Genomic DNA, 53,581 nt, shown 5'->3' with positions numbered 1-53,581 from the left:
ATCATGAGCCCCCGTTCGTCATCGCGTTCTGCTCACCGCGGGCAGCATCCGAAGGTTCTTCGGCGGGCGGCTCCGCTCTCCAGAACACGGCCTGCATGTGGCCTGGGCCGGAGCCCTCGTCCCGCCACTGCCACACGATCGGCCTGGTGTCTTCGCTCATGGGCGGGGTCCTTCCTTGTGGGTGCGGCAGGCGCGCGGGAACCAAGCGGTGACGTGGTCGAGGATCCGCAGCTTGCGCGGCCCCAAGTCGACGGCGGTCTGGGGGGTGAGGGTGATGCCGCACCACACGCAGTCCGTGCCCCGCTGCTGACGCTGCGACAGGCCACCGACTGGCGGTAACTCGATCTCAACTGTGCTCATCCGAACGCCTCCGCAGGTAGACGAGGCCCCGCCGTGGGGCCGAACGCGGCACCCATCGCCACGGGGTCAGTGAGACGGCCGCTCCCATCCGGCTTCTCCAGCCAGGCCCGTCCATCGAAGTACCGGTGCGCCGGCGGACATCGCAACGCCCACCCCGCGGGGCGCACGGTCAGGCGGGGCAGGTCGGCCAGCTCCTCGGCGGCGCCCGGCGGGACCAGCCACCATGCCAGGTCCGCCTCCGGGTAGACCATGACGGGCCCGAGACGGCCGGGGCCGATGCGCTGCATCGCAGCAACCGACGGCATCAGGTCCGCTTCGACGACCCGCCACCGGTCCCCGCCGGCCAATGGGGCGAGGTCTTCCCGCGCCCACGCCCGGTGTATCGATGTCGGGTCAGGGGCGCAGGACGCCAGCCAGTCCGTACCGGCGTGCCCTGTCCGCGGATTGCGTGTCCGTGTGGCCATGAACAGGACGTTAGGCGCCGGTGTTTCTCAGCAGCCGCTGTGTTTCTCGTTGTTTCTCATCCGGCCTCGGCCGTTTCCCGATGTTGCTCAGGCTGCCTCGAGGCCGACGCGGGCGCGGGCGATTATCCGGTGCGCAGCCCTGCCGTTCACGGCAGCCGCGGCGAGCGTGTCCCACACCTTGCGGTACAGGGTGACGTCCTCCGGGGAGTCGAGCCACATCTCTGTGTGCCAGGACTCGGCGATGACGAGCCGGTCGTCGTGGATCCAGAAGTCATCACCGGCCGCGATCTTCACCTCAGCGGTCAGGGGGATGATGCCGAGCTCGACCGTGGACAGGCCGTTCACGGACATCAGCCGGTCAAGCTGGTCAGCGAGGACCATGGGCGGGCAGATCCTCACATGCAGAGCCGATTCCCACAGCAGGACGTGGTACTGCTTCTCCCGGGAGTACAGGCCTTCCTGGCGCCGCATCCGGGAGGCCACCCCGCCCTCAATGTCCCGCACTACTCCGTGCAGGTCGGCGTACCGGGACAGCACGCTGCGCGCGTACTCCGGGGTCTGGAAGATTCCCGGGATGACGGATGCGGAGATGCCGCGGAGCACTGTGGTCCTCTCATGCTGGGCACCGATCGCATCCTGCACGGCGCGGTGCCCGCCGGCCAGCTGCCGACGCCACGAACGGTACGTGGATTCCAGACCGGCCAGACGGCCCTTCAGCTCGGCGGCCGTTTCAGGGCGGCTGATCCCCGCAGCCCATACGTCAAGGTCAGCGGGTGTAGCTGTCTGCCGCCCGTTCTCCAATTTGGAGACCTTCGACGGGGGCCACCCGCACTCGGCGGCCAGGGCGCGGACGGTGAGACCGGCCTCGGTGCGCAGCTCGCGTAGCCGCGCACCGAGGGCAGCCCGGGCCTGCTGGTAGTCGGTGCTCACATGGGGGAACGTACCCGCGTCTTGAACTCGGCGTAACGGATGGCGTGATGCCAGGCTGCGTCACGGGCTTGGCACGCGCTCACTACCTCCTCGAGGTCTGTCGTCAACTCCATGCGCCGCGAGGCATCGGACCAGTTGAAGCGGGCCAGGACGCGGGAGTCGAAGAGCCAGAAGTCGAAGTCGGGCAGCCCGAGCTCGGCAGCGGTCGCCCTCGTCATGAAGCGGATGTCCTCGCCTGCCGCCAGGTTGTCTGGCGTGGTGGCGAGGAGGTACCGCTGTCCGTCCGTGGCGGGCTCGTCGACCAGGCGCACCCGCTCGATCCGCTTGCCGCAGCCGGTCTGCTCGCGGGCGTTGACGAACCAGGGGCCGTCCTCGTCGCGCGGTGGTGCGACTCCTTGGAGGAACTGGCGATACTCCTCGGTGCCCTGGTCGGCGGCGTACTCCCGGCGTGTCTCGAGCCGCCATGCCGTGTGCTCGAATCCGTGCCGGAAGAAGTCGAGGATCTCCTGGGCGGGTACGGCGTCCTGCAACGTCACTCCTTCGGCGAGAAGTTGATCAGTAGTGCGCGGTCGACGACGACCATGGTTTCCCCGGACAGGGGGTTGACCATCTGGGCAATGTCCTCAGGGTCGGCGAGCTTGCCCTGTACGAGGACCTCGCCGGTGTCGAGGTCCTCGTACAGGGTCGGGCATTCACCGGTCTTGCTGTTGGTTCCGAGCATCCGCAGTCTGCGAGCCATGGGGGTTCCCCTCTCGGTGGGCCGGCCTGGCGACCGGGCGGGACCGACCGTAGCCGCGCGGGTGAGAAACACGCCAGAGGTCCTCAAACGCGAGAGGCGCCCCCTGCCCTCCCGAAGGAGAGCAGGGGGCGCGGTTGTTGTCAGGGCGGTTCCGGTGGGTCCGGTGGGGATCCGTTCAGCGCGACGTCGACTCGGTCGACGGCGTCCCGCAGGGACTGGCCGCTGTTGGGGTGGAGCTCGTGCTCAACGCTGCCCAGCCGCTCCTCGATTCCGGCGGCGCGGGCCTCGATCCCACCGAGGCGGGCCATCACACCAGGGCGGCCGGGGATGCCGGGCCGGGGCTGTACGCCTTGCCAGTCGTCCACGATGTCATCGACTCTGGCCATGATGCGGCGGAATCCTCGAGTCAGCCGCCACAGCACGCCGATCGCGGCGACGATAGCGGCGCAGGCCAGCGACCAGACCACGACGGTGTCCACTGCTGATATGCCGGTGCTGTCTTCCACTCACACCCCCTTGGCGAGGGACGCGCTGTTGGTCACCGACCGCCACCGGGCGAACAGCCCCTTGCCGAGGGCGAGGACAGCGCCGATCCCGCCCGCCCCGGCCGCGTACCACATGCTGCCGTTGAGCGGCTGGGTGACGACTACCCCGGCTATACCCGCCTGCAGGAACGTGCTGAGCACGCGCTCGAGGAGGTCACGGCCGTAGGTCTTCGCGGTCTTGATGACGGTCTGCGGGAGAGAAAGGCTCGGCTCGGCCATGAGGTGATCCGTTCTGTGAGGAGGGCCGTGTCCCGGAGTCGGGAAACGGCAGGTCAGCGGGGATTTTCGCGGCGCCGCGAACCCGTGTCAGGCTTCCTTGCTGTTGATGTCGACGGTGATCACGGCGTCCTTGATGGCCTTCTCCACAGCGGCGACCACGGCGTCCGTGTCGACGCCAGCGCCAACCATCCCGGCGAGTGCCTTGATGGCGGCGTTGGTCGCGGCGACGGTCTTCGCTACGGCCCGGATGCCTTCCGTCTGCGCCCGCATGTGGGTGCCGAGCGTCCAGTAGGCGTGACTGCTCTTCGGGTTCGGGTCGTAGTCGGATGCGTCCCGCGGTGCGGGAAAGCAGTCCGTGGTGGCGATCTTCTCTACGTCGGCGCTGCTCAGCGGCATGTCGTCGTCCTCCTGCTGGTCGGTGGTGGTGCCATCGCCGCCGGCCCACGCTCGGAGCGCGGCAGCGGTGGGGAAGTGCGCCGGGTTCAGGACGTTGCGGTCGACGCCGCCGGCCGAGCTGTACTGCTGGATCAGCCAGTCCGCCTGAATGCCGGGGTGGCCCGCGGCGTGGTTCGGGTCGGCGATCCACAGACCGTCACCCGCGTAGCTCGTGCTGTCGCGGGTCTTCCAGTACGAGGTGTTGCAGTACAGGACGACCTTGTGCGTGGGTCGCAGCCGCTTGACCTCGCGGATGAACTGGTCCTTCTGCGCGCAGCTGACGCCGCCGTCCTCCCAGTCCGCGGCGAGGATGTCCCCCTCGAGGGATGCAGCCCTGTTCACGAAGTACGCGGCTTGCGCCTTCATGTCCCCGGCCCGCAGGAAGTGGTAGAAACCGACGACGAGCCCGCCAGCCCTGGCATGCGCGGTCTGGCTGGCCATGCGGGGGCTGACGTAGTTCGTACCCTCGGTGGCCTTGATGAAGGTAAACGCCAGCCCGGCCGTGCTGGGTGTAGCGGACTGGTACGACGCCCAGTCCTGGCCCTGGATCATCTGTGCTCCTCGGGGCATGGAGAAAGCCCCGGCCGGTACGGCGCGGGGCGGGAAGCGGGAAGGTCAGCCGTTAGCTACCCATCCGACGGGGACGGCGGACCATGTGGCGGCCGCGGCGTCGGTTTGGGTGGTGTAGCCGAAAAGCTGGAATCCGGTCGCGGTGATGCCGATTGCGCGGGTGTCCCACCGGGATGTGGCACCGGCACCACTGTTGATGTTCGTCACGACTGTTGGGGCTGTTGCGTAGGCGACCGGGAAGGTCACGTCCTGGGTGAAGGACGTCGCCGAGGTGAACGACACGGACTCCGTGCCGGTTTGGATGCTGGTCGCGGCCAGCCGGTCAGCGGTGGTGCGCATCCCGGCCAGCCAGTTGGTGCGGGGGACTGTCGTCACAGGGGCCTCCTCAGAGCGCTGCGATCGTCGGGGTGGCCAGACGGACGTCTGTGCCCGCGGTTTGGGCTTTGGCAATGCCGTTGACGGAGCGGGCCACGGTGAACGCTTGCTCGCCGACCGCGTCGACACGGATATCCGTCGCGTACCAAACAGCGGTTGAGCCAGGCTTCGCCCGGTGGTTCGCGCGGGCCCGCACGAACACCGCCCCGGCAGGTGCCGTATACGTCGCGGTGAACTGCTTCCACACCCCGGCCGGGAGCACAACGCCGACCGCCACAGCCGACGAGGACAGGAAGGCTGACGCGGTGAACCAGTGGCAGGCGATCTGGATGTCGGCCATGCCGTTTGCGGCGTAGGCCCACATGCTCAGGTGGTACTCCTGGCCGGGGGTGACCTGCTCGGCGCCTGTCGTGTTGACGCCGCCGCCCACGGTGGTGACACCGTCCGGGGTGATCTTCAGTGAGGCCACCGCTCCCGGCGGTACCGGGGTGGTGACCCGTGCGACCGTCGCGCCCCCTTCGCCGCCCCACCCGGTGAGATCCGTTGCAAGCCGCGGGTTGGCGTTCATGGCGCGGGCGCCGATGCCCTGGACGGTCATCACTTCCCCGCCGACGGTGATGTCGAAGGGCAGATCATCCTGGTAGTCGTCGTCGACCAGGTCCGTGTTGGCGAGGCGCACATCGTCAGCGATCCAGTACTGGCCGACCGTCCACCCGGAGCGGCCCTCGACATTCAGGCGGGCGGACGCCGCACCGGCGGGCAGGACCGCGGACACGGTGAGGAGGTGCCATTCTCCGGGCTGGACGGTCACCGCAGTGCCGTACATGTACGTGTCCGTGCCCGCGCTGTCCTCCCACACGACCGCGACGCGCATAGCCTGCGGGCCCGCCGTATTCTGGCCGGCGTACACCCATGCCCGGCCCGCCCACGTCTGCCCGGCGGCGGCCACATAGGACCCGTCGCTGATGTTCATCGTCCCGGTGTCCGTGGGGTGCACGCGGGTGATACGCAGCGCCCCTGTGCCGGTGTGGACGATGTCTGTTTCGTGGGTGACTACAGCGTTGCCTGTCCCGCGGGTTCCTGCCCAGTCGCCGGTACCGTCCTCGAATCCGGGGTCGGGGATCATGTTCGGTGCGGCGGTGATCCACGCTGGGCCGTCCGTCGTGGCCACCGGCAGGACCGTGTCCGTTGACGACACCGCACCCGCCAGCTCGGACCCGGCGGTGTCCGCGCGCAGCGGTGCAGGCTCCGTCCCGTCTTCCGGCGCCACGATCCCCACCGTCCACGGTCTGGCGGGGGTGCAGTTGAAGGTGACGTCCCAGGTGTACGGGCCGATCTGCTCGGACACGCCCTGCACCATCAGATCGACCGGGCCCGGCGGCAGCCAGTCCGGCAGGTTGATGATGCGGATCGTGTCGCCGACCTCGAGGGCCAGGACGTCATCGATCAGGTGCGGGGCTGCGTGGAGCATGACCCGCACCGTCGGGTAGCGGGCCTCATCCCACGTGCCCATATGCACCGACCACGCGGCCTGCTGGATCGGCTGGTCGTCGTCGAACAAGTTCATCGTCGTCGACTCGTCATACGTGCCGACACCGTCCGGCGGTGCCTGCACAGACAGCGGGCCCTCGGTCTCCACATACCGGCCCGAGCTGCCGCCCTGGCGGGTCACCGTGACGTCGTTCCGCAGATGCTGGTCATCCTCAACCGGGGCCAGCGGCGGGCCGATCTCACCCGACGCCGTGTAGTCGAGGATGAGCCGCGGCGCCTGGTTGTACAAAGATGACCGGTCCCGGTAGCGGATTCCGAGCTGCTCGCGGTCCTCGAAGAGGATCCCCCGGTCGGCGTCCGCGCAGTCCTGCAGGATGTCCAGCAGCTTCGCCGGTTTCTGCGCCCCCATCTGGACCGAGGTGACCGTCAGGTCCCCATCCGTGGTCCGGTGCAGCAGGCTCTCTTCGGTGGTTACCCGCCTGATGCGGTCCAGGGCAGTCTCCCCGGCGAACCCGTCGTCGGCGCCCTCGAAGATGCTCGTCGTGGGCAGGTCGCCTGATACTCCGTCGCCCGCGGTGTCGAACACGGCGAGGTGCCCGATCGACATTCCCTCAGTGCCGGCACCCCACCGCCCCACCACCGAGGTGACGTGCCCCTGGGTTGTGATGGGGTTCGTACTGGCGTAGTACCTGGTGTCGGTTGCTACGTCGCGCCAGGTGGCCTGCAGCCTGGTACGCCCACCGCCGGCGTCGCCAGTGAAGATCGCGATCCGGTTCCATATGCCGACGAACGCGGCGAGAGCACCGGCGTCGGTGTACGTGAAGGACAAGATTTCCGCGCCGTCGACGTCAAGGGCTGCGATCTTGATACCCGCGGTGGACGCGTAGACGATCGCGGTGTGCATCGTCGCACCGCCCACGGCGACCCGGAGGATCTCCGTCTGTGTGGTCGGCATCGTGGGCAGCAGGTACACCATTTCGACCTGCCACCCGGCGGTGCTCGTCGAGGGGACCGGCGCGGACATCGTCGCCGGGTTCTTCAACGTGGGCAGCGGCGAGGACCCGCCCAACGCGTCGTTAGCTGCCCAGTCCACCCCGGTGAGCTTCAGTGGGGACACGCCGGGCACCGGGCTGAACGCCTGCTCGGATGCTTCCCGGTCTTCCTCCATCGGCCAGTACGCCAGCAGCCCAGTGGCCGACGGGATACGGCGACGCAGCGTGCTGTCGAGGGATTTCGCGCCCTGCCCGAGACGGCGCATCACACCGGCCCCGGTCACCGACGTCCACCGGTCCTCACCCGAGGTGTCCCAGGCCTGCGGCCACTGCGGGACCTCAGTCGTCAACCGGATCCACCGGTCGGAGATCGCCGCACCGGTCAGCGTCCACACGCGGCCCGCAGCATCGGTGAACGAGGTATCGCCCGCAGTCTGCTCGGTGAAGTCGGGGTTGGCGACCACAGTCCCGTCGCCCCCGTCGCGGATCTCCAGCGCATGGACCTTCCCGTCCAGGTCCAGGATCTCCCCTGACGCCTGCCCGATGGCCACTGGTGCTGTGCTCGCGAAGACGCTGGTGGCCCCGGTGAGACCTGAAGGTTCCTCGATCTGCGTCCAGGGCCCGGCGATCGACTCGGCCCAGAAGAACGTGATGTCCCAGCCGGCCCCGTTGTCGACGTCGAGCACAGCGCGCAGCGCTGCCCGCGCCGGCAGAGCAGGCAGATCTCGAGCTGTGAATGAGAGTCCGGCGAACGTGCCGTCGTCACTGAACTCGAAGTGAATGGTCCCGGCGTTGAGGCACAGCAGCCATGACCGCTGGTCCCCGTCGCCGAGGTACTTACTGACCAGCATCTGAGCGTTAGGGGCGTACCAGTCGGCGGTGGCCTCGATGCGGATGTCGAGGTCCCCGGTGATGTCCAGGGCGGATGTGTCCGGGGTGGACGCGCCGGTCGCGTCGGGGCTGGTGGCCAGGTACGACGGTCCGGGCACCGTGATCCGCAGCGGCGTGTTCCGGCCGATCTTCCCGAACAGCGGCGACATCGGGTTGCGGTTGGAGAACCGGCCGTCCCGGTTGTTCAGGGTGAGGGTGCAGGACGCCGGGGTGACAGCTGTCCCCTCGTCGGAGCGGCCGTAGGTGATGGCGATCGGGGTGCGGGTGTAGAGGTAGTCCTTTTCGTCCGTCCACACCCCGTCGATCTGCAGCTCGGCGCTAACGTCGATCTCCCCGCCGGTGAATGTCACGCCACTGCCCTCCCCTGTCCGAACGTCTTCTGTACCGAGCCCTGCCCGTCGACCCGCACCATGCTCTGAATGAACGTCTTGAACGGGCCCTCGGCGCCGGTCACGTCGATGACGACACGGACGGGCGCCTGCCCGCTGGTGGCGGTCGGCGGCGCTATGTTCGCCGGCGTTAGCCCGGCGACGGTCGGCTTGACGTCGTCGGTGACGCTCTTGGTGACGCCGGTCAGTTGGGCGTGCAGGGCGGGCAGCTGGCTGTCGATGCCCGTCATGAGGCCGCCCATGAGGGCCTGCCCGGACGGGGTGAGCAGCTTGAGGTCCAGCGTCATGGGCCCCTTCCAGTCGGGGATCATGTTCGTGATCGAGGAGAACCGTTGCTTCAGTGAGCCGATCATCCCGGTGACCCCGTTGATCAGGCCCTGGATGATCGAGCGGCCCACGCCCTTCAGGAGCCCGCCGAGGTTCCCGATAGCGCCCCGGACCTTCCCTCCGATGCCGCGAACGAAGGAGATCAGCGAGGACACCTTGCCGACGGCGGCGTCCTTCATGTGCTGGAAGTAGCCGCCGACCTGCCCGGCGATCGCGGACAGCTTCGAGATGGCCATCCTCACGGCGGTGACCTGGATCCCGATGAAACTCTTGATCCAGCTCCACACCTTGGAGACCACGGCCTTGATGCCGTTCATCACGGTGGTGATGACCGTCTTCACGGCGTTGATCTGCAGCATGACGACTGCCTTGATGGCGCCCCAGACGGCGGAAGCGGCCGTTTTGAGCGCGTTCCATGTGGCGGTCCAGGCCGCCTTGAGAGCCCCGGACACGGTGTTCCACAGCGTGAGGTAGAAGTTGATGTACGTCGTGAACGCGGTCTTCAGGAAGGCCCATACGGCGAGGGCGGCGGTCTTGATCGCGCCCCACACGATGGTCCAGAGCTGCTGGAACCATTGGGTCTTGGTCGCGATCAGCACGATCACCGCGATCAGGGCGATGATGCCGATGACAATCCACGTCATCGGGTTGGCCAGCAGCGCCGCGGTGGACGCCCAGATCTCGGCGTTCCAGATGGTCTGGGCGGCGGACGCGACGGCGGTGTAGGCGGCGTAGACCTTCTGTGCGGCGGACACGGCCAGGACGGCGACCGCGACGCCGGCGAGGATCCCCGCGAGCGGCTTGAAGATCGCCTGGTTCTTCATCGCGAAGTTGATGAACTTGCCTGCCGCCTGGGTGGTTGCCACCTCGGCGGACCGCTGGAAGGACTCCAGTGCTGCCTTCGGGTTGTCCCCGACGGTCTTGGCCATGCGGTCAGCGGCCCCGCTGACCTTGCCCAGTGACTGCACGGCGTGCGCCGGGTCCAGGGACATCAGCGCCTTCTGCATGTCCTCGGACTGGGTGCCGAAGAGCGCGGCGGCGATGCCTGCCTTCTTGGAGTTGTTGGGGTACTTACGCAGGGCGTCCAGGGTCTTCTGCAGTGCCGCGGTGGCTTTCGGGCCGCCGGCCGCTACGTCTGCGGCCATCTGCTTGGCGTTCAGGCCGATCGCCTTGAACCCGGCCGGGGCGGTGGAGTTGATGTCCCGTGCCCGGATGCCGAACTCTTTGAGGCTGTCGGCGACCAGGTCCGCGTTACTGGCGCCGCCCTTGAGGCCCTGGGACAGCAGCCCGGTGGCCTGCTGCCCGTTCAGCCCCAGAGAGTGGAACTGCACGCCGTATTCGTTCAGCGTGTCCAGGAAGTCGTCGGCCTTGTTGACGCCTTTCTGGAAGCCGGCGGTGACGATGTCCATGGCCTCGTCGGCGTTCTTGGCCAGGCCGGTCTTCATCATCTGGCCGACCGCCGCGGTCACCCCGCCCAGGTCCTGGTCGAAGGTGTCGCGCAGGGCGATCACCTTCTCCGTGACGCCCTGCAGGCCGCCCTGGGCCTTGGAGGTGTCACCGATGTTCTGGTACACGCCGCGGATCGCGTCGTTGACGTCTTCGGTCGACTCGCCCCAGGCGTCCTTGTAGACGTTGGCGGAGACCTTCGCCAGGTTCGCGGCCTCGGCTTGCCCAACGCCCAGCTGAGCGGCGAGCTTGTCGTTGGCGGCCTCCACGTCCATGGAGGACACGAACGAGGCGCCCAGGCCCACACCGAGGGCTGCGCCGATGGCAGTTCCGGCCGCGGAGAACTTCTCCTTCATCGAGCCGAGTTGTTCGCTGGCACGGTCGCGGGCCACCAGGTTGAAAACCAGAGAGGTGTCCGACGCCACGGGGAATCACCTCCCGGATGTTCAGTTGTCGAGTCGCGCTTGGGCTTCGTCGATCTGCCGGTTGTACTCGTCCAGCCAGCCGAGGAGCGCGTCGGCTTCTTCGACGGTGAGCCGCGCCCATTCCCAGGGGCGGACGTGGAGCAAGTGGGCGGCGTTGCCGAGCTGCCTCAGACGGCGATCGGCGGCAGGGCTTTTCCCTCGGTCGCCTCGTCGATCGCGGTGGCGATCTCCCGGTTGATCTGGTCGACCTGCTCGGGTGTCGCCTCACCGGACTCGATCAGGTTGGAGCGCATCAGCTCGTACTCCTGCTTGGAGTACTCCAGCTTCAGCTCATCCCACGCGAAGTCGACGTCCTCGTACTTCAGTGTGGGGTGCTCCCGCTTGAGGAGCACCCACAGCAGTGCGCGCCGGCACACGGCGTTGCCGTTGAGGACGCCCTTGGTGAAGTCCGCGAAGTCCATGTGCGAGCGCCGCTCGAGGGCTTCACGCTCGACACTCATCAGCTTCTGCGGCTTGTACGGGAACCGCTGCGGCTCGTCAGCCCCTTCGGGCTGGTAGACCAGAAACACGGCCGTCTCCTCCTTATCTGACCCGGCTGGCGATGCGCCGGGCCATGTCTTCCATGGCCGCGTGAACGGCCTGCTTGTAGATGTCCTGACGGCCCTGGAACGCCCGGTCGAACCACTCGATCTTTCCGCGTTGCTGCACCCAGTTCTCCCGGTTGCCCCACACCGGGTGGCGCCAGCCGCGTGAGCTGTTGGTGCGCTTGGGTGCGTTGGGGAAGCCGCGCACGTTCTTGGTCTTGAAGGCCTTCACCCGTGCGCCGGTCCAGCGTCCGCCGAGCTTCACCTCGGGCCGGATCTTCTTCGCGATCGCTGAGCGCAGCGCGGGCTGGGTGCTGCCGTGCAGGGAGACCATGCCCATGATGGAGCCCTTGGCCTGATCGGCCCCGGGCTTGAGGGCCGCACGCAGGTTCGCGGCCAGCTCCTTACGCAGCTGCTTGCCGTCCTCCTCGGCTTTGAGCGCCCGTGCGAGCTGGTCCAGGCCCTCGTGCGTGGCGCGCACCTCGAACGGCGGCCCGTCGGCCATCAGGCCGTCGCCCGGGCCACAGCCCCCGACGTGGGATAGCTGACGCCCGAGGTCGCCTCGTCGCCGACGGAGCCCTGGATCGGGTTCCACCCGTTGATCAGGACACTGCCGGTGTAGCTCGGGTTGGAGGCACTGACGGCGGCGTTGTCGGCGCGGACCTCGAAGGTGACCACGGTGCCGAGCAGCGGCCACATGATCGAGTCGAGGGCGGACGCGGCGACGTCCTGCAGGAAGTCGAGGCCGAGCTCGCCGGACTTCAGCCCGCCCAGGAGCTCCTTCCAGCCCTGCGACCCGTAGGTCGTGACGTCCTTCTCCTCGACCTTCGTGGTCAGCTCCCCCTTCTTGGTGTAGTCGGACAGGTCAGTGCCGTTCAGCGCGACGTACTCGGCGAGGAGAACCATCTTCGGCATGGGTGATCACCAGATCCCTAGGGTTGAAGCGAACAGGAAAGACGGGCTGGTGCCCGTGATGGTCCAGGCGACCCGCCACCAGGCATCCGTGATGGCGGTGGAGTCGGTGCGCAGGATCTCCCCGCCCCCGGCGCTCGCCGCGGTGAACGTGAGCCGGGTGGTCGGGCTGGCGAAGGTGTCGTCCGCACTGGACTCCACCCGGGCCGTGAGCGTGGGCGAGGCAGTGCCCGACACCGACACGACGTGCAGCGCCGCGTACAGCCGCTTGCCCGCGGCCACGGTCCCCACGTTCACCCCGGTGCCGGTGCCGTCCGCGGTGCGGGCGATGCCCGGCGGATGGGCGAACTGGCCCCGGACCAACGGCCAGGAGCTCTTGCCGCTGCTCGTCCACGGGGCGATCTCGCCGACCGCGTCACCGAGCTTGTAGTCGCACCGCAACGCCTTCGTGAAGTAGGCCAGATTGCCGACGGCGGCACCGTCCGGGCCGACGGACCAGGCACCCAGCCCGCCCAGTTGCGCCCACGAGGCGTCGTCGACGAGGCCGGGGTCGCCGGCCTCCCACTGGCCCTCACCTTGGATCTCGGCCGAGGCGAGACCGCCGAGCAGCTCCTTGTAGCCCTGCGAGCCGTAGTTGGTGGTCTCCTTCTCCTCCACCTTCGAGGTGAGCTCCACCTTGTTGGAGGCGCTGGTCAGGTCGGCGCCGCCGGTGAACAGCCGGACGTTCGTCAGCACGAAGCCGCCCATCAGGTGTCCTCCTTCCTGGCCTTGGAACGGCGCGGAGCCTGGACAGACTCGGCGATCCCGGAGGCCACCAGGTGCAGGGCCTCACCAGTCAGGACGTCTTCGGTTTTCCCTTTGGCCGGCCACGGCTGCCCGTTCCTGAGGGCGCCGGGCGGCATCTGCTCGAGCATGCGGATCCGCATCAGCTCTTCCCATCTCCGATGACCTTCACGATCAGTTCCGCGCCCACGTACTGGGCGCCCTCGTGCTCGTACCAGCGGTAGCCCTGCATACGCATCACGTGCAGGTCGTGCGCCAGGCCCCCGAGCGCGAACTCGCCGGGCGCTCCCCGCGCGGCCTCGATCGCCACCTTCAGCGACGCGCTGCCGGAGCCGGACAGCATGCCGTCCAGGACCCGCTGGGAAGCACGGTCATCGGCGCGAGAAACCAGGACGCGGCAGGTGAACTCCAGCTCGTCCAGGGCCCGCCGCATGGCCTTGTCGAAGTCCTGTGTGTACTCGGCGACGAAGAAGTGCGGGGCAACGACCGAGTCCGGAGTGAAACCGGAGCACGTCAGCTTCCCGATGCCAGCAGGCAGGACCACGGCGGTGGCCGCGTCAGCGATGGCGTCCCGCACCAGGGAAATCTGCATGACCGCCCCCTTTATCCGAAGCCGGGCAGGATGTACGGCTCGATCAGGTTCCACACGTCCGGGTCCCGGCGGGACAGATTGCGCACGCCCCACTCGGCCGAGCCGATGATGCCCTCGGGGGAGTTCTTGCGCTTGTACAGCCGCGTGGCCTGGATGAGGGCCGCTTCGGTGACGTCCTCCGGGACGGCCGGCCATCCGAACTTCGCGGTGACCCGGATGCGGGTGAAGGACGTGCCCCAGATGCTGTTCGGCCGCAGCAGGCCGGTGATGGGGTTCCCGTCGGCCAGGGCGTTGTCGGGGGTCGTCTCGTAGAAGCCGGAGATGGCCGTGTACGTACCGCCGCCCGTCGATGCGCTCTCCACTGTCATATCGGTGGAGTCGCCGATGTCGTCGACCAGGAGGACCTGGCCGTCGTCCTCGGACACGATTCGGGCGTGCAGCCGGTAGGTGCGCGCCGTTGCTGCGGCGTCCAACCAGAAGCGGCGCCCGGTCGTCCGGTCGATGGCCCGTGACGCAGCCGAGAGCGCTGATGTGAGCAGATCGTCGCGGGTGTCGTCGTCGGCCTCGATGCTCAGCTTCTTCTTGAGCGTGGCGAGGTCGCCGTATTCGTTGGCCACCTCACGCCTTCTCGGCAGTGGGCTGCTGGCGGCCCTTCGGCGGCTCGGACCGCTGCTCTGTCTCGGGCTGCTTCTGCGCCTCGGCCGGCTTCTGCTGGCGGCCACGCTGCGGCTTGTAGCCGCGTAGCTTGAGCTGCTCGTCGACCTGGGCGACGCGATCCTTGAGGCCGCGCTGGGCCAGGCCCACGCGCTCGCGCAGCAGCGCGGCGATCATCGTGTCTTCCGTCCGGGGTTCCTGCGGTTCGCTCACTGCTCGCTCCTGAGTGAAGGAATGGACTGCGGGGGTCGACCGGAGTCGTGGCCGACCCCCGCAGTGCGGATCAGGCGCCGGTGAAGGTCGGCGTCACCAGGCCGGTGCCGCTGATCTTGCGGGCCTGGGTGTAGCGGGCGTGGGTGTACGCGAAGTAGCCGTACACGACCATCAGGACGCCGAGGTTGGCCAGCTTGGGCTGCTCCGCCCGGATGTACATCGGGGCGTTGGGGTCTTCCCACAGGTGGCACTCGTTGCGGTCCGCGAGGTAGACCTCATCCTCGTCAGTGCCCGCACCGTAGGCCGTGCCGATGTTGTTGTCGACAATGACCGGAGTGCCGTTGGGCAGCGTGCCGCGCACACCGCTGCCATAGGTGGTGGCCATGTTGGTGCCGGCCATCTGCGCGGCGATGCCGGGCTGGCTGATGAGCGGCCACGTCGACGACAGCGCGTTCTGCATCCAGTACCAGCGGCGCGAGTGCATGACCGCGATGTTCTCGCCGGACGCCATGTCCAGCAGCGCGGCCTCGACCCCGGACAGGCCTTCCAGAACCTTCGGGTAGAACTCGACTGCGGTCGGCGTGGTGTCGGTGTAGGCGACGGCGGTGGCCACGTTGGTCAGGCCGTTGGTGGCCTGGTTGAGCAGCTTGGAGTCCAGCGACGTCGAGTAGCGGCGGAAAAGGTCGTCCAACACGACAGGCTCCACACCGCTGCCGCGCTCGGTGGCCTGCCGGGACAGCGTCTGCTGGCCCGCGTTGGTCTGCACATCGATCGTCATCAGCGTGTCGTCGATGTCCTGCTCGTCGACGGCGGCGTTCTCCGACGACTGCACGTCCACGGACGTCGACGTGGTGATACGGGACAGATTGACCGTCATGCCCTGCGCGGGCAGGTCATGCGGCCGGATGGCGTCCGCGAACGGGCGCCGTGCGGCCGCAGCCGGGGCGTACAGGTCGGTGAGGTACTGCGGCACCACCAGGCCCGAGAACGCGCCCGTACCGGCCGCACGCGCCTCGATCTGGTCGCCGCGCTCCACGCGCTCTTCCTGCATGTGCCGGGACAGCCGGCCCTGGGCCTCGTAATCGCCGAGGAACGCCGCAGCGACGTCCCGCTCGAAGGTGGAGCCGCGCCGGTCCTCGTCGGGCCGGTAGGTGCGCTCCTCGGTGCCGACGCGGGCAACCCGGTCATAGGCCGGGCCACGGGTGGCGGCCGGAGTCGTGCGCGCCTGCAGCGCGGCGACCTCGTCCTCTCGGACCTGCTCGGCCTCCAGGCCCTCAAGGGCCTCCTGGCGGCGAGTGACCTCGGCGTCCGCAGCGTCACGTCGCGCGACCTGCGCGGTGACAGCCTCCTCGGTCAGGTTCTCGTCGGAGCGGAGCGCCACGAGTGCGTCCTGCTCCTGCTGGCGGGTGGTGATCGCTGTTCCGAGCGCGGTGCGCGCCTGGGCGATCAGTTCGGCGAGCGTCATAGCTCTGCCTTCCTTGGTCGGTGGATTCCAGACGCCCCGTGTCCAGGTCAGACGGCCACCCGAGGCCTTGACGCCGGGTGGGCTCGTGCGCGTAGAGCGCAGGGCAGTAACTCCCGCCGAGCGGCGGGAAGATCAGGGAGTTAGCGGGCGAGAGCAATCTCAAGGAGCGCACGGGCCCGGCTATTCGCCGGCGCGGCCGCGGGCTGCCGCATGCTCGCCCCGGTGTACGGGTTGGCGCCGTACCCGACGATCGCGACGTCGCCGCGGTGGATGTCGTACCGGTTGATGCGGTACTCGGTGTAGTCCGGGGACCACTGGCCCGACTCGATACGGAACGCGAACGACATCTCGTCGATCAGCCCGGCCCGCAGCTTCGGCGCGATGTACGCCACGTCGTGATCAGACGGATCTAGAGCGGGCGCGCGTACGGACAGGCCGGTGTCGTCCTCAGCGAGCAGCAGCGTGCCGGTGGTGGTGCGGGCCATGCGGCGCAGTTGGTCGTGCCCCAGAACCAGCGGCACATCGAGGTCGGCGCGGGCCAGCGACTCGGTGCCCGACCCCTCCGTGACGATCTCCGTGTACGGGCCGAACATGTCCCACATCTCGTACGCCTGCTCGTACACCGAGGCGTGCCCCAGGAACTCGAGCGTTCCGCCGTCACCGGCCTCACGTACCTCGACACCGGACAGGGCGGCACGCACCGTGGCGCGGGATCCTGCCCGCTCATCGCAACGGCGCTGCGAGGGCCGGTCGGCGCGCTGCCGGACGTTGTGGGCTCGTTCAGCCGCGGCCGCGGCGAGCGTGATGGCAGTCATGACGATGCTCCCGGTACGGCGGTCGTGGGCTGGGCGGGGACGGACCGCGAGCCGAACAGCCGGTCGAACTCGGCGAGCTGGTCCTCGGTGAAGGGCGGGCGGTCCTGGAGGGCGCGGGCCTCGGACGGGGCCAGCATGCGCGAGTCGATCTGCGTCTTGAGCATCAGCGAGCGAGCTGAAGGGTCCATGCGCAGCAGCGCATCCGTGTTGAGCTTCACGTAGCGCGGGTTCGACACGAGCTTCCGGCTGAAGGCGTCCTCCCGGCGGCCCACGGCCGGCCCCAGATTCATGATGAGGAACTGCAGGTTGCGCTGGGAGATGTTGGCGTAGGTGACGCTGCTGCCCGACACCGCGGCGTCGATCAGGTCACCGGGCACGCCGAAGAAACGGGCGATGTCCCCCATGCCGAACTGGCGGGCCTCGATGAACTGCGCCTGCTGCGCCACCGCCTGGATCGGCTTGTACTCCCAGTCGGCGCCATGCACGAAGACGTCCCCGTTGGAGACGGCCGCCCTGAACGCCTGCTTGGCCTCCCGGGCGTTCTTCTTGTCGATCGTCTTGTTGACGTTCTTCAGCGTGCCTGAGGGGATGATGCCCGCGCCGAACCAGTCCCGGGCGAACTGCTGGGCGTTCAGGGACTCCTCGATCGTCCAGGCCGCATACGCCACTGGGGACAGGCCGAGCGGGAACCCGGCGACGGTGTACTGCTTCTCGTGCCACACCTCCCATGGGTCGTACTCCTTGCCGCTGATCTTGAACTTCTTGATCTGCGACCCGTTGGCGCGGACGGTGACCTGGCCGAGCTCCACCAGGTCGACACGGCCGGGCAGGCCACGCCCGTCCGGGCCGATGACGCCGGAGCGCTCGGTGATGATCCCGAAGCAGTTCCCGGCCCGGTCCAGGTCGAACTCGGTGGAGTACATCCACTCCTTGATTCCGACCTCGGATCCGCCCGGGCTGACCAGGACGGGTGGCTTGGGTACTTCCACCTGCAGGCCCTGCACCTGGCGGTACACGTCGATGGGCATCATCGACACCAGGTCGGCCCGCAGGCGCAGGGCCGCCCACACCGCGGAGTGCCGCAGCGCGGTGTCGTTGGTGACGTGGATGCTCTTGCCGCCGAGCCGTCCCTCGCGGGCCAGATTCAGCAGATCCTCGGCGGTGACGATGTTCGCGTCACGGGTGAACATCCGCTTCAGCGATGCCCCGACGCCCACGGCCGCCCCCTCTCACGCGAACGAGTCCGCGATGTCGTAGTCGTCGATCACGATGGGCAGCCGTGTCACGAGCGCCCAGCGCGCCCAGGTGACCGCGCACAGCGGGGACACGTTGGTCAGCGAGGCCGTACGGTCCAGCGTCCAGGCGTCGCCCACGCGCCTGGTCCGGGCGCCGTTGACCGCCGCGGTGAGCGGGACCTGATCAATGTGGCGGCCGCTGTCCTGGCGCATCGCGTCGGCCATCTGGGCGCAGGCTTCAACGGCGTCCGTGGTGCGCAGGATTGCGAGGTCGCCGCGTGCGGGCTTGGATCTGCCCTTGCCGTTTCTCTTCGGCACGTCGATGCCGGCCGCCACCAGGTCGTCGATGAGTGATCCGGCCGGTGCCCCGGACGAGGGGACCGCGATGGCGATCGGGTTCCACAGCCTCTTCAGCCGCACCAGGGCGGGTACCACCCAGTCCGTACCGGGGCGGTGAGCGACGACCTCGTGATGTACGCGGCCGTCCTCGCGCATCGATGCCACGGCGATCGTCGACCAGTCCCGTTTCTGGGACACATCGATGGCGAGCGCGACGGCGGCGGGCACCGGACGGCTGCTGGCGTCGACCAGCTTCGGCCACCGCTCCTTGGGCACGTTCGGGTCCGTGGGCGGGGCCGCCTTGCGCGTGCGGTTGAGGTAGGCACGGTCGAACTCCGCTGGATCCAGCTTGTCGAGCTCTGCCTGAATGGTCTCCTCGGTCACCGTGTAGCCGATGGCGGGCAGCGTCGCCCGCCAGGTCGCCGGGTCCGCACGGTCCATGTCGTCGGGAGCGAACCATTCGAAGTAGCAGTTCCGCGGATGAACACCGGTCTCGAAGAGCTGCTCGATCATGGCGCGGCCGGCCTTCCGCTTCTTGTTGAGGAACACGGACTTCTCCGTGCCGCCGGCGGACGCCCACCACAGCTGGGCCATGGGCCGGGTCAGCATGGCGGGGCTGAAGGCCTGCTCCAGCCTGTCGTCCGGATGGGCGAACGCCTCGTCGATCATGCCGAGGTCGAGGGGCGGACCGTGGCCGGCCTGTTCGGTGTTCGCGGTGATGCCGATCCGGGATCGGGTCACCTTGTGGATGATCGCCTCGTGGGCGTTGGCCTTGCGGATGACGAACTGGCGGACCAGCCGGGACGCTTCGATCGTCGCCCAGAACTCGTCTTCCCACCGCTCCCTGGCCATGGCCCGGGTCTGTGCGGCGTAGATGATCCGCTGGCGCTTGTATGCGGAGGCCCGGTGGACCTTCACGGCGAGCAGGCCCTGCGTCTTGCCCTGCTGACGGGGAACGGACAGGCCGACGTCCCGGTAGGCGAACACACGGGTGACTGGGTCGATCTCGAGGGCGACGTCCCAGACGTAGCGCTGCCACGGCATCGGGGTGAAGCCAAGACGCTGCATGATCACGGCGACCTTGCCGCCGAGCGTGGGGTAGTCCGGCCGCCGCGGGGTTCCCCACCGCGGCGGGCAGGTCAGCCCGTACCGCTCGAGCAGGTCGTCGGCGAACTCAGTCGGGGCTCGCCAGGTCTCCGAGGTCGTCGTCATCGTCCGGCCCTTCTGGCCCCAGCGAGCGCAGTTCCTTCACCACCGCCCGCAGCTCTTTGACCATGCCGGGCAGCGAGTTGCCCAGACTGACCGGTGCGTCGATCTCTTGCGCCAGGCGCACGGCGGCCGCGGCGAGGGTCGGCGCCAGGCCGTCGAGCTCCTCCAGGTCACCGAGCGCGGCGAGGTCGTCGAGAAGCCGGGACCGCACAGGGCCGGGCGCGGACGCGGCCTCGAACGGGTCCGGCTGCTCAGGGAGCTCGGCCCGGGCGTGGGGCTCGGCGGCGGCGGGGAGCAAGCGGGCGGGGTCGACAGCGAACACGGAGCCGAGCGCGACCAGGTCGTCGACGTCGACGCGTCGCGTGCCGCCCTCGATCTTGCCGATGACAGAGCTGCTTGCCGGACGGCCGGCCTCGGTCAGGTGGGCGGCGAGGGTGCGCTGATCCCACCCCCGGGCATGCCGGAGATCAGCGACGGCCTGGGCGAGGTGGGTGCCAGCGTCGCCGAGCTGGAGGGCGCGGGATGCCATGACGGCGGACTCCCTTCGGGCCCGCGATCATCGCGGGGGCTGGTTCGGGGCCGGGGAGAGAAAAATGAAAGCTGGTCGTGGGGTTGCGATATGTCCGATTTCTAAAAATCCTGGAAGATCTCAGATCATTTGGATCTGATCAATCTGGTTCGATCGAATCCAAGGCTCTGACCTCTGCTTATGTAGGGCCGGCGAACCAGTCGACGCTGGTCGTCAGCTGTGCCACCTCGGCCAGGGACCGGGTGCCCTTCTCGCTGTTGCACTTGCGGAGGCAGACGGGGCAGCCGGCCACGCCGTGGATGGGCGCGAGGTTGTCTGGGTCGGTCTTGGCTCCGCCCTTGGCGACGGGGTGGATGTGGTCGACCGCGTCGGCTGCACCGTGCCCGCAGACGATGCACACGTCGGACTCGGCGAGGACACGGGCGCGCACCGTGCGGTAGGCGTAGCTGGTGAGGTCGGCACGGCCAGCCACGGTTACCTCCTGGACGTGCGTCGGCCCGGCTGCGCTGGGCGCGGGCCGGGCCGGTGATGTGGGGCTGCTCGGTCAGCGGCGGCGGAACAAGCAGATGAGTGCGGTGCGGTCGCCCGAGAGTGCCTTGCCCGTCGCGGCCGTCATGTTGGTGAGCATCCAGCCCTGGCCTTCGATGGCCTCGATCTGCTCGCCGACGCCGGACATGATCCCGGTGCTGCGGCTGGAGGACGACGCCTCAATGATCTTGAACGTGAGGACGTGGCGGCCTTCCTGGTACGCGGCTTGCGCGGTCCTGGTGGCCTCGTTGGCCTTGGCGTCGTTGATGAAGCCCATGATGCTGCCCCCCTGGTTGTGGCGTGTGAGGCCACGGTGCCAGGTCGTGGAGGTCGAGTGAAGGCGTGTGACGGTCCTGTGACATGGCGCAGGCCCGGTCGATAGTGGCGGGGCCTGGTGTCGTGATCAGCGGGTGGGCACGCTGGACGTGCCCCGAGTGTTACACCGCGTGACTGGCCTGGTCAAGCTGCCATTGCTGCGGTGCGTGCCTGCAGCTCGTTGAGGTCGACGAGGGCGCGGCCGGCCTGGTCGTAGCCGTGGTGGGTGAGGTGTCCGCGGCGTAGCCATTGGCGGATGGTGCCGGGCTTGATTCCGGTGGCTGCTGACGCGGCGTAGGGGTCGACGAGGAGCGGGGCTGTCATGGCTCCATGGTCGCCTACGGCCGCCACTCCTCGCGGTACTCCGGGTGGTCGGCGTAGGGCAGGGCGAGGAGGCGCACTGCGGCCCCGAGGCCGTTGGCCCAGCCGTAGGCGTACTCGTAGGGCTCGTCGATGTCGTTGTCCGCGACCTCTGCGTAGGCATCCACGATGCGCCGCTTCGCTTCGATCTCGGCGAGAACGCGGGCCGGGTCATGGCGGGCAGCGTGCGCCTCTGCGGCGCCATCGAAGGCAGAGGCCACGCCCTGGGCGGCCCACCGCCGCCGGTTCTTCAGGGACAGTCCCAGCAGTATGTCTGCGTTTCGGTCCCAAGTTGCGAGCGGCCCGGCCTCAGCCGATTGCCGGGCCAGCTCTTCGTCCTCGTCGTACCGGTCGCGCAGGAACTGCACCAAGTCTGTGGTCATGGGTGGATCCTCTCGCAGGTGCGCCCCGTCCGGGACTCTGTGGACGGGGCGTTGCGGCAGCGTCAGCAGCAATCCCCATTGGTAGCTGGGCTGGTGTGGCCACGGTAGCGGCGGCGTCTGACAAGAGCCGGCCCCGCCGCGGTGTTCGCGGCGGGGCGCAGCAGGGTTAGTGGCCGCAGGCGGGCTTGGACCACCATCCGCATGTGGGGCAGTACTCGTAGCCGAGGGCGGTCAACAGGTGTCGGATCATCCGTCGTTCACCTCCTGACGGACTGGATGGATGATGCACATAACCCCTTCTGGGCCCCGCTCGACTCGGTCGACGACGGGCGTCTCATCTGCGTAAACGTCACCGGAGGGGCGGGCGGGGGGCGGTGGGGGAGTGGCGGACGAATCGGGCACCCGGCGTCGTGCGGCTCGCCACAGGAGGAGTGCGCCGACTGCCCAGAGCGCGAGGACACCGGCTGTGGTGGAGGCTGCGAAGACTGCTGCCGCCGCACTGGCACCTAGGACTGCGAGGAGGCAGCCGCCGGCCGCGCGGCTCGGCTCAGGTGCTTCCTCCTGCGCCTTCTCCTTCGCCATCAGAACGCCCCGTAGACGTTCTCGCCGAGCCAGTTCGCGGCCACCGCGAGGGGCACCGCAGCGAACCCGGCGACACCTGCGGAGGTGCCGAGGCAGATTCCGCACCACGCGCCGCGCTTCAGCTCTGAGCCGTACCGCGACTTCTTGACGGCCGCGAGAAGGGCGATCGTGAGGATCAGGACCACCGCGACTCCGGGGCCGGAGAGAGGCTCGAAGGTGGCGCGTGCGGCCATCTGTCCGACGTGCCCTCCGACGCCCCAGACGAGGGCGGCATCCCCGAGCCAGTTCGACAGCCCGAGGGTTGCGCTGGAGGCCAGTCCGACGAGACCGCCGACGCCGAGGGTCGTGAGGACGCCGTACGCCCAGGAGGCGACGAACGGGGCGATGGTCGCCGCGTGGCGGGTGGGGTCCTTCATCAGGGCCTTGCGGCCGGGGTACCAGGTGATGAGCTGGTGGACCAGGAGGCAGAGACCGACGGTCACGCCGCCGTAGGTGACGTAGTTCATGGGTGGTGTGTCCTCAGCGGAGGATGGCGAGCCCGAAGGCCGCGAGGGTGACGATGAACGCGACGGTCCCGGTGATACGCGGGACGTCAGGAAGCGCTGCTGCGCAGAGACCGAGCAGCGCGGTGAGCGCTGCGAGCGGGAAGAGCAGACCGTTCATGACCGGCTCCCGTCGACGATGGCGCGGCGCAGCTCGGTGGCGTCGCGGCGGGAGAGGCTGTATTCCTCGCGGAGCCGCTCGATGGTCACCGGTTTCCCGGTGGTGGCGACCATCTCCCGGTTCAGCTTTCTGGCTTGTTTCCGCAGTTCAGACGGGGTGATCGTGACCGGGACGGTGACCACCTGGCGGGGCTCGGCGGCGGCCATGGTGCTGGTCAGCTCCCGGGGCGGGATGTGGTCGCCGAGGGCTTCCATCGGCGGCCAGACGAGGGGCTGCCACTGCGGCTCGGTGATGGACGGGATGACCACCTGCTCGGGATCGGGTGCGTCGCGTTCCAGGGTGGCTGTGGTGGTCACCTCGTCCGGCGCGATCGGCAGGGCCGGCGTCTCGTCGGGTGCCACCTCCTCAGTGCGTGACGCGAGGTGCTCGTGCACCTGGCGCATGAGCGCGCCGAACGCGATGAGGGCGGCCGAGGGTGGTACCGCGGCGACGATGTATTCCATCGCCTGAGCGTTGGTACCGACCCCGGCGACGTTCAGGGCGATGGAGCCGAGCGAGCCGACTGCGGCGAGCGTGATGGCCCACCAGTCGACGCGCTGGCGCAGTGAGGCCCGCAGGATGAGGAGTTCGCCGGCCACGATGAACAGGTCGACGGTCGCGGGCCAGGCCCAGGCCCGGGCGCTGTCGAGTCCGTTGCCCTCGGCGACGTCGTGGAGGTGCTCGTAGCTGAGCCAGAACGCGGCGCCGGTGAGCGCCACGGTGACGACCGTTGCTCCTGCTGCGAGGCTCTGCGGGGCGTTCCAGCGCGTCACACCTCACCTCCGGCGGCGATCTTGCGGAGGATCAGGGCGTATTCGCCGCGGGTGATGTCTCGCTCGATGCGGGGTGCGGCGGCGAGCAGCTGGCGTTCGGTGGCCGCGGCCTGGTCCATGTCCCGGTGGTGGCGCTGGGTGAAGACGATTGCCAGGGCGAGGCGGGTGAGCTCGAGCATGGGGCCGGCGGGGTCGTGGCCGGTCAGCTTGTCCGCGATGGTGACGAGGAGAGTCCGGACGTCGGCGGTCGGGGTGAGGTCCTTGCGGAGCTCCTCGGCGGCCGCGCCGTACACGGGCTGGGTGGTGTCGCTCATCGGGCGCCACCCGAGGTGATGCTGCCGGTCACGCCGTCCCGGGTGGCGCGCACCGTGGTGGTGCGGCCGCCGTGGCGGCGGATGATGCCGACGGCGATGAGGCGCCGGCTGGGCTGGTCTGTGCGCACGGCTGCACGCATGGAAAGATCGGGCATGCCGACTCCTGGTCTAGTCAGGTGTTCGGTGAAGGGGTCGGGCGACGCGCGCGCCTCGGGTGTCTCACCACCCGGGAGCTGTCGTCCGGCCCCGCTTCTATTCGGTTGTGCTGGTCTTGGCGTGCTGTTTCTTGAGTGCCTTGTCGATGGCGTTCCAGCTCTTGCCGAGGTCTCGGGCGACATCGGCGATGGTCCCGAGTTCGGCTACGCCTTCGCGTAGTGCTTGTGCTCGCCGTGTGGCGGACTCGGAGACGAGGAGTTGAAGCTGTCTCACCAGCTCGTCTTCCTCGCGTACCCGGTCGCGCCAGGGTTTCGCTTCCATCCCTCGCACCGTATCGAACCCAGGGTTATATGGCAAGCTCGCTGCCCTCAACACGCCAGATCCCAGCTGCCGTTGATGGCTCAGCAGCGTCGTGGTCGATCAGCACCTTCAGCCCGGGCCACATGGCTGGCGGGTAGGCGCAGCCACAGGACCGGCACCAGACGATCCGCTCGCCGGGGAAGAGGCGCAGAACGGCCCGGCAGATCAGCCCGTCCGCGTCGGTGACGGCGGGGCACTGGCCCAGGCGCATGCCGCGGTCCGGCCGCTCGGGTGGGTTGATGACGGCGGCCGCCGCGTCGTGGAGCTCGCGGATCTCCTCGGCGAATGCTCCGGCCAGCGGCCAGCTGATCGATATCCACGGCATGTTGCTGCCGAGGCCGGCGGCCGCCACCCGCAGGCGCTGCTCTACGGAGCCGGTGCGGGTGGGGGCGGGCAGGTGTCGTTCTTCGTGCACGGCGCTCAGCCAGTCCTCGGTGATGCCGACCATGCCGCCGGGGCCGCGCATGTTCAGTGGCAGCTCGGCGACGGGCAGCGGGGCGTACACGGCGGCCGCCGTGCGGCCGTGGCCGCCGGAGGACCGCGGCGCGAGGTGCTCGGCGAGCTCCCGGTACAGGCCGGGCAGCTCGGCCAGGCGCTCGCCGGTCTTGCGGCTGCACGTGCTGCACAGGTGGCCGCCGTTGGCGTCGTGTTCGCACAGGCCGCACTGGCGGCTGGTGTCGGTCAGGTCGTTCACGGCGGCTCCTGGTGGCGCGATGGGGCAGAGGATCAAGCGGGTGTTGGCTGTCGGGGCTGCTCCTACTTGCGGCGGGTGTGGGCAGGGCCGTGCGGGGACTGCCATGCGGGCCGGTCGGGGGGCGGTGCGAGGGCGTATTGCGACTGCTTGGCGTTGCGGGCGGCTTCGGTGATCGCCTGAGCAATGCGGGCGGCTTCGGCGACGATGGGGCGCATGGCCGCGTTGACGGCATCGACGTACGCGACCATCGCGGCGCGGAGTGCGGCGGCGGCTTCCTGCGGGATCTGCTGCTCGGTCATCGTCGGGTCTCCGCACGCGGCAGGTAGGTCATGGTCGGGCGGGCGAGCAGCTCTGCCTCCACGGCGGCGGCGCGGCGGGCGAGCCGGTCTCGGTTCCAGGCGCCTGCGAGGAAGAAGGCGCCGACGGAGAGCGCCGCAGCGAACCAGATGCCGACGCCGTACAGCCACATCACGACTGGTCCCCGGTGGTCCATGCCTCGACAGCCGCGCGCATGCTGTCCGCGGGGTGCCAGTACGGGGCGTAGCCCTCGGGTAGCGGCTCGTCGGCGAGCAGCGCGCGGACCGTGCTGACGACGGCGTCCGGGTCGGAGTAGAGGCCGAGCTTCGGCAAGAATTCGGGCTCGGTATTGCCGCCCTCGGACCGCGGGCGGGCCCACTGCCACTGCTCGGCGGGGTGCTCCCAGAAGAGGAACAGGCCGTCCTCGCCGGTCTCGTCGTCCTCGTCGATCGCGATGTCGCCCCATCTGATGACGGCGGACAGCATCGTGGTGCAACCAGCGTCATCGCCGGTCGCGTAGGGGTCGATCTCCGCATCCGACGCCCACCAGGCGTCAGGCTCCAGGCCGGCCTTGGTGAGGTCGTCGACGACGGCGGTGATGTACGGGGTGTGGGGCAGGGGCTGAGCCACTGTGGGTCTCCTCGTGTGATCGTGGGTGGGTGGCCGGGCCCGATTGCCGCGGGCCCGACCGTGCGTGCTGTTAGTCGGCGTAGGTCATTCGGCGGTCGTGGGCGTCGCACTCGCAGGGGCAGTTGTGGGAGCGCCCGCAGGGGCAGGGCTCGCAGCAGTAGTGCCGGCCGCAATCGCGGCAGTACGAGGTAGAGCAGTCTTCGCAGCGGTCGTCCATCAGGACTCCTTCGAGGTGGCGCGGTAGGCGGCGGTGCGGACCTGGTGGGTGTCGGACTTGCGGGTGCGGGTACCGCCGTGGCTGGTGCAGAGCTGCCCGGCGTGGGCGTGGCACAGCGGGCAAGCGATGGCGAGCTGGGGGAAGCGGAGCAGCTCGGTCACGACTGGACCTCGTTCCGGCGGCGCCACATGTCGAGGAGCTGCTTCGGCACCTGGCCGCGCATGGGGACGTCGATGCCCTGGGCCCGGGCCCAGGTGCGGACTTCGGTGGGCTCGTAGTCCCGTACGCGGCCGGCCTTCTTCGGCTTGAGCTCTGCCCGCCGGGTACGGAGCGCGGCCAGGCGCTCCTCGAGCTCGGCGGCTTCGGTGTCGACGCGGGCCAGTTCGGTGTCGTCCTCGTGGCGGATGCGCAGCTTCTCGAGGCTGGTGTGTGCCTTGTCTGCGTGGTCGCGGATGGTGCGGTCCGGGTGTGCTGCGGCCCAGGCGAGGAGCTGTCCCACGGGTATGGGCTGTGGCTGTGGGCTGGGCGGGGCTGCGGCGTGTGGTGCTCGTGGGGCGGGGATCACGGGTTTCTCCTTGGTGCTGGGGTGGATACGGGGAGCGGGGTGGCGGATGACGTCGGGCAGCTCCTCATCGATGAGGGCGCGCAGGGCCGCGATCGTCACGGCTGGCTGAGCGAGGCTGCGTGTGCGGCCGCGACAGGCGGCATGAAGAGGGCGGCCAGGGCTTCGGGGCTGAGGCCGCCGCGGCAGTCGGGGCCGATGCCGATGACCTTGGAGGTGTCGTCTCTCAGGGGCCGGCCGCACTGGCAGCACCGGACGGTGAGGTCGGCGAACCTGCGCCGCGCGCTGCCCGGATCGGTTTGGAGAGCCATGTGTAGCGTCTGCAGCCAGACCCGGTACGACTCGTGCCAGGCACGCATCCACGCGATCCGTTCGGCGTGATCGACGGGTGCGTCACGCCGGAGCGGGCGGGCGGGGCCGTGCCATGCCTTCGCGGGCCAGGCTATGAGACGGCCGTTCTTTGAGCGCCAGTACGTCATTGCGTCGGGGTTGCTCGGGTCAAGGACTGCGTAGTGCCCGTCCGGCAGCGTCGTCATGGCCTGGGCCTTTCGTCGTAGGTACAAGGGCAGGCCAAGGGCGGCGCTGAGCTCGGCGACGTGTGCAGCAGCGTTCGGGTCGAGGTGTGCCTTGATCGGCGCGGACCGCACACCGCGGACGGTGCGGGCCCCGCCGAACGTGCCGTCGGGCCACTCCTCGGCAGCGAACTGGTCCATGAGCAGCTGCACGGCCGGTCACCTCTGCCACGGCACGGGCCGTACACCCGTTCGGCGCCGCGGGGTGCTCGAGCGCCTAGGCGGGGCCGGACAGGTCGCGTGGTGCGGCATGGCCTTCCACTCGGCTGCCTTCGGCTCCGGGTGCTCCTTCGTCAGGCCGCGCGAGTACAGCAGTCCGTCGGCGCCCCGTGACACCGCGAGGTTGCCCAGCGGGTCGGGGCTGGCGTTGACGGGCTGGCGCTTACCGTTGGCCGTGGTGAGGGTCCACCGGATCGGGGCGTGGCAGCTGCGGCAGTTGCTGACGTCGTGGTTACTGAGCTGCACGGGCTTCTCCTTCCTGAGCGATGTGCGGGTTGACGAGGCGCCAGCCGTAGCGGGCGATGGCCTCGCCCTGGCCGAGCTCGGTGATGGCGCGGCGGATGATCTCCGGGGTGGCGGTGGCGCGCAGCTGCGCGGTGTCCTCGTCGACGTGAGGCGGGATACGGACGGCCAGCAGTAACGGCTGCTGGCCACCGCTGGTGTCTCGTCCACGGCTGCCCGGCGAGGTCGGCACGGTGTGCAGAGCTGGTCCTGCTGCCTTGCCTTCTGGGGAAAAATCTGCGACGGCCGAAGCCGCCACCACCTGTGGCTGAGGTACAGCGCCAGGCGGGGCATGGTCGGGGGGCTGGTCCGCCTCGTAGAGGTGGTTGGGTTGGTCCCCCCCGGCGGGAACGGTTTCCGGAACCCGTCCTGCGTCGGTGTCCGGTACCGTCCTGCGTCGGTCTCCGGGTGGCTCGGAACACCCGGCGGGAACGGTTCCCGGAACCTCGGTTGGGAACGGTTTCCGGGAACCGTCCTGCGTCGGTGTCCGGGCGGCGAGCATTTCCGCGATCTCTCGGGCCTTCTTCTCCCGCTTCGCTCTCGCCTGCCGGGTCTTGGTGTAGAGGTGCAGGTGCTCTTCCCAGTTGGGCCGCTCCAACGGGATCAGCAGCTGGTACAGCGCGGACGTGTTCGGCCGGCGCTTACGGGCCAGAAGGCCGACCGCAACGAGGAGCTTTACGCAGCGGGTGACCGTCTCATCAGAGCATCCGGCGATGGCCGAGATCGTCTCGAGGGATGGCCATGCGTTCGAGCCGTCCTCATCCGTGTACGTGGCGATGACCATGCCGACGGTGAAGCACTTCGAGACCGCGGGATGCCGCATCCGCAAGGCCTCGTCACGGACGCGGTTGACCCACGCGTTCTGAGGGCTCTGCGTAGGGCCGTCGCTGGTGCTCACAGGGCTCTCTCTCACTGTGGTGCGGGTGGGGATGTGGTCCGGGGCGCAGCGGCCCCGGACCGTCAATCAGCAGGCGTTCACTTCTTCTTGAGGAGCCGCGGCAGGATCGCGCTGGGGATGGCCAGCTCGATGGACGTGGTCTCCCAGCGGGACGGCCCGCTGTGCGCTTTGCGGATCCAGCCGCGCGACTCGAGGGTCTGCAGCGCCACGACGACCTGCGGGGTGCGCAGCCGGGTAGCCGCCACGAGGCCCTCGAGGAACGGCTGCTCGAGCAGGTGGCCGGTGTCCGGGTAGAGGCGCGTCGCGAGGACCAGGCCGACGAGGTGGTGGTGCGGGTGGAGACGCGCGTCGGCCAGGCCCCGCTCGTACAGGGGCCGGAACGGCTCGCCGAGCGCGGCGGGCGCCGCCGGGGCGATGAGGTCCTGGGCGCGGTGCCGTGCGCCCGCGATGCGGGCCACATCAGCGGGGGTCGGCCTGCGGCGCGTTGCTGTCGTCATGACGTCGGCTCCTGCCGGTCGGGTGTGGGGATTCGGTGGGTGGGCCAGCCCGGGCCGGGCGCCGGCCCGGGCTGGCGGCCGTGCGGCATCCGGGAGGTGCCGCACGGCTCGGTGGATCCGCTCACGCCGCCGGGACCACGTGGTGGCAGGAGAGGCAGACGAGCGACCCGTCTTCCTGCACCTGGTGCGGTCTGTCGAGGTGGGCGCAGCTGGTGGTGTGGCACCGCTCGTAGACGAATGCCTGCCAGTCGTCCGCCGGTTCCGTGACGGGCTCGGGCGGGGCCTGGCGCCGACGGGCGACGAGCCGGAAGATTCCGCGCACCAGCACGACCACCAGAGCGAAGGCCGCTGCGATCCAGGCGAGGCAGCCGGTCACGCCTACCAGCAGGACGATGTAGAAGGGCCAGGCCGAAGCGAAGGTCAGCACTGTCAGAGTCCTTTGCGGTGACGGGCGGTGCGGGAGAGTTCGTGGTCGCAGACCCAGGCGATGGCGATCGCGGCGGCGACGGCCAGGGCCAGCAGGACCAGCCACATCGAGGCGGTCACAGCTCGGCGTCCGGGTCGTAGGCGGTGGCGACCTCGAGCCGGGTGACCGTGTAGCCGGTGGTCGTCTCCTCGTCACCGATGCGGACGATGAGCTCTCTGGGCTCCTCGGGGTCGTCGTCCTCACCGATCCAGTCGAAGAGGAGGGCGACGCTCGCCGGGTGCTCGCTGCTGACCGTGGCCTCGCAGTGCGCGCGGGCCGCGGCCTCGTTGGTGTACAGGCCGAGCGGGATCGTCTCGTGTACGTAGCCCGCCCGGTAGACGAACGTCTCGGGAGTGGACGTCGCCGCAGCCGCGGTGTCCTTCTCCTCCGGGTCGGCGGCAGCCATGCGACGCACACGCTCGGCCCCGTACGTCGCGCCGTCCTCGAACAGCGACTCGCTGCACCTCATGCCGCACCGCCAGCTGCAACCTGGGCCAGGTAGCCGGCCGCCGTCTGGATCAGCCGCGGGATGTCGTAGCGGAGCATGCCGCCAGCTCCGTCGACCAGGACCATCGAGCCGGGCGCCAGGGCATCCCCGGTCTTCGGGTCGGTGTCGTGCTCGGTGGCCGGGCGGAAGGCGTCGACCCCGTACGGGAGATCGCCATCGGCCTCGTAGGCGACGACCAGGCCGTGCTCGACCTTGGACACGGACAGGAGATTGGCGCCGGTGGGCAGCAGGCTGGCTGCCGGACTCGCCTCAGCGATAGCCGGGTCCAGAGCCACGCCGTGGCCGGTCAGGTTGACCTGTACGCCACGCACCACGGTGCTGGTCTGGAGCCAAACGAGGCCCGCCGCTACCGAGGATTTCACCGTCACGCTGTCGGTGGGGATCTGGAGCGCAGTCCGCCAGGCCTCGAGGTTGGAAGGGGAATTGAGCTGAAGACCGATTGAGGGTCGACTGGCGTGGACCACGACGTACGGGGCGGGAAGGTGCCCGATCATGCGAGTCAGCTCGCTGAGCGCTTCGAAGGCCGGCAGTTGGTCGGAAAGCCGGGGTTCGCGGTCGTCCTGGTCGGTGGTGGGGTCGGTAATCTGGCTGGTCACGGTGACCTCGTCTCTTCGGGTTGGTGAGGTGTGCCGGAGGGGCTGCATCGGACCTGGCAGGGTCCGGGCGGCCCCGCTTATGTGGGGGTCAGGCGGCGCGGGCGCTGAGGCGCTTCGTCGGCTTCGCGGGGATGCGGTGCATCTCGGCGATCTGGGCGCGGTCCTTGGGGCTGAACATCAGTCGGCGGCCCATGCGGTGGGCCGGGAAGCCGCCGTGGTTGACGCCGTCTCGGAGTCGGCGGGCGCCGATGCCGAGACGCTGTGCGGTCTCGGCGACGGTGGTGAAGTCCTCCAGGGCGGGGGCCGTGGTGGGCATGTGGGTCACCTCATTCGGTGTCGGTGTCGCGCGGGGCGAGGAGCTGTTCGTCATCGGCCTGTATGCCGAGGGCGGTACGGAGCGCCGTGTACGTGGGTGGCCGCATCTGGCGACGAACGCCGGTTTCCAGCCGCGAGAGGTAGCTGCGGGTGATGCGTGCGGTGCGGGCGAGGTCAGCGATCTGGATGCCGCGTGCCATGCGGATCGTGCGGATTGCCGCCCCGTCCACCTCGTAGGTAGCTCGGGGTGCCGTCATGGAGAGAAGCTAGCAGCTTCTTCTAGCAGTTTCTAGCAGCAATGCGCAGCAGAGTGCAGTTACCGGCAGGTAATGGTAGTAGCTGTCAGCGTGCCCGTGGAGGTGGTGTGATCGTTACGTGTGATCTAGGGCATGACTGATATCGGTTCCTAGCGGTACCTACGCGTTCCTGGGAATATGGCGGCATGGCTACTCCTGACCACGGCGGCCGCCTCCGTCTCGCGCGTCTCGTCGTCCAGCACCGCACGAAGCTGGGCTGGCACAAATCGCACGCAGCTGAGGCTGCAGATCTGACCATCACCACCTACATGCGGGTGGAGAAGGGGCAGTCAGTCCGGGATGTCACCTACACCAAGATCGAGCGCGGCTTCGGCTGGGCGCCGGGCGCATGCATGGCGGTGATCGAGGGCGCCCCGGATCTGCAAGAGGCCGGCGAGCAGCTGGAGGGCGTCCGGATCGCGCCTGTGGCGGTCGCGGAGGGGGTGCGGCAGTCCGTGCAGCATGCCGTGATTGCGACCCTGCCAGGTACTCCGGCTGGCGATATGGCGCTGCTCAGTGAGGGCGTTCTTGCCGAGCTGCGCAGGCGTGGCATTGTGCCTGCAGAGGGTGAGGATTCCCAGCGGTAGTCGTGCAACCTTTTGTTGTAACCGAAGCGTTACGGTCAGTTCGATTCTGAGTGCACTTACCTCCTTTCGTTCGAGCGTTCACATGTGTGAGGGTCAATCACGAACGCACTGGAAGGGGGCCCATGCAACACGAGTTCATCACGCTGGACCAAGGGCCGGGTTTTGTCGGCTGGTCGGCGCAGGTCGGGCAAAAGATCGTGTGCGTCATGACGCCACGGGTCCTCACTGACGCCGCAACCAGACGCACTGCAAAGGAGTTGGTACGGCGTCAGGGAGGCGACTGCGCCGTCTGCAGCAGCCAGGGCTGTCCGCTCAAGCGGCCGATCCAGGGGGCCATACCGGCGTAGTCCTGAATAGATGACGGCAGTCAGGGGTGCCTGCCGCATCAGCCCGGAAAGGGATCAGGGCGTGGCATACGCGGAGAAGCGGGGACGGACCTGGCGAGTCAGGTACCAACTCCCCAATGGCAAGTACGACTCCCAGAGCGGGTTCGATACCAAGCAGGACGCCCTCGACTGGGGGAGGGCTCAAGAGACCGATGTGCAGCGCAAGGTGTTCGTCAACCCCTCCGACGGCCGGAAGCGGTTCGGGGACTGGGTAGACGAGTGGCGCCAGGTCGTCAACGTCGCCGAGCTGTCCTCGCAGACGTACGCCAGCCGTATCAACTCGGTGATTCTCCCGCGGTGGCAGGACACGCCGATTGGTGACATCACCTCCATGAGCTACCGAGCCTGGCAGGCGCAGCTCCGCAAGGCGTACAAGAAGAACTACGTCGACGGCATCGAGGGCGTCATGCGGATGCTCCTGGACGACGCGGTGGAAGAGCGGCTCGTCCCCTTCAACCCGATGCCGACCGGATCCCGGAGAAGGCGCGGCCGTCATGTGCCGGTTGAGGCTGATGACGGGTACGTGTGGCCTACGCCGCGACAGGCCCGGCTCGTCGCTGAGAACGCACGGCAGCTGCGGGGCTTCCAGTGGTACGTCATGATCCTCACCGTCGCGTACACCGGGCTGCGCATGGGAGAGGTCGCCGGCCTTCGCCGCGACCAAGTACGGCTGCTGGCTGTGGAGCACGGCAAGTCGATCCGGGTGCAGTGGCAGGGGCAGTGGCTGACGGAGCCCGCCACCCACACCGTGTCCAAGGGCGACACACTGGAGTCGATCGCCGCCCTGCGGCTGGCTGACGCGAAGCGCGCTGCCGACATCGGCGAGGCGAACGACCTCGGCCCGACCGACCGTCTACGCGCCGGGCAACGGCTGTTGCTCCCCAAGGGATTCACGTTGCTGCCGCCGAAGTACAGCAGCTACCGGACGCTGATCATCCCGCCGTTCCTCGGCGAGCTCCTGGGCGAGCTGCTCGCGGAGAACCGTCATGAGTACCTGGTCTTCCCGTCGCAGCGTGGCCGGCCCCTGCGGGTGGACGACCAGTTCTACGGGCGGTTCTGGCACCCGGCTATCGACGGCCAGGAAGAGGAGCCCTCGAGGCGGGGACGCCGCGCGCAGCCTGCCCTCCCCGCTGTTGAGGGGATAACCGACATGGTGCCGCACGGCTTGCGCCACGGTCACAAGGTGTGGCTGGACGAGCAGGGGCACGCGCGGGTGGCGGTCGAGGAGCGGATGGGGCACAAGCTCAAGGGCGTGGAGGGCACCTACTCCCACACGTCCCCCGAGATGGAGCTCGGCATCGTCAAGGGCCTGCAGCGCGCGTGGGAGACGTCCCAGGGTGAGCAGCCTGAAGCGGGCCCGGACTGGCGGAAGTGGCGGCAGGCGCAAGCGTCCTGAGCCCGTCTCCCAAACGTCTCCCAAACGATCTTCAACGCACGGAAGCGCCCGACCGGATGGACCGGTCGGGCGCTTCTGTTTGCTGCTCTGACCTGCACGGCAGCCGGGGCAGCCGCGCCAAGTTGATCAAGCCTTCTTCGTCTCCCAGAAAATCTTGTCGATCTGGGCGATGTAGTCCAGTGCCTTCTGGCCCGTGGCCGGGTCCGTCGAGCCCTTCGCCGTCGACAGCGCCTTCAGGGCGTCGTTGACGAGCTGGTGCAGCTCCGGGTACTTCTCGAAGTGCGGAGGCTTGAAGTAGTCGCTCCACAGCACCGAGACGTGGTGCTTGGCGAGCTCGGCACGCTCTTCCTTGATGACCGTGGCGCGGGTCCGGTAGTGCGCGTCCTCGTTGGCCTGGTACTTCTCCTGGATGGCCTTGACCGACTCGGCCTCGATGCGGGCCTGGGCCGGGTCGTACACGCCGCAGGGGAGGTCGCAGTGGGCGCTGACCTTCACCTTGGGGGCAAACAGGCGGGAAAGCATTGTGCTGTCCTTCCTCGTGATCGTCTTCTCGGGTGGGACATTACTCCGTGAGTGGCCCAATTTCGCGAGTGCCCCCTGGGGCTTAGGTCAAAAGTCCAGGGCCAGTATGGGACTGGTGGACGATCGGACCGGAGGTGGCGGATGACGGATCAGGGGCGGGAACAGAGAGCACCCTTCGGGGTGGCCGAGGTGGGCGGGCTCTCCATGGTGCCCACGCTGTTGCACGGAGATCAGGTGCTGGTCCACTACGGCGTGCAACTGCGACCGGGTGATGTGGCGGTGCTGCGCCATCCGTTGCAGCAGGATCTGCTCATCGTGAAGCGGCTGATCGAGCGGCGCGACGGCGGCTGGTGGGTGCTCGGGGACAGCTCGGTGGAGAGCGCGCAGGACAGCAGGGATTACGGGGTCGTGCCGGATGAGCTGCTGCTGGGGCGGGTACGGGCCCGCTATCGGCCGATCACGCCGGGCCGTCAGCGCTCGCTCGGGGTGGTGCTCTCCTGGCTGGCCTCGTCGGTCAGACCGGTGCTGGCGGACCGTGACGTCTCCAGGCGCTTGCGCGCCCGGTAGGCGGCCACGTTGGCGCGGGTCGCGCAGCGGTCCGAGCAGTAGCGGCGCGAGCGGTTGGTCGAGGTGTCGAGGTAGGCGTTGCGGCACGGCGCTGCCTCGCACAGGCCGAGCCGGTCCACGCCGTACTCGGTGAGGTGGAAGGCCAGGCCCATCGAGGCGATGGCCGCGTAACCGGAGGTCGCGTTGGACGGGTGGTCGGCCAGGTGCATGTGCCAGATCGGACGGTCGTCCTCGTCCCGGTGGTCGTGCCCGGACACCTGGGGAGAGACCGGGAACTCCATCAGCAGCGAGTTGAGCAGGTCCACCGCGAGTGTCTCGTCCCCGCTGTCGGCGGCCTCGAAGACGGCGCGCAGCCGGCCGCGTACCGACCGGAAACGGGTGACGTCGGCGTCCGTGGCCCGCCGGGCCGCCGACGTGTTCGCCCCGAAGAGGTCACGCACCGCGTCGACCGAGGTGAGGGAGTCCTTGTTGCGGGCCGGCTCCTCGGTGTTGACCAGGCGCACCGCGTAATCCGAGTAATAGGCCAGTTCCACTTGTAGTCCTTACGGGTGCGGGTTTAGGGTCGGGTGCGGCGCCGACGTAACGGCTGCGGTGGCTTCGAGGGTATTACGGGTGGAGGGGTTTCCGATGGCGCGCACGACGGCGGACACGGACTGGCAGGCATGGCAGCACAGTTGGGACCGCCAGCAGGAGTGGTACATGCCGGACCGGGAGGAGCGGTTCCGGGTGATGCTTGACATTATGGAGGCGCTGGTCGGCCCGGAACCGCGGGTGCTGGATCTGGCGTGCGGTACGGGAAGTATCACGGACCGGCTGCTCAAGCGGTTCCCGAAAGCCACCAGCACGGGCGTCGACCTGGACCCGGCCCTGCTGACCATCGCGGAGGGGTACTTCGCCGGGGACGAGCGGGTCACCTTCGTGACCGCCGACCTGAAGGACCCGCGGTGGACGGAGCGGCTGCCCTGCCGGCAGTACGACGCCGTGCTGACGGCCACCGCCCTGCACTGGCTGCACAGCGAGCCGCTGGCCGTGCTGTACGGGCAGCTCGGTGGTCTGGTCAGGGAGGGCGGCGTGTTCATGAACGCCGACCACATGATCGACGAAGAGACCCCGCGGATCAACGCCGCCGAGCGCGCCCACCGGCATGCGGCCATGGAACGGGCCAAGGCCACCGGCGCCCTCGACTGGGCCGACTGGTGGGCGCGGGCCGCCCAGGACCCCGCCCTCGCGGCCCCGACCGCCGAGCGCTTCCGGATCTACGGCGAGCACGCGGACGGCGACCAGCCCTCGGCCCGCTGGCACGCCCAGACCCTGCGGGCCGCCGGGTTCGGTGAGGCGCGGCCGGTCTGGGCCTCGCCCTCGGACACGTTGTTGCTCGCGCTGAAGTGAGCGGTGCGTGAGGAGAGCGGCGTAGGGGAGTGGCACAGGAGAGGGGCGGTACGGGCCGCACCGGCCCGTACCGCCCCTCCTTGTCCAGCGATAACGACTACAGAACCTTCGACAGGAACGACTTCGTCCGGTCGTGCTGCGGGTTGCTCAGCACGTCCCGCGGGTGGCCGGACTCGACCACCACGCCGTCGTCCATGAAGACCAGCGCGTCACCCACCTCGCGGGCGAAGCCCATCTCGTGGGTCACGACGATCATCGTCATACCGTCGTCCGCCAGGCCGCGCATGACGTCCAGGACGTCACCCACCAGCTCCGGGTCGAGCGCCGACGTCGGCTCGTCGAAGAGCATCAGCTTGGGCTCCATGGCCAGCGCCCGGGCGATCGCCACCCGCTGCTGCTGCCCGCCGGAGAGCTGCGTGGGGTAGTTCTTCGCCTTGTCGGACAGGCCGACCCGGTCGAGCAGCTTCTCGGCCCGGGCGCGGGCCACCGCCTTCGTCTCGCCGCGCACCTGGACGGGTGCCTCCATGACGTTCTCGATGGCCGTCATGTGCGGGAAGAGGTTGAAGCGCTGGAAGACCATGCCGATGTCCCGGCGCTTCAGTGCGACCTCGCTGTCCTTGAGTTCGTACAGCTTGTCGCCCTTCTGCCGGTAGCCGACCAGCTCGCCGTCGACGTAGAGCCGCCCGGCGTTGACCTTCTCCAGGTGGTTGATGCACCGCAGGAACGTCGACTTGCCGGACCCGGAGGGGCCGATCAGACAGAAGACCTCACGCGGGGCGACCTCCAGGTCGATTCCCTTGAGAATGTGCGCGGCGCCGAAGGACTTGTGGACGCCCTCGGCCTTCACCATCGCGGTCATCCGGACACCGCCGATCGGTTGCTGAAGGAAGCGATATTGGCCTTGATCTTCTGGAACGGGGTCAGCGGCAGACTGCGGCTGGAACCACGTGCGTAGTACCGCTCCAGATAGAACTGGCCGATCGAGAAGATGGTCGTCAGCACCAGATACCAGGCGGCCGCCAGGAAGAGCATCTCGACCGCGGCCCCGGAGGTCTGCCCGATGTCCTGCGCGGTGCGGAGCAGCTCGTAGAACTGCACCGCCGCGACCAGCGAGGTGGTCTTCAGCATGTTGATGACCTCGTTGCCCGTCGGCGGCACGATGACGCGCATCGCCTGCGGGACCACGATCCGGCGCAGCGTCTTGCCGTGGCTCATGCCCAGCGCGTGCGCGGCCTCGGTCTGGCCCTCGTCGACCGCCAGCAGACCGGCCCGGCAGATCTCCGCCATGTAGGCGGCCTCGTTGAGGCCCAGGCCGAGCAGCGCCGTCAGCAGCGGCGTCATGAAGCTCGACCAGTAGTCCTTGTAGATCGGACCGAGGTTGATGTACTCGAAGACCAGGCCCAGGTTGAACCAGACCATCAGCTGGACGAGGACCGGTGTGCCCCGGAAGAACCAGATGTAGAACCAGGAGATCGACGAGGTCACCGGGTTCTTGGACAGCCGCATCACCGCCAGGATGATGCCGCCGACGATGCCGATGGCCATCGAGAGCACCGTCAGCAGCAGTGTCTGGCCGACACCGTGGATGATCCGGTGGTCGAAGAAGTAGTCCGGGATCGCCCCCCAGCGGATCTTGCCCTGGGCGAACGCGTAGATGATCGACACGAGGACCGCGATGGCGATCACCGCGGTGACGTACCGTCCGTAGTGCCGGACCGGGATGGCCCGGATCGCTGCCGGGGTGGTGGTGGGGGGCGCGTCTTCGGGCCCCGCCTTTTTCATGTCAGTGGTCATGGTGTGTGCCTCTCAGCGCCGGACCGGTCAGGACCCGCCGTTGAGCTTGGCTGCGGTGACCGCACCCTGCTCGGCGCCCCACTTGGCGAGGATCTTGCCGTACTCGCCGTTCTTGATGATCGCGTCCATGGCCTTCTGCAGAGCCTTGGTGAGCTGGTCGTTGCCCTTGGCCACCGCGATGCCGTACGGCGCGGCCTGGATCGTGGGGCCGACGATCTGGAAGTCCTTGCCGCCGCCCGAGGTCTTCACGGCGTACGCGGCGATCGGCGAGTCGGAGGAACCGGCGTCGGCGCCGCCCGAGCGGAGCCGGGTCTGGGCCTGCTGGTCGTCGTCGAAGGGCTGGATGGAGAGCTTCTTGCCGGCCGGGCACTTCTTCGCCTGCGCCTTGGCGAGGTCGTTCGACACCGTGCCGCGCTGCACCACGATCTTCTTGCCGCAGAGGTCGGCCCAGGTCTTGATGCCCTGGTCCTTGCCCTTCGGGGTGTAGATCGAGACACCGGCGGTGTAGTAGTCGACGAAGTCGACGCCCTCGCCGACCTTCTTGCCGTTCTCCAGACCGTTCTGCCGGTCCTTGGTGTCGGTCATCGCCGACATCGCGATGTCGTAGCGCTTGGCGCGCAGACCGGTGACCAGGGTGTCGAACGTGCCGTTCTCGAAGTCGAACTTCACGCCGAGCTGCTTGCCGAGCGCCGCGCCGATGTCGGGGTCGATGCCGGCGACCTTGCCGGAGCTGTCCTTGAATTCGACCGGTGCGTAGGCGATGTCGGAACCGACCTTGATGACGCCCTTGTCCTTGATGTCCTTGGGCAGCAGGTCGGCGAGCGGAGCGGCGCTGCTCTTGGCCGTGCCGGAACCCTGCGTGTCGTTCTTGGTCTGGTCGCCGCAGGCGGTCAGCAGCAGTGCGCCGGCGACCGCGAGTGCGCCGACCGCGGCTGTCCGGGACTTCATTGCGGTCGTGCGGCGTGTGGAGCTTGCGGTCATGGTGTTGGTCCTCCGGCGGATCAGGGATAGCCGATGCAGGAGTCGCGCACACGTCATCGGGTGTCGCGACCATGTGTGATTGGGGATACCCGAGGGCATCTTGCCAGTCGGACTAGCCCATTCAGGGGGCCGGTCATGTCAAAATCGGGTAACGGGTCATCCCCGTTCTCCCGTCAGTCTCCAGTCGGCCGGTACCGCAGGGCCGGATCATCTGCTGGAAGACACAGCTTCAGCCGGAGAATCTCCGGTCCGTCTCACCTGCTGGACGACGTTCGCAACACAGCGCGGACCGGCCCGGGCATTCGCGCTATGAGTCATGTCACCGCGTCCGTGTGAACTCGTGCACGGTGCGGTCCATCAGGTAAAACAGACGGTTACACCCCTCATCCGGGGCTCAGGGCGCGTGTGCGGCGCGCCCGCGCGTACGTACCTCCCCCTGCCCGGCGGGCCAACCGGCCGGTGCGGGACACATACGCGGTGCCCGCCCACCCCTCCTCAACCAGGAGTGGCCAACCCTCAACTGATGAAGACTTAAGGGGTCACAACCAATGGCAGCGGAGATCGTCAATCCTCGCAGCGACAGCTTCAGCTCCCCCCCGGCCGGTGTGGAGCCCTTCGATCCGGCGTTCGCCCTGCACCGCGGCGGCAAGATGGCCATCCAGGCGACAGTGCCGGTGCGCGACCGGGACGAGCTGTCCCTCGCGTACACGCCCGGCGTCGCGAAGGTCTGCAGCGCGATCGCCGAGAACCCGGAGCTCGTCCACGACTACACCTGGAAGTCGCAGGTCGTCGCCGTCGTGACGGACGGCACCGCGGTGCTCGGACTCGGTGACATCGGTCCGGAGGCGTCCCTTCCCGTGATGGAGGGCAAGGCGATCCTCTTCAAGCAGTTCGGTGGCGTCGACGCCGTCCCGATCGCGCTTGCGACCACCGACACGGACGAGATCATCGAGACCGTGCTGCGGCTCGCGCCCTCGTTCGGGGGAGTCAACCTGGAGGACATCTCCGCGCCGCGCTGTTTCGAGATCGAGCGCAGGCTGCAGGAGCAGCTGGACATTCCGGTCTTCCACGACGACCAGCACGGCACGGCCGTCGTGACGCTGGCCGCGCTGCGGAACGCCGCCACGCTCACCGGGCGCACGCTGGGGCAGCTGCGGGCGGTCATCTCCGGCGCGGGAGCGGCGGGCGTCGCCATCGCGAAGATTCTTATCGAGGCCGGTATCGGGGACGTCGCGGTGTGCGACCGCAAGGGCATCCTCTCCGCGGACCGGGACGACCTGACCGACATCAAGCGCGAGGTGGCCGGCTTCACCAACAAGGCGGGTCTGGTCGGGCCGCTGGAAGCCGCGATGTCCGGTGCGGACGTCTTCATCGGAGTTTCCGGCGGTACGGTTCCCGAGCCGGCCGTCGCCTCGATGGCGGAGGGTTCGTTCATCTTCGCGATGGCCAACCCGAACCCGGAGATTCATCCCGAAATCGCCCACAAGTACGCGGCGGTCGTCGCCACCGGGCGCAGCGATTTCCCCAATCAGATCAACAACGTGCTGGCGTTCCCCGGAATCTTCGCCGGGGCGCTCCAGGTGCGGGCGTCGCGGATCACCGAGGGCATGAAGCTGGCGGCCGCGGAGGCGCTGGCGGCGGTGGTGGCGGATGAGCTGAGTCCGGAGTGCGTGATTCCGTCGCCGTTCGACGAGCGGGTCGCGCCGGCGGTCACTTCGGCGGTGGCGGCGGCGGCCCGGGCGGAGGGTGTGGCGCGGCGCTGACGTCCCGTCCTGCCGGCGCCTGAGGCCCCGGCAGGGTACGCGGCGCGGTGCAGGTCACACGCGTGGTCGGTTCCTTCGGGAACCGACCACGCCTATCGTCATGGTCATGTTCGCCGCTTACGCCGCCCGCATTGACCGTGACCACCCGCTCAACGGCCTCGTCCTGGGCGAACGCCCGGCGCCGGAGGCGCGTCCTGGCTGGGTCACCGTCAATGTCAGGGCCGCATCCCTCAATCACCATGACCTCTGGTCACTGCGCGGGGTCGGACTCGCCGAGGACAAGCTGCCGATGATCCTCGGCTGCGATGCCGCGGGTATCGACCAGGACGGCAACGAGGTCGTGCTGCACTCGGTCGTCGGCCAGACCGGTTACGGGGTCGGCCCCAGGGAGGGCCGGTCCATTCTGACCGAGAAGTACCAGGGCACCTTCGCCGAGCAGGTCACCGTCCCGGAGTGGAACGTACTCCGCAAGCCGGCCGAGCTGAGCTTCGAAGAGGCCGCCTGCCTGCCCACCGCCTGGCTGACCGCCTACCGGATGCTCTTCACCAACGCAGGCGTACGTCCGGGCGACTCGGTACTCGTCCAGGGCGCGGGCGGCGGCGTGGCGACCGCGGCCATCGTGCTGGGCAAGGCCGCGGGCCTGCGGATGTACGCCACGAGCCGCGACGAGGCCAAGCGCAAGCGAGCCGTGGAACTGGGTGCGATGGACGCTTTCGAACCGGGGGCGCGGCTGCCGCAGCGGGTGGATGCCGTCATCGAGACGGTCGGTGCCGCCACCTGGTCACACTCCGTCAAGTCGCTGAAGCCGGGCGGCACCCTGGTGATCTCCGGCGCCACCAGCGGCCCGAACCCGGATTCCGTCGAACTCAACCGGATCTTCTTCCTGGAGCTGAAGGTCGTCGGCTCCACCATGGGCTCCAAGGACGAGCTGGAGGACCTGCTCGCCTTCTGCGCGGCCACCGGTGTGCGTCCCGTCATCGACGAGGTGCTGCCGCTGGACCGGGCCCGTGAGGGCTTCGAGAAGATGGCATCCGGTGAGCTGTTCGGCAAGATCGTGCTCACCAGCCCCTGAAGTCCGGGCGATCCCCCGGCCCCGTCATGGCCGGAGCCGGGGGAGGCCTGTGCCGGTTTACGCCTTCGGACTCCGCAGGACCGCGCCGATGTGCGCCGCCGCTGCGGACAGGTGGCGGCGTGCGTCGCGTAGCTGGCCTTCCGTCACCCCGTTGTCCCGTGCCGCGTCCCGGACGTCGTCGCGGAAACGGTCGAGCAGCCGGTCGAGGTCGCGGCCGGGGTCGCCGGAGGACTCCTCGTGGGCCCATCCGGGCTCCTGGGCCAGGTCCGGGGCATCCGCGGAGTCCGTGCGGCCCGCAGAGTCCGTGCAGCCCGCGGAGTCAGCGGACGTGCCCCGGCCGGACTGACCGAACTGGCCGAATTCCTTGGTGAATTCGGCGATGCCTTCGCGCACCCCGGCGGGCCAGTCGCCGCGCGCGAAGTGCTCCTGCACCTGCTGGGCCACCCGCTGCATCTGCCGACGTGCCTTCTCCTGGGCCTCCTTGGCCTGGCGGCGGGCCTGCTGGGCGTCTTCGCGAGCACGGCGGGACTCGTCGGTCGCCCGCCGGGCCTGCTCCTTCCATCCCTGCTTGGCCCGCTTGAACTCCTCCTTGGCCTGACGCCAGCTCTCCTTGTCGCCCCAGGCACCGTCGAAGAAGTCGGACGCTTCCGGGAACCCGGGGAACGGCTTGCGCGCACCCGCGCCGGCGCCGCCTTCCGTTCCGGCACCGCCGGCGTCGGAACCGGCGTGGGTGCCGGAACCGGTGCGGGCCTCCTTCGCGGCCTGCCGGATCTCGCGCCTCAGGTCACTCGCCGAGCCGCTGACATCGGCCCGGATCTCCGCCGCGAGTTCGGACACCGACTCGCGGATCTCCAGCTCCAGATCGGCCAGCTCACCGCTGCGTCCGGCCAGCTCCGTGCGGCCCGCCTCAGTGATCGAGTACACCTTGCGGCCGCCCTCCGAGGCATGGGTCACCAGGCCCTCGGCCTCGAGCTTGGCCAGCCGCGGGTAGACCGTGCCCGCGCTCGGCGCGTAGAGGCCCTGGAAGCGCTCTTCGAGCAGCCTGATCACCTCGTAACCGTGGCGCGGGGCCTCGTCCAGCAGTTTGAGCAGGTAGAGCCGCAGTCGGCCGTGTGCGAAGACGGGGGCCATGTCAGAGCACCTTCTCATCGAGCTCGTCGAGATTGTCCCGGGCGGGCCGGCTCAGCAGTGCGATGGATCCGGAGACGGTGGTCGCCTTGAGCTTGCCGTTGCCCGCGCCCAGGGTGCCGGTGATCTTCTTCGCACCCCACTGGCCGGTGACCCGCAGATCGTCGAAGGCGGTGGAGACGGAGCCGCTCGTGGTGTTCGCCTCGACCCGGGTGTCCGTCGGATGGGCCAGCCGGATGGCGACCTCGCCGGAGACGCTGTTGAGGTGGATGTCGGTGGGTCGGCCGCCGGCGTCCAGGTCGATGACCATGTCACCGCTGACCGAGTCCGCCCGTACGGACGAGCCCGCACCCTCGACCACCGTGAGATTGCCGGAGACCGACTGGAATCGCAGATCCCCGGTGACCGCCTGCGCCTCCAGATTTCCCGAAACGGTCTCGGCGGACACGGTGCCGGAGAGCCCGACCAGCGCGGTGTCGCCGGTGACGCCGCGGACCTCGGCGCGCCCCCGCATTCCGGAGAGCACCGCCCCGGCGCTCACCACGCCGACCTCGACGTTCGCGGCCGCGGGCACCGCGAGGGAGACCACCGCGCTGCGGTGCCAGCCTCTGCGGTCGAGCCACTTCAGGAAGCCCTTCCAGGGCAGGTCCTCGTAGGCCACCGTCAGGGTGCCGTTCTCGAGCGTCACGATCAGCGGAGGCCCGTCGATCTCGGACACCTCGAGCCGGGCGGACGCCTCCTCCGTACCGACCACGTTCACCGTTCCGTTGACGAGGCGTACGTTCAGCGCCCGTACCGGATCGTCGAAGGAGAGTTTCTGCGGCTCTGCCACGGATCCCTCGTACATGGGACTGACCTCCCGGGTCGACTGCCAACGCAACATATCGCGTCTCTGGTAAGACACGATATATCGCGGTCGGGGGAAGTCAAGCGCGGGGGATTACTCGTCCTCTTCCTCGTCGTCGTCGAGACGGGCCAGCCAGGTGGCCAGGCGCTCGACGGGGACCTCGAAATCCGGGTTGAGATCGACGAACGTGCGCAGCTGCTCGGCGAGCCACTCGAAGGTGACCTCCTCCTCGCCGCGCCGTTTCTCCAGTTCCTCGATGCCGCGGTCGGTGAAGTACATGTGAGCCTTCTCCTGCTGCCTGGGCGTACGCCGTATGCGTACGCGGTGACGGTCACAGTGGTGGGGACAACAAGGCTACGGACGGAGGGCCCGGTCATCCCACTGCGGGATGCCGGGCCCTCGTCCTGTGCCGCTTGCTGCTCGAAGCGGTTACGCCTCCTCGGAGCGGTTATGCCTCGGAGCCGATGCGCCTCGGAGCCGGTTACGCCTCGAAGACCTCGGCGACCAGCTGCGCCTGCTCCGCCTGGTGCCGCTTGGCCGAGCCGACCGCCGGGGAGGAACCGTGCGGCCGCGAGATGCGGCGCAGGCGCTCACCGTGCGGGATGTCGGCGCCGACCGCGAGGTCCAGGTGGTCGATCAGGTTGAGCGCGATGAAGGGCCAGGCACCCTGGTTCGCCGGCTCCTCCTGCGCCCAGAGGTACTTCTCGGCGTTCGGGAACTTGGCGATCTCCGCCTGCAGTTCGGCACCCGGCAGCGGGTACAGCCGCTCCAGCCGGATGATCGCGGTGTCCGTGGCGCCCCGCTTGGTGCGCTCCGCGTCCAGGTCGTAGTAGACCTTGCCGGCCGTGAAGACGACCTTGCGGACCGCGTTCGGGTCCACGCTGTCGTCGCCGATGACCGGGCGGAACCCGCCGGTGGTGAACTCATCCGCCTTCGAAGCGGCCGCCTTGAGGCGGAGCATCGACTTCGGGGTGAAGACGACCAGCGGCTTGTGGTGCGGGTTGTGCACCTGCCACCGCAGGAGGTGGAAGTAGTTCGAGGGCAGCGTCGGCATGGCGACCGTCATGTTGTTCTGCGCGCACAGCTGCAGGAAGCGCTCCGGGCGGGCGGACGAGTGGTCCGGGCCCTGGCCCTCGTAACCGTGCGGGAGCAGCAGGGTGACCCCGGACGTCTGGCCCCACTTCTGCTCGGCGGCCGAGATGTACTCGTCCACCACCGTCTGCGCGCCGTTGACGAAGTCACCGAACTGCGCTTCCCACATGACCAGCGACTCCGGTCGGGCCAGCGAGTAGCCGTACTCGAAGCCCATCACCGCGTACTCGCTGAGCAGCGAGTCGTACACGTTGTAACGTGCCTGGTCGTCTGAGAGGTAGAGCAGCGGGGTGAAGTCCTCGCCGGTCTTGCGGTCGATGAGCACCGCGTGCCGCTGACCGAAGGTGCCGCGGCGCGAGTCCTGTCCGGAGAGGCGCACCGGGGTGCCCTCGAGGAGCAGCGAGCCGATCGCCAGGGTCTCGCCCATCGCCCAGTCGATCGTGCCGTCGTCGATCATCGCGGCCCGGCGCTGCACCTGCGGCAGCAGCCGCGGGTGCACGGTGATCCGGTCCGGGATGTTGACCTGGGACTGGGCGATCCGCTTGATGACCTCCTGGGAGATCGAGGTGTCCACCGTCACCGGGAACTCCGCCTGCGGCGCGGAGACCTGCGCCTCGGCGGGCGCCGACGTGGCTTCGCGGACCTCCGCGAAGACCTTCTCCAGCTGTCCCTGGAAGTCCTGCAGCGCCTGCTCGGCCTCCTCCAGCGTGATGTCGCCGCGACCGATGAGGGACTCGGTGTAGAGCTTGCGCACCGAGCGCTTCTTGTCGATCAGGTCGTACATCAGCGGCTGCGTGAAGGAGGGGTTGTCGGCCTCGTTGTGCCCGCGGCGGCGGTAGCAGATGAGGTCGATGACGACGTCCTTGTTGAACGCCTGCCGGAACTCGAAGGCGAGGCGCGCGACCCGCACCACGGCCTCCGGGTCGTCACCGTTCACATGGAAGATCGGCGCCTCGATCATGCGGGCCACGTCGGTGGCGTACATCGAGGAGCGCGAGGACTCCGGCGCGGCGGTGAAGCCGACCTGGTTGTTGATCACGATGTGCACGGTGCCGCCGGTGCGGTAGCCGCGCAGCTGCGACATGTTCAGCGTCTCGGCGACGACGCCCTGGCCCGCGAAGGCCGCGTCACCGTGCAGGGCCACGGGGAGGACGGTGAAGTCCGTGCCGCCCTTGTTGATGAGGTCCTGCTTGGCCCGGACGATGCCCTCCAGGACCGGGTCGACGGTCTCCAGGTGGGAGGGGTTGGCGGCCAGCGAGACCTTGATCTGCTCGCCGTCCAGGCCGGTGAAGGTGCCCTCGGAACCGAGGTGGTACTTCACGTCGCCGGAGCCGTGCATCGACTTCGGGTCGAGGTTGCCCTCGAACTCGCGGAAGATCTGCGCGTACGACTTGCCGACGATGTTGGCGAGGACGTTGAGCCGGCCGCGGTGGGCCATGCCGATGACGACCTCGTCGAGACGCGACTCGGCAGCCGAGTCGATGACCGCGTCGAGCAGCGGAATGACGGACTCGCCGCCCTCGAGCGAGAAGCGCTTCTGGCCGACGTACTTCGTCTGCAGGAAGGTCTCGAAGGCCTCGGCGGAGTTCAGCCTGCGCAGGATGCGCAGCTGCTCCTCGCGCTCGGGCTTGGCGTGCGCGCCGCGCTCGATGCGGTCCTGGATCCACTTGCGCTGCTTCGGGTCCTGGATGTGCATGAACTCGACGCCGGTGGTGCGGCAGTACGAGTCGCGCAGCACGCCGAGGATGTCGCGCAGCTTCATCATCGACTTGCCCGCGAACCCGCCGACCGCGAACTCGCGCTCGAGGTCCCACAGGGTCAGCCCGTGCTCGATGATGTCGAGGTCGGGGTGCTTGCGCTGCTTGTACTCCAGCGGGTCGGTGTCGGCCATGACGTGGCCGCGGACCCGGTAGGAGTGGATCAGCTCGAAGACGCGGGCGGCCTTGGTGACGTCATTGTCGTGACTGACGTCGATGTCCCGGAGCCAGCGGACCGGCTCGTAGGGGATGCGCAGCGCCTCGAAGAGGTCGTCGTAGAAGCCGTTCTCACCGAGCAGCAGGTTGGCGAGGATCCGCAGGAACTCGCCGGACGCCGCGCCCTGGATGACCCGGTGGTCGTACGTCGAGGTCAGCGTCATGACCTTCGAGACGCCGAGCCGGTTCAGGGTGTCCTGCGAGGTGCCCTGGAACTCGGCCGGGTAGTCCATCGCGCCGACGCCCATGATGAGGCCCTGGCCGGGCATCAGACGCGGCACCGAGTGCACGGTGCCGATGCCGCCGGGGTTGGTCAGCGAGGCGGTGACTCCGGTGAAGTCGTCCATCGTCAGCTTGTTCGCGCGGGCGCGGCGGACGATGTCCTCGTACGCCTGCCAGAACTCGAAGAAGTTGAGCGTCTCGGCCTTCTTGATCGCCGCGACGACGAGCTGGCGGTCGCCGTTGGGCTTCACCAGGTCGATGGCGAGTCCGAGGTTGACGTGGGCCGGCTTGACCAGCGTCGGCTTGCCGTCCTTCTCCGCGAAGGAGTAGTTCATCGACGGCATGGCCTTGAGGGCCTGCACCATCGCGAAGCCGATGAGGTGGGTGAAGGAGACCTTCCCGCCCCGGGCGCGCTTCAGGTGGTTGTTGATGACGATGCGGTTGTCGAAGAGCAGCTTCACCGGAACCGCGCGGACCGAGGTGGCCGTCGGCAGCTCCAGCGAGGCGTTCATGTTCTTCGCCACGGCGGCGGACGGACCGCGCAGGGTCACCAGCTCGGGACCCTCGGGGGCCTCGGCGGCAGCCGGGGTCTTCGCGGCCTGCTTGGCCGCGGGCTTCGCCGCGGGAGCCGCAGCGGCCGGCTTCGCAGGCGCGGCCGGGGCCGCCGCCGGAGCGGCAGCCTTCGGGGGGGCCGGCTCCGCGTCGGCCGGCTTCGCGGCGGCGGGCGCGGGCGCCGGAGCCGCGGCGGTGGTGTCCGCAGCCCCCGCGGCTGCGCCACCCTGCACGGACGGGCCGGTGGTACCGGTCTGGTGGGGAGCGCTCGTGCTCGCCGGCTCCGCGTCGGTGGCGCCGGCAGAGCCCGGCTTGTAGTCGGCGAAGAAGTCCCACCAGGCACGATCGACCGAATTCGGGTCCTGGAGGTACTGCTGGTAGATCTCGTCGACGAGCCACTCATTGGGACCGAAAGCGTCGGCAGGGCTCTTGCCCTGCCCCTCTTGGTCGGTCGAGATGCTCGAGTTACTGGGGGACTGAGACGACACGGCGGTAACCGCCCTCTTCCGCTTCACAAGGTGATGGACAGCGGAAATAAAGGCTACGCCTCCCTGGCCTGGAGGCGCAGTCCGGGCCGCCCATCGTCGTGTAAGTCACATCTGAAAGCGGGTTTCGGGGCTCGAAATGGCGGGAAACAAGCGAAGTTCGGTGCTCGCCGGGTATGACGCCGCCGGGCCACCGGCCCCCGGCCGGTCCCCTCTGACGTGCTCACCCCGTGGCTTCCCAGCAGAATGTGCCAGCAGAATGATCGCTTCCACTTGAAACCCTACGTCAAGCGGACGTGTGCGGTGCCCCCGGAAGAGTGACCCTGATCCGGCAGCCGCGAGAGGATTCGGCCACCCCGATCCGTCCGCCGTGCAGATCCACCGCCCAGCGGGCGATGGCAAGACCCAGGCCCGTACCGCCGTCGCTGCCCGGACCGTGCGGGGACGGTGCCCGGCCCCGGTTGAAGCGTTCGAAGACACGGTGGCGCTCCTGCTCGGGGATCCCCGGGCCCTCGTCCAGTACCTCCAGGTCCAGCGACTCGGGCTGCAGTCCGCGCCGGGCGCGCACCGTGACCCGGCCGTGCGGAGGGGAGTGCTTGACCGCGTTGTCGATCAGATTCGCGACCACCTGGTGCAGCCGCTCGGCGTCCGCGTGTGCGGTCAGCTCCGGCGGTGAGACGTCCAGGTGCAGATGCACGTCGGTACGGGTGTGCTGGCCGCCCGAACCCGTCCCCCGGCGGTGCGCCGACGCCAGGTTGGCCTCCTTCAGCACACCCGAGAGGTACGGCCACACCTCGAAGCGGCGGGCCTTCAGCGGGATCACGCCGTTGTCGAGGCGGGAGAGGTCGAGCAGCGTCTCGACCAGCCGGCCGAGCCGCTCGGTCTGTTTCAGCGCGGTGCGCATCGTCTCGGGATCGGCGGCCGACACCCCGTCGACGACGTTCTCCAGCACCGCGCGCAGCGCCGCGATCGGTGTCCGCAGTTCGTGGGAGACATTCGCCACCAGTTCCTTGCGGTTCCGGTCCACGGCCTCCAGGTCCTCGGCCATCCGGTTGATCGTCGACGCCAGGTCGCCCAGCTCGTCCCGGCGGCCGACGCCGCTGACCCGCCGGGTGTAGTCACCGTGCGAGATCGACCGGGCCACGGTGTTCATCTCGTCCAGCGGGGAGGTCAGGCTGTGCGCCACGAACTGGGTGATCAGCATCGAGGCGATCACCGAGAAGACCGTGATGAACCGGAGTTCGGTCTTGGTGCGCAGTGCCACCAGCACCAGGCCGGTGGTGATGAAGACCGACACCACGACGAGCGTGCCGAGCTTCGCCGCGATCGAAACCTGGACGGGCCGCCGTCGGTTCCCGGGCCGGCCGTCTCGGGTCCGTCTCATGGTGCGGGCGTCTCCAGTGCGTAACCGACGCCGTGCACCGTACGGATCCGCTCCGCACCGATCTTCCGGCGCAGCGCCTTGATGTGGCTGTCGACGGTCCGGGTGCCCGAGGCGTCGGCCCAGTCCCAGACCTCGGCAAGCAGCTGTTCACGGGAGAGCACGGCGCGCGGCGTGTTCGCCAGGCAGACCAGCAGGTCGAACTCGGTCGGCGTCAGATGCACGTCGTCGTTGCGCACCCGGACCCGGCGCTGCGCGTGGTCGATCTCCAGCTCGCCGAGCCGGAGGATTCCACTGCGCGGCGTCGACGCCGCGATGGTGGCCCGCTCGACCCGGCGCAGCAGGACGTGAACCCGCGCCGCCAGCTCCCGCATCGAGAACGGCTTGGTCATGTAGTCGTCGGCGCCGACACCCAGGCCGACCAGCATGTCGGTCTCGTCGTCCCGCGCCGTCAGCATCAGGACGGGGACCGGCCGCTGCGCCTGGACGCGGCGGCAGACCTCGAGGCCGTCGAAGCCCGGCAGCATGACGTCGAGGACCATCAGATCCGGCTGCCAGGCCTGGGCCGCGTCCACTGCGGCCGGACCGTCGGTTGCGGTCTGCACCTGGAAACCCTCGGCTCGTAGCCGGGCGGCAATGGCGTCGACGATCGTCGGGTCGTCCTCGACGACCAGCACCCGGCGCTGGGCGCCGGGGGTGGCCGCTACGCCGTTGTGGGTGGTGTGTGTCTGCTCCATCGCCCGCCCCTGGAAGTGCGCTCTTGGTATGCGTTCGCATGTTCTCTGGAATTACGCGTACGCGGTTTTACATGACTGGGTTTGCTGATGTCAGGCTTTGCTGACGGGAAACGGCTTATCGATCTCATCCGTCGCTGAGCACACTAGATGCAATTAAGGCGTCCCGGCTACGCAGGGCGAACAGCGAGATGAACGACGTCAGGAACGCCTCGGGCAACTGGGATCTCTTCGGTTCTTACCCCGCTGAATCCGGCATTCCGCAACGACTGCTCGAAGTCGGGGGAGGGGCGGGCGGACCAGACCGCCAGGATTCCGCCCGGTTTGAGGCGGTCCATGCAGGCCATGAGCCCGCTCCGGGCGTAGAGACCGTCGTTGTCCTCGGTCACCGTCCAGTCCGGCCCGTTGTCAATGTCCAGACACAGGGCGTCATACGCCGTGACCGCATCGCGGATGTGAGCAATCAGATCGGTGCGCAGGATCACAGTCCGCGGATCCGCGAGAGCCGGACCCGAAATCGCCGAGAGGGGTCCTTCGAGATGCCAGTCGATGATGGCCTGCTCCCGCTCGACGACCGTGATCGGGCCCCAGCGGGGATCGGCCGCCGCATGTGCGAGCGAGAAACCCACGCCGAGGCCCCCGATGAGTACGGAGGGACGGTCCCGTCCGGTCGGCAGGGCGTCGAGCGCCGAGTCGATCAGCCGGCGTTCGGAGCGGCCGTCCGACGTGTCCATCAGAAAGCACCCGTTGGCGATGATCTCGAAGTGCTCGCCCCGGCCGCGCAGGACGACTTCCCCGTACGGGCCGTCGCGCCGCTCCAGTGTGTGTGCCGTCTCGATGGTGATCGCCTCCGTGCTGCGGGCATCGTCCGTCGTACTCCGTGACGGATCGGAGGCTATCGCGGCAGGTCCGGGCGGTGCACCGGGCGGTCGTGCGGGCGCTGCGCGATCGATCGCTGAGAGCGAACACGCTCCGGGGAACATCGGTGACCCTTGGCGCATTGAACGAGCATTGAGTCGCTATTGCTCAACTTCACTGCCTAAGGGGAGATCATGGCTTCCACGTCCACACCACTCACCCTGCCCGTGCTGCCCCTCGACGACGAGGTCGTGCTCCCCGGAATGGTGGTGCCGCTGGACCTGTCCGACACCGAGGTGCGCGCCGCGGTGGAGGCCGCACAGGCGTCCGCGGCCCGCTCCAGTGGCAACAAGCCGCTGGTCCTGCTCGTTCCGCGCATCGACGGCACGTATGCGAGCACCGGCGTCCTCAGCACCGTCGAGCAGGTCGGACGGCTCTCCGACGGCGACCCGGGAGCTCTCATCCGGGGCCGCGGCCGGGTGCGGATCGGCGCCGGGACGACCGGCCCCGGCGCCGCGCTCTGGGTGGAGGGCGTCCGCATCGACGAGGCCGCGCCGACGGTGTCCGACACCGACCCGGAGCTGCCCGGAGCCGTCGCCGAGCTGGCCAAGGAGTACAAGGCGCTCGCCACCGACTGGCTGAAGAGGCGCGGCGCCTGGCAGGTGGTGGACCGGGTCCAGCAGATCGAGGACGTGTCCGCGCTCGCCGACAACTCCGGCTACTCGCCCTTCCTCAGCCTCGACCAGAAGATCGAGCTGCTGGAGACCGGCGATCCGGTGGCCCGCCTCAAGCTCGCCGTCCAGTGGCTGCGCGAGCACCTCGCCGAGCAGGACGTCGCCGAGTCGATCGCCAAGGACGTCCAGGAGGGTGTCGACAAGCAGCAGCGCGAATTCCTGCTGCGCCGCCAGCTGGACGCCGTACGCAAGGAGCTCTCCGAGCTCAACGGAGACCCGGAGGACGAGTCCGACGACTACCGGGCCCGGGTGGAGGCCGCCGATCTCCCGGAGAAGGTGCGCGAAGCCGCGCTCAAGGAGGTCGAGAAGCTGGAGCGCGCGTCCGACCAGAGCCCCGAGGGCTCCTGGATCCGCACCTGGCTGGACACGGTCCTGGAGCTGCCCTGGAACGAGCGGACCGAGGACGAGTACGACATCCGCGGCGCCCGGGAGATCCTCGACGCCGAGCACGCGGGCCTGGACGATGTGAAGGAGCGGATCACCGAGTACCTGGCGGTGCGCAAGCGCCGTGCGGACCGCGGCATGGGCGTCGTGGGAGGCCGCCGCGGTGGCGCGGTGCTGGCTCTGGTCGGCCCGCCCGGCGTGGGCAAGACCTCGCTCGGCGAGTCCGTCGCGCACGCCATGGGCCGGACGTTCGTCCGGGTGGCGCTCGGTGGTGTGCGGGACGAGGCGGAGATCCGCGGACACCGGCGCACCTACGTGGGAGCCATCCCCGGCCGGATCGTCCGGGCGATCAAGGAGGCCGGGTCGATGAACCCGGTCGTGCTGCTGGACGAGATCGACAAGGTCGGCTCCGACTTCCGGGGAGACCCGGCGGCCGCGCTGCTCGAGGTGCTCGACCCGGCGCAGAACCACACCTTCCGCGATCACTACCTGGAGGTCGAGCTCGACCTCTCCGATGTGGTGTTCCTCGCCACGGCCAACGTCCTGGACGCCATTCCGGAGGCCCTGCTCGACCGGATGGAACTGGTCACCCTCGACGGGTACACCGAGGACGAGAAGGTCGTCATCGCCCGCGATCACCTGCTGCCCAGGCAGCTGGAACGGGCCGGCCTGGAGAGCGGCGAAGTGACCCTGGACGACTCAGCGCTGCGCAAGCTGGCGGGCGAGTACACCCGCGAGGCGGGCGTACGGAATCTGGAGCGGGCGGTGGCCAGACTGCTCCGGAAGGTGGCGGCCCGGCACGAGCTCGGCGAGCAGGAGCTGCCGTTCACCGTCACCGACGAGCAGCTGCGCCGGCTGATCGGCCGGCCCCACCACGTCCCCGAGTCCGCCCAACTGCCCGAGGAGCGCCGTACGGCGGTGCCGGGGGTGGCCACCGGGCTCGCGGTCACCGGGGCGGGCGGTGACGTGCTCTTCGTCGAGGCGTCGCTGGCAGACCCGGAGACCGGTGCGGCCGGACTGACCCTGACCGGGCAGCTCGGTGACGTGATGAAGGAGTCGGCGCAGATCGCGCTCTCCTTCCTGCGCTCGCACGGCGCCGAACTGGAACTGCCGGTCGCCGATCTGAAGGACCGCGGCGTGCACATCCACTTCCCGGCCGGCGCGGTGCCCAAGGACGGTCCGAGCGCCGGTATCACCATGACGACGGCGCTGGCGTCCCTGTTGTCCGGACGTCAGGTCCGTACGGATGTGGCGATGACCGGCGAGGTGTCACTGACCGGTCGG

69 protein-coding genes (1 of these 69 cut by a window edge) are annotated in these 53,581 nt (G+C 68.9%); 7 read left to right on the top strand and 62 right to left on the bottom strand.

The annotated features are described in order from the left end of the window. Positions 1-156: 156 nt before the first annotated feature. The 50 genes from AB0M87_RS02730 to AB0M87_RS02485 all read right to left on the bottom strand — a co-directional run bounded on the left by AB0M87_RS02730 (position 157) and on the right by AB0M87_RS02485 (position 31,411). Positions 157-360 carry a hypothetical protein gene (locus AB0M87_RS02730; protein ID WP_365849505.1) on the bottom strand — a complete coding sequence of 68 codons (204 nt, stop codon included), beginning with the start codon at positions 358-360 and terminating at the stop codon, positions 157-159. Continuing rightward, positions 357-824: a hypothetical protein gene (locus AB0M87_RS02725; protein WP_365849504.1), complete on the bottom strand. Its 468-nt coding sequence runs from the start codon at positions 822-824 to the stop codon at positions 357-359. Before AB0M87_RS02725 ends, AB0M87_RS02730 begins: the two co-directional genes overlap by 4 nt. Positions 825-911: 87 nt before the next feature. Beyond that, entirely contained in the window at positions 912-1,754 is an 843-nt protein-coding gene (locus tag AB0M87_RS02720; RefSeq protein ID WP_365849502.1) for a helix-turn-helix transcriptional regulator, read from the bottom strand. Further along, positions 1,751-2,284 (bottom strand): DUF6879 family protein, encoded by a 534-nt coding sequence (locus tag AB0M87_RS02715; RefSeq protein WP_365849501.1) that lies wholly within the window; start codon positions 2,282-2,284, stop codon positions 1,751-1,753. The genes AB0M87_RS02720 and AB0M87_RS02715 overlap by 4 nt, the downstream gene beginning before the upstream one ends. Positions 2,285-2,286: 2 nt before the next feature. After that, positions 2,287-2,493: a hypothetical protein gene (locus AB0M87_RS02710; protein WP_329157499.1), complete on the bottom strand. Its 207-nt coding sequence runs from the start codon at positions 2,491-2,493 to the stop codon at positions 2,287-2,289. Between the two features lie 140 nt (positions 2,494-2,633). Further along, positions 2,634-2,999 carry a hypothetical protein gene (locus AB0M87_RS02705; protein ID WP_365849499.1) on the bottom strand — a complete coding sequence of 122 codons (366 nt, stop codon included), beginning with the start codon at positions 2,997-2,999 and terminating at the stop codon, positions 2,634-2,636. After that, positions 3,000-3,257: a hypothetical protein gene (locus tag AB0M87_RS02700; RefSeq protein ID WP_365849497.1), complete on the bottom strand. Its 258-nt coding sequence runs from the start codon at positions 3,255-3,257 to the stop codon at positions 3,000-3,002. A gap of 87 nt (positions 3,258-3,344) precedes the next feature. Continuing rightward, entirely contained in the window at positions 3,345-4,244 is a 900-nt protein-coding gene (locus tag AB0M87_RS02695; RefSeq protein WP_365849496.1) for a GH25 family lysozyme, read from the bottom strand. Positions 4,245-4,307: 63 nt separating this feature from the next. After that, positions 4,308-4,637 (bottom strand): H-type lectin domain-containing protein, encoded by a 330-nt coding sequence (locus AB0M87_RS02690; protein ID WP_365849494.1) that lies wholly within the window; start codon positions 4,635-4,637, stop codon positions 4,308-4,310. Between the two features lie 10 nt (positions 4,638-4,647). Beyond that, entirely contained in the window at positions 4,648-8,361 is a 3,714-nt protein-coding gene (locus tag AB0M87_RS02685) for a carbohydrate binding domain-containing protein (RefSeq protein ID WP_365849493.1), read from the bottom strand. After that, positions 8,358-10,598, bottom strand: a complete 2,241-nt coding sequence (locus tag AB0M87_RS02680; RefSeq protein WP_365849492.1) for a phage tail tape measure protein — start codon at positions 10,596-10,598, stop codon at positions 8,358-8,360. Before AB0M87_RS02680 ends, AB0M87_RS02685 begins: the two co-directional genes overlap by 4 nt. Before the next feature lie 21 nt (positions 10,599-10,619). Then, positions 10,620-10,742, bottom strand: a complete 123-nt coding sequence (locus AB0M87_RS02675) for a hypothetical protein (RefSeq protein WP_365849490.1) — start codon at positions 10,740-10,742, stop codon at positions 10,620-10,622. A gap of 23 nt (positions 10,743-10,765) precedes the next feature. Next, positions 10,766-11,167, bottom strand: coding sequence for a hypothetical protein (locus AB0M87_RS02670; protein ID WP_365849489.1), 402 nt, complete (start codon positions 11,165-11,167; stop codon positions 10,766-10,768). 13 nt (positions 11,168-11,180) lie between these two features. Next, a complete protein-coding gene (locus AB0M87_RS02665; protein WP_365849488.1) occupies positions 11,181-11,687 on the bottom strand; it encodes a hypothetical protein in 507 nt (168 codons plus the stop codon). Next, the gene (locus AB0M87_RS02660) at positions 11,687-12,097 is read right to left on the bottom strand and encodes a hypothetical protein (protein WP_365849487.1); all 411 of its coding nucleotides are present in this window, start codon (positions 12,095-12,097) and stop codon (positions 11,687-11,689) included. Before AB0M87_RS02660 ends, AB0M87_RS02665 begins: the two co-directional genes overlap by 1 nt. A 6-nt stretch (positions 12,098-12,103) precedes the next feature. After that, on the bottom strand, positions 12,104-12,841 hold the full coding sequence (locus tag AB0M87_RS02655; protein ID WP_365849486.1) for a hypothetical protein: 738 nt from the start codon (positions 12,839-12,841) through the stop codon (positions 12,104-12,106). After that, a complete protein-coding gene (locus AB0M87_RS02650) occupies positions 12,841-13,020 on the bottom strand; it encodes a hypothetical protein (RefSeq protein WP_365849484.1) in 180 nt (59 codons plus the stop codon). The genes AB0M87_RS02655 and AB0M87_RS02650 overlap by 1 nt, the downstream gene beginning before the upstream one ends. Beyond that, positions 13,020-13,469, bottom strand: a complete 450-nt coding sequence (locus AB0M87_RS02645) for a hypothetical protein (RefSeq protein ID WP_365849483.1) — start codon at positions 13,467-13,469, stop codon at positions 13,020-13,022. The genes AB0M87_RS02650 and AB0M87_RS02645 overlap by 1 nt, the downstream gene beginning before the upstream one ends. A gap of 11 nt (positions 13,470-13,480) precedes the next feature. Then, positions 13,481-14,086 (bottom strand): phage gp6-like head-tail connector protein, encoded by a 606-nt coding sequence (locus AB0M87_RS02640; protein ID WP_365849482.1) that lies wholly within the window; start codon positions 14,084-14,086, stop codon positions 13,481-13,483. 1 nt (position 14,087) lies between these two features. Beyond that, positions 14,088-14,336 (bottom strand): hypothetical protein, encoded by a 249-nt coding sequence (locus AB0M87_RS02635; protein ID WP_365849480.1) that lies wholly within the window; start codon positions 14,334-14,336, stop codon positions 14,088-14,090. Between the two features lie 70 nt (positions 14,337-14,406). Further along, positions 14,407-15,801, bottom strand: coding sequence for a hypothetical protein (locus tag AB0M87_RS02630; protein ID WP_365849479.1), 1,395 nt, complete (start codon positions 15,799-15,801; stop codon positions 14,407-14,409). Between the two features lie 140 nt (positions 15,802-15,941). After that, a complete protein-coding gene (locus AB0M87_RS02625; protein WP_365849478.1) occupies positions 15,942-16,616 on the bottom strand; it encodes an HK97 family phage prohead protease in 675 nt (224 codons plus the stop codon). Further along, entirely contained in the window at positions 16,613-17,833 is a 1,221-nt protein-coding gene (locus AB0M87_RS02620) for a phage portal protein (protein ID WP_365849477.1), read from the bottom strand. Before AB0M87_RS02620 ends, AB0M87_RS02625 begins: the two co-directional genes overlap by 4 nt. 12 nt (positions 17,834-17,845) lie before the next feature. Beyond that, positions 17,846-19,402 (bottom strand): terminase, encoded by a 1,557-nt coding sequence (locus AB0M87_RS02615; RefSeq protein ID WP_365849476.1) that lies wholly within the window; start codon positions 19,400-19,402, stop codon positions 17,846-17,848. Beyond that, the gene (locus AB0M87_RS02610; protein WP_365849475.1) at positions 19,365-19,928 is read right to left on the bottom strand and encodes a helix-turn-helix transcriptional regulator; all 564 of its coding nucleotides are present in this window, start codon (positions 19,926-19,928) and stop codon (positions 19,365-19,367) included. The genes AB0M87_RS02615 and AB0M87_RS02610 overlap by 38 nt, the downstream gene beginning before the upstream one ends. A gap of 178 nt (positions 19,929-20,106) precedes the next feature. Beyond that, entirely contained in the window at positions 20,107-20,400 is a 294-nt protein-coding gene (locus AB0M87_RS02605; RefSeq protein ID WP_365849474.1) for an HNH endonuclease, read from the bottom strand. A 72-nt stretch (positions 20,401-20,472) separates the two neighbouring features. Next, positions 20,473-20,733, bottom strand: coding sequence for a hypothetical protein (locus tag AB0M87_RS02600; RefSeq protein ID WP_365849473.1), 261 nt, complete (start codon positions 20,731-20,733; stop codon positions 20,473-20,475). Positions 20,734-20,915: 182 nt separating this feature from the next. Then, on the bottom strand, positions 20,916-21,095 hold the full coding sequence (locus AB0M87_RS02595) for a hypothetical protein (RefSeq protein ID WP_365849471.1): 180 nt from the start codon (positions 21,093-21,095) through the stop codon (positions 20,916-20,918). Positions 21,096-21,109: 14 nt separating this feature from the next. Then, positions 21,110-21,514, bottom strand: coding sequence for a DUF6221 family protein (locus AB0M87_RS02590; RefSeq protein ID WP_365849470.1), 405 nt, complete (start codon positions 21,512-21,514; stop codon positions 21,110-21,112). Positions 21,515-22,095: 581 nt separating this feature from the next. Further along, complete coding sequence (locus tag AB0M87_RS02585) at positions 22,096-22,602, bottom strand: hypothetical protein (RefSeq protein ID WP_365849468.1); 507 nt, start codon at positions 22,600-22,602, stop codon at positions 22,096-22,098. 13 nt (positions 22,603-22,615) lie between these two features. Beyond that, on the bottom strand, positions 22,616-22,759 hold the full coding sequence (locus AB0M87_RS02580) for a hypothetical protein (protein WP_365849466.1): 144 nt from the start codon (positions 22,757-22,759) through the stop codon (positions 22,616-22,618). Beyond that, positions 22,756-23,571 carry a DUF2637 domain-containing protein gene (locus AB0M87_RS02575; protein ID WP_365849465.1) on the bottom strand — a complete coding sequence of 272 codons (816 nt, stop codon included), beginning with the start codon at positions 23,569-23,571 and terminating at the stop codon, positions 22,756-22,758. Before AB0M87_RS02575 ends, AB0M87_RS02580 begins: the two co-directional genes overlap by 4 nt. Beyond that, complete coding sequence (locus AB0M87_RS02570) at positions 23,568-23,885, bottom strand: hypothetical protein (protein WP_365849464.1); 318 nt, start codon at positions 23,883-23,885, stop codon at positions 23,568-23,570. Before AB0M87_RS02570 ends, AB0M87_RS02575 begins: the two co-directional genes overlap by 4 nt. Beyond that, the gene (locus tag AB0M87_RS02565; protein WP_365849463.1) at positions 23,882-24,040 is read right to left on the bottom strand and encodes a hypothetical protein; all 159 of its coding nucleotides are present in this window, start codon (positions 24,038-24,040) and stop codon (positions 23,882-23,884) included. The genes AB0M87_RS02570 and AB0M87_RS02565 overlap by 4 nt, the downstream gene beginning before the upstream one ends. 97 nt (positions 24,041-24,137) lie before the next feature. Next, a complete protein-coding gene (locus tag AB0M87_RS02560; RefSeq protein WP_365849462.1) occupies positions 24,138-24,362 on the bottom strand; it encodes a hypothetical protein in 225 nt (74 codons plus the stop codon). A gap of 25 nt (positions 24,363-24,387) precedes the next feature. Beyond that, the gene (locus AB0M87_RS02555; protein ID WP_365849461.1) at positions 24,388-25,095 is read right to left on the bottom strand and encodes a hypothetical protein; all 708 of its coding nucleotides are present in this window, start codon (positions 25,093-25,095) and stop codon (positions 24,388-24,390) included. 62 nt (positions 25,096-25,157) lie between these two features. Next, the gene (locus AB0M87_RS02550) at positions 25,158-25,394 is read right to left on the bottom strand and encodes a hypothetical protein (protein ID WP_365849460.1); all 237 of its coding nucleotides are present in this window, start codon (positions 25,392-25,394) and stop codon (positions 25,158-25,160) included. Further along, positions 25,391-25,567: a hypothetical protein gene (locus tag AB0M87_RS02545; protein WP_365849458.1), complete on the bottom strand. Its 177-nt coding sequence runs from the start codon at positions 25,565-25,567 to the stop codon at positions 25,391-25,393. Before AB0M87_RS02545 ends, AB0M87_RS02550 begins: the two co-directional genes overlap by 4 nt. Then, positions 25,564-26,022 carry a hypothetical protein gene (locus AB0M87_RS02540; protein WP_365849457.1) on the bottom strand — a complete coding sequence of 153 codons (459 nt, stop codon included), beginning with the start codon at positions 26,020-26,022 and terminating at the stop codon, positions 25,564-25,566. The genes AB0M87_RS02545 and AB0M87_RS02540 overlap by 4 nt, the downstream gene beginning before the upstream one ends. A gap of 216 nt (positions 26,023-26,238) precedes the next feature. Continuing rightward, positions 26,239-26,400 (bottom strand): hypothetical protein, encoded by a 162-nt coding sequence (locus AB0M87_RS02535; RefSeq protein WP_365849456.1) that lies wholly within the window; start codon positions 26,398-26,400, stop codon positions 26,239-26,241. Then, positions 26,397-26,903, bottom strand: coding sequence for a hypothetical protein (locus tag AB0M87_RS02530; protein ID WP_365849454.1), 507 nt, complete (start codon positions 26,901-26,903; stop codon positions 26,397-26,399). Before AB0M87_RS02530 ends, AB0M87_RS02535 begins: the two co-directional genes overlap by 4 nt. Continuing rightward, positions 26,900-27,526, bottom strand: coding sequence for a DUF6011 domain-containing protein (locus AB0M87_RS02525; protein WP_365849452.1), 627 nt, complete (start codon positions 27,524-27,526; stop codon positions 26,900-26,902). Before AB0M87_RS02525 ends, AB0M87_RS02530 begins: the two co-directional genes overlap by 4 nt. A gap of 6 nt (positions 27,527-27,532) precedes the next feature. Further along, positions 27,533-27,838 (bottom strand): hypothetical protein, encoded by a 306-nt coding sequence (locus AB0M87_RS02520; RefSeq protein ID WP_365849450.1) that lies wholly within the window; start codon positions 27,836-27,838, stop codon positions 27,533-27,535. After that, a complete protein-coding gene (locus AB0M87_RS02515; RefSeq protein ID WP_365849449.1) occupies positions 27,825-28,772 on the bottom strand; it encodes a helix-turn-helix domain-containing protein in 948 nt (315 codons plus the stop codon). The genes AB0M87_RS02520 and AB0M87_RS02515 overlap by 14 nt, the downstream gene beginning before the upstream one ends. A gap of 77 nt (positions 28,773-28,849) precedes the next feature. Beyond that, positions 28,850-29,269 (bottom strand): hypothetical protein, encoded by a 420-nt coding sequence (locus AB0M87_RS02510; protein WP_365849448.1) that lies wholly within the window; start codon positions 29,267-29,269, stop codon positions 28,850-28,852. A 121-nt stretch (positions 29,270-29,390) separates the two neighbouring features. Then, positions 29,391-29,696 carry a hypothetical protein gene (locus AB0M87_RS02505; RefSeq protein WP_365849447.1) on the bottom strand — a complete coding sequence of 102 codons (306 nt, stop codon included), beginning with the start codon at positions 29,694-29,696 and terminating at the stop codon, positions 29,391-29,393. A gap of 115 nt (positions 29,697-29,811) precedes the next feature. Continuing rightward, the gene (locus tag AB0M87_RS02500; protein ID WP_365849446.1) at positions 29,812-30,204 is read right to left on the bottom strand and encodes a hypothetical protein; all 393 of its coding nucleotides are present in this window, start codon (positions 30,202-30,204) and stop codon (positions 29,812-29,814) included. After that, positions 30,201-30,839 (bottom strand): hypothetical protein, encoded by a 639-nt coding sequence (locus AB0M87_RS02495; protein ID WP_365849444.1) that lies wholly within the window; start codon positions 30,837-30,839, stop codon positions 30,201-30,203. The genes AB0M87_RS02500 and AB0M87_RS02495 overlap by 4 nt, the downstream gene beginning before the upstream one ends. 88 nt (positions 30,840-30,927) lie before the next feature. Further along, positions 30,928-31,155 carry a helix-turn-helix domain-containing protein gene (locus AB0M87_RS02490; RefSeq protein WP_365849443.1) on the bottom strand — a complete coding sequence of 76 codons (228 nt, stop codon included), beginning with the start codon at positions 31,153-31,155 and terminating at the stop codon, positions 30,928-30,930. A gap of 10 nt (positions 31,156-31,165) precedes the next feature. Beyond that, positions 31,166-31,411, bottom strand: coding sequence for a helix-turn-helix transcriptional regulator (locus tag AB0M87_RS02485; RefSeq protein ID WP_365849442.1), 246 nt, complete (start codon positions 31,409-31,411; stop codon positions 31,166-31,168). Positions 31,412-31,596: 185 nt separating this feature from the next. Here AB0M87_RS02485 and AB0M87_RS02480 point away from each other — a divergent pair, with 185 nt between their 5' ends. Together AB0M87_RS02480 and AB0M87_RS02475 are read left to right on the top strand one after the other, a co-directional pair. Beyond that, positions 31,597-32,037 carry a hypothetical protein gene (locus AB0M87_RS02480; protein WP_365849440.1) on the top strand — a complete coding sequence of 147 codons (441 nt, stop codon included), beginning with the start codon at positions 31,597-31,599 and terminating at the stop codon, positions 32,035-32,037. A 408-nt stretch (positions 32,038-32,445) separates the two neighbouring features. Beyond that, positions 32,446-33,819, top strand: a complete 1,374-nt coding sequence (locus AB0M87_RS02475) for a LysM peptidoglycan-binding domain-containing protein (RefSeq protein ID WP_365849439.1) — start codon at positions 32,446-32,448, stop codon at positions 33,817-33,819. 126 nt (positions 33,820-33,945) lie between these two features. Here AB0M87_RS02475 and sodN read toward each other — a convergent pair whose 3' ends face one another. Next, the gene (gene sodN / locus AB0M87_RS02470) at positions 33,946-34,341 is read right to left on the bottom strand and encodes a superoxide dismutase, Ni (protein ID WP_365849438.1); all 396 of its coding nucleotides are present in this window, start codon (positions 34,339-34,341) and stop codon (positions 33,946-33,948) included. A gap of 141 nt (positions 34,342-34,482) precedes the next feature. On the opposite strand from sodN, the gene sodX reads away from it, so the two are divergent. After that, a complete protein-coding gene (sodX, locus tag AB0M87_RS02465; RefSeq protein WP_365849437.1) occupies positions 34,483-34,908 on the top strand; it encodes a nickel-type superoxide dismutase maturation protease in 426 nt (141 codons plus the stop codon). Here the strand turns inward: sodX and AB0M87_RS02460 are convergent. Beyond that, positions 34,812-35,441 carry a CGNR zinc finger domain-containing protein gene (locus tag AB0M87_RS02460; RefSeq protein WP_365849435.1) on the bottom strand — a complete coding sequence of 210 codons (630 nt, stop codon included), beginning with the start codon at positions 35,439-35,441 and terminating at the stop codon, positions 34,812-34,814. The two genes, sodX and AB0M87_RS02460, sit on opposite strands and share 97 nt — an antisense overlap. A 94-nt stretch (positions 35,442-35,535) precedes the next feature. Here AB0M87_RS02460 and AB0M87_RS02455 point away from each other — a divergent pair, with 94 nt between their 5' ends. Continuing rightward, entirely contained in the window at positions 35,536-36,297 is a 762-nt protein-coding gene (locus tag AB0M87_RS02455; protein WP_365849434.1) for a class I SAM-dependent methyltransferase, read from the top strand. A gap of 97 nt (positions 36,298-36,394) precedes the next feature. Here AB0M87_RS02455 and AB0M87_RS02450 read toward each other — a convergent pair whose 3' ends face one another. The 3 genes from AB0M87_RS02450 to AB0M87_RS02440 are packed head-to-tail and all read right to left on the bottom strand — an operon-like array spanning position 36,395 to position 39,072. Beyond that, positions 36,395-37,156 (bottom strand): amino acid ABC transporter ATP-binding protein, encoded by a 762-nt coding sequence (locus AB0M87_RS02450; protein WP_365849433.1) that lies wholly within the window; start codon positions 37,154-37,156, stop codon positions 36,395-36,397. After that, complete coding sequence (locus AB0M87_RS02445) at positions 37,153-38,091, bottom strand: amino acid ABC transporter permease (protein WP_365849431.1); 939 nt, start codon at positions 38,089-38,091, stop codon at positions 37,153-37,155. Before AB0M87_RS02445 ends, AB0M87_RS02450 begins: the two co-directional genes overlap by 4 nt. Before the next feature lie 27 nt (positions 38,092-38,118). Then, the gene (locus tag AB0M87_RS02440) at positions 38,119-39,072 is read right to left on the bottom strand and encodes an ABC transporter substrate-binding protein (protein ID WP_365849429.1); all 954 of its coding nucleotides are present in this window, start codon (positions 39,070-39,072) and stop codon (positions 38,119-38,121) included. A 548-nt stretch (positions 39,073-39,620) separates the two neighbouring features. Between AB0M87_RS02440 and AB0M87_RS02435 the strand changes: the two genes are divergently transcribed. Together AB0M87_RS02435 and AB0M87_RS02430 are read left to right on the top strand one after the other, a co-directional pair. Beyond that, on the top strand, positions 39,621-40,835 hold the full coding sequence (locus tag AB0M87_RS02435; protein ID WP_365849428.1) for an NADP-dependent malic enzyme: 1,215 nt from the start codon (positions 39,621-39,623) through the stop codon (positions 40,833-40,835). 106 nt (positions 40,836-40,941) lie between these two features. Next, on the top strand, positions 40,942-41,907 hold the full coding sequence (locus AB0M87_RS02430) for a zinc-binding dehydrogenase (protein ID WP_365849427.1): 966 nt from the start codon (positions 40,942-40,944) through the stop codon (positions 41,905-41,907). Between the two features lie 57 nt (positions 41,908-41,964). On the opposite strand, the gene AB0M87_RS02425 is transcribed toward AB0M87_RS02430, so the two are convergent. From AB0M87_RS02425 to AB0M87_RS02395, 7 genes are all read right to left on the bottom strand, one after another. Then, positions 41,965-43,038 carry a helix-turn-helix transcriptional regulator gene (locus AB0M87_RS02425; protein WP_365849426.1) on the bottom strand — a complete coding sequence of 358 codons (1,074 nt, stop codon included), beginning with the start codon at positions 43,036-43,038 and terminating at the stop codon, positions 41,965-41,967. A gap of 1 nt (position 43,039) precedes the next feature. Further along, positions 43,040-43,882, bottom strand: a complete 843-nt coding sequence (locus tag AB0M87_RS02420; protein ID WP_365849424.1) for a hypothetical protein — start codon at positions 43,880-43,882, stop codon at positions 43,040-43,042. 93 nt (positions 43,883-43,975) lie between these two features. Continuing rightward, entirely contained in the window at positions 43,976-44,161 is a 186-nt protein-coding gene (locus tag AB0M87_RS02415) for a DUF6104 family protein (protein ID WP_328719461.1), read from the bottom strand. A 202-nt stretch (positions 44,162-44,363) separates the two neighbouring features. After that, complete coding sequence (locus AB0M87_RS02410; RefSeq protein ID WP_365849423.1) at positions 44,364-48,209, bottom strand: multifunctional oxoglutarate decarboxylase/oxoglutarate dehydrogenase thiamine pyrophosphate-binding subunit/dihydrolipoyllysine-residue succinyltransferase subunit; 3,846 nt, start codon at positions 48,207-48,209, stop codon at positions 44,364-44,366. Positions 48,210-48,492: 283 nt separating this feature from the next. After that, a complete protein-coding gene (locus tag AB0M87_RS02405; RefSeq protein ID WP_365849421.1) occupies positions 48,493-49,590 on the bottom strand; it encodes a HAMP domain-containing sensor histidine kinase in 1,098 nt (365 codons plus the stop codon). Continuing rightward, positions 49,587-50,324: a response regulator transcription factor gene (locus AB0M87_RS02400; protein WP_365849420.1), complete on the bottom strand. Its 738-nt coding sequence runs from the start codon at positions 50,322-50,324 to the stop codon at positions 49,587-49,589. The genes AB0M87_RS02405 and AB0M87_RS02400 overlap by 4 nt, the downstream gene beginning before the upstream one ends. A gap of 167 nt (positions 50,325-50,491) precedes the next feature. Beyond that, entirely contained in the window at positions 50,492-51,304 is an 813-nt protein-coding gene (locus AB0M87_RS02395) for a spermidine synthase (RefSeq protein WP_365849419.1), read from the bottom strand. 69 nt (positions 51,305-51,373) lie between these two features. On the opposite strand from AB0M87_RS02395, the gene lon reads away from it, so the two are divergent. Beyond that, on the top strand, positions 51,374-53,581 hold the 5' portion of the coding sequence (gene lon, locus AB0M87_RS02390) for an endopeptidase La (RefSeq protein WP_365849417.1). 213 nt of this gene lie beyond the right edge of the window; only the first 2,208 of its 2,421 coding nucleotides appear in the window; its start codon is at positions 51,374-51,376; its stop codon lies off the right edge, out of view.

Source organism: Streptomyces sp. NPDC051320, assembly GCF_040682175.1.
Taxonomy (GTDB): Bacteria; Actinomycetota; Actinomycetes; order Streptomycetales; family Streptomycetaceae; genus Streptomyces.
This window is presented reverse-complemented; position numbering and strand designations above follow the sequence as displayed.

Bases quoted from the DNA above. Each gene is read 5' to 3' on its own strand.
- AB0M87_RS02730 (WP_365849505.1), bottom strand. From the start codon at position 360: ATGAGCACAGTTGAGATCGAGTTACCGCCAGTCGGTGGCCTGTCGCAG.
- AB0M87_RS02725 (WP_365849504.1), bottom strand. From the start codon at position 824: ATGGCCACACGGACACGCAATCCGCGGACAGGGCACGCCGGTACGGAC.
- AB0M87_RS02710 (WP_329157499.1), bottom strand. From the start codon at position 2,493: ATGGCTCGCAGACTGCGGATGCTCGGAACCAACAGCAAGACCGGTGAA.
- AB0M87_RS02700 (WP_365849497.1), bottom strand. From the start codon at position 3,257: ATGGCCGAGCCGAGCCTTTCTCTCCCGCAGACCGTCATCAAGACCGCG.
- AB0M87_RS02695 (WP_365849496.1), bottom strand. From the start codon at position 4,244: ATGATCCAGGGCCAGGACTGGGCGTCGTACCAGTCCGCTACACCCAGC.
- AB0M87_RS02665 (WP_365849488.1), bottom strand. From the start codon at position 11,687: ATGGCCGACGGGCCGCCGTTCGAGGTGCGCGCCACGCACGAGGGCCTG.
- AB0M87_RS02660 (WP_365849487.1), bottom strand. From the start codon at position 12,097: ATGCCGAAGATGGTTCTCCTCGCCGAGTACGTCGCGCTGAACGGCACT.
- AB0M87_RS02655 (WP_365849486.1), bottom strand. From the start codon at position 12,841: ATGGGCGGCTTCGTGCTGACGAACGTCCGGCTGTTCACCGGCGGCGCC.
- AB0M87_RS02650 (WP_365849484.1), bottom strand. From the start codon at position 13,020: ATGCGGATCCGCATGCTCGAGCAGATGCCGCCCGGCGCCCTCAGGAAC.
- AB0M87_RS02645 (WP_365849483.1), bottom strand. From the start codon at position 13,469: ATGCAGATTTCCCTGGTGCGGGACGCCATCGCTGACGCGGCCACCGCC.
- AB0M87_RS02630 (WP_365849479.1), bottom strand. From the start codon at position 15,801: ATGACGCTCGCCGAACTGATCGCCCAGGCGCGCACCGCGCTCGGAACA.
- AB0M87_RS02625 (WP_365849478.1), bottom strand. From the start codon at position 16,616: ATGACTGCCATCACGCTCGCCGCGGCCGCGGCTGAACGAGCCCACAAC.
- AB0M87_RS02615 (WP_365849476.1), bottom strand. From the start codon at position 19,402: ATGACGACGACCTCGGAGACCTGGCGAGCCCCGACTGAGTTCGCCGAC.
- AB0M87_RS02610 (WP_365849475.1), bottom strand. From the start codon at position 19,928: ATGGCATCCCGCGCCCTCCAGCTCGGCGACGCTGGCACCCACCTCGCC.
- AB0M87_RS02600 (WP_365849473.1), bottom strand. From the start codon at position 20,733: ATGGGCTTCATCAACGACGCCAAGGCCAACGAGGCCACCAGGACCGCG.
- AB0M87_RS02595 (WP_365849471.1), bottom strand. From the start codon at position 21,095: ATGACAGCCCCGCTCCTCGTCGACCCCTACGCCGCGTCAGCAGCCACC.
- AB0M87_RS02590 (WP_365849470.1), bottom strand. From the start codon at position 21,514: ATGACCACAGACTTGGTGCAGTTCCTGCGCGACCGGTACGACGAGGAC.
- AB0M87_RS02585 (WP_365849468.1), bottom strand. From the start codon at position 22,602: ATGAACTACGTCACCTACGGCGGCGTGACCGTCGGTCTCTGCCTCCTG.
- AB0M87_RS02580 (WP_365849466.1), bottom strand. From the start codon at position 22,759: ATGAACGGTCTGCTCTTCCCGCTCGCAGCGCTCACCGCGCTGCTCGGT.
- AB0M87_RS02570 (WP_365849464.1), bottom strand. From the start codon at position 23,885: ATGAGCGACACCACCCAGCCCGTGTACGGCGCGGCCGCCGAGGAGCTC.
- AB0M87_RS02565 (WP_365849463.1), bottom strand. From the start codon at position 24,040: ATGCCCGATCTTTCCATGCGTGCAGCCGTGCGCACAGACCAGCCCAGC.
- AB0M87_RS02560 (WP_365849462.1), bottom strand. From the start codon at position 24,362: ATGGAAGCGAAACCCTGGCGCGACCGGGTACGCGAGGAAGACGAGCTG.
- AB0M87_RS02550 (WP_365849460.1), bottom strand. From the start codon at position 25,394: ATGACCGAGCAGCAGATCCCGCAGGAAGCCGCCGCCGCACTCCGCGCC.
- AB0M87_RS02510 (WP_365849448.1), bottom strand. From the start codon at position 29,269: ATGACGACAGCAACGCGCCGCAGGCCGACCCCCGCTGATGTGGCCCGC.
- AB0M87_RS02500 (WP_365849446.1), bottom strand. From the start codon at position 30,204: ATGAGGTGCAGCGAGTCGCTGTTCGAGGACGGCGCGACGTACGGGGCC.
- AB0M87_RS02490 (WP_365849443.1), bottom strand. From the start codon at position 31,155: ATGCCCACCACGGCCCCCGCCCTGGAGGACTTCACCACCGTCGCCGAG.
- AB0M87_RS02485 (WP_365849442.1), bottom strand. From the start codon at position 31,411: ATGACGGCACCCCGAGCTACCTACGAGGTGGACGGGGCGGCAATCCGC.
- AB0M87_RS02480 (WP_365849440.1), top strand. From the start codon at position 31,597: ATGGCTACTCCTGACCACGGCGGCCGCCTCCGTCTCGCGCGTCTCGTC.
- sodN (WP_365849438.1), bottom strand. From the start codon at position 34,341: ATGCTTTCCCGCCTGTTTGCCCCCAAGGTGAAGGTCAGCGCCCACTGC.
- sodX (WP_365849437.1), top strand. From the start codon at position 34,483: ATGACGGATCAGGGGCGGGAACAGAGAGCACCCTTCGGGGTGGCCGAG.
- AB0M87_RS02455 (WP_365849434.1), top strand. From the start codon at position 35,536: ATGGCGCGCACGACGGCGGACACGGACTGGCAGGCATGGCAGCACAGT.
- AB0M87_RS02450 (WP_365849433.1), bottom strand. From the start codon at position 37,156: ATGACCGCGATGGTGAAGGCCGAGGGCGTCCACAAGTCCTTCGGCGCC.
- AB0M87_RS02445 (WP_365849431.1), bottom strand. From the start codon at position 38,091: ATGACCACTGACATGAAAAAGGCGGGGCCCGAAGACGCGCCCCCCACC.
- AB0M87_RS02440 (WP_365849429.1), bottom strand. From the start codon at position 39,072: ATGACCGCAAGCTCCACACGCCGCACGACCGCAATGAAGTCCCGGACA.
- AB0M87_RS02435 (WP_365849428.1), top strand. From the start codon at position 39,621: ATGGCAGCGGAGATCGTCAATCCTCGCAGCGACAGCTTCAGCTCCCCC.
- AB0M87_RS02430 (WP_365849427.1), top strand. From the start codon at position 40,942: ATGTTCGCCGCTTACGCCGCCCGCATTGACCGTGACCACCCGCTCAAC.
- AB0M87_RS02425 (WP_365849426.1), bottom strand. From the start codon at position 43,038: ATGGCCCCCGTCTTCGCACACGGCCGACTGCGGCTCTACCTGCTCAAA.
- AB0M87_RS02420 (WP_365849424.1), bottom strand. From the start codon at position 43,882: ATGTACGAGGGATCCGTGGCAGAGCCGCAGAAACTCTCCTTCGACGAT.
- AB0M87_RS02415 (WP_328719461.1), bottom strand. From the start codon at position 44,161: ATGTACTTCACCGACCGCGGCATCGAGGAACTGGAGAAACGGCGCGGC.
- AB0M87_RS02405 (WP_365849421.1), bottom strand. From the start codon at position 49,590: ATGAGACGGACCCGAGACGGCCGGCCCGGGAACCGACGGCGGCCCGTC.
- AB0M87_RS02400 (WP_365849420.1), bottom strand. From the start codon at position 50,324: ATGGAGCAGACACACACCACCCACAACGGCGTAGCGGCCACCCCCGGC.
- AB0M87_RS02395 (WP_365849419.1), bottom strand. From the start codon at position 51,304: ATGTTCCCCGGAGCGTGTTCGCTCTCAGCGATCGATCGCGCAGCGCCC.